Genomic DNA, 57,671 nt, shown 5'->3' on the forward strand with positions numbered 1-57,671 from the left:
CGCCAGTGGAAAATCTCCTACCCACAGCAAGTGCCGCAGCATCGAGCGAAGCCTGCACATTGTTGCGCACGCGCATGAGATTGGCGGAGTCGACTGCAACCATGCCGGCAAGCAACAGGGGCACCAGCACCAAAGCCATTATCATCGCAAAATTACCGCGCTCGTCTTTGGCAAAGCGCAGGCTCATGGGTTGAGTCAAATGGCGAAAACTACGCAGCGCAAGCCTGCTGGTTTGAGTGATCCAGTTTTTCAATGTAGCCCCCGCCGACGGTTGTGTCTGCGACACATGAAATGAAAGGTTGTATCCGCTCCTACCAGCATCTTTCTAACAGTCAGTCACGAAGCACGGTAAATGATCGGTGAAATCACCTATGGGATAATTGGACGCGCTTTGCCGGTCGGATATCCAGGCCAAAGACCGTGACAGATGTGATTGGCTGCGTTAGATGGAGCGCTGGCTGCCTTCTCGGCAGTCTTAAAGACACCCTATAGCGGTTCTCGCCTTACCGATGGATTATCAAGAGGAAACCATGAAGCAGCTCGAACGCCTCGACGATCTGACCGACCAGTACGATGTGCTCTTCTGTGATGTATGGGGCGTGGTGCATAACGGTGAAGCCGCGTATCCGGCTGCAATCGAGGCGCTAAAGCGCGCGCGCGCCAAGGGTGTTACGGTCATTCTGGTGACGAATTCTCCAAGGCCTCATCCTGATGTCGAAAAGCAGATGTTGGGTCTTGGCGTTCCCGCCGATGCCTATGATCGTGTGGTCACGTCCGGCGATGTAACCCGTGATCTGATCGCCGAAGGTCCGCGCAAGGTGTTTCACATCGGCTGTGAGCGCGAGTTGACCATCTATGACGGTCTCGATGTTGAATTGGTCGAAGAATTCGAAGCTTCGGGGGTCGTCTGTACCGGACTTTATGATGATGAAAGTGAAACACCGGACGATTATAAGGAATTGCTGGTCCGGCTGCGTTCGCGCAATCTTCCGTTCATCTGTGCCAATCCGGACATTATGGTTGAGCGCGGTACGCGGCTGATCTGGTGCGCAGGTGCCCTTGCACGCGAATATGGCCAGCTCGGCGGACGCACCCTTATAGCAGGAAAGCCGCATCGCCCGATTTACGAGGCAGCACTGAGGTTCGCTGAAGAGATCCGCGGTGAGACAGTCGAGAAAAGCCGGATTCTCGGTATCGGAGACGGTGTCTTGACCGATGTGAAGGGAGCTGCCGATTTCGGACTGGATGTGCTCTACATCTCCGGCGGAGTTCATGCTGCGGACTATACGACCGATGGTACTGTTGACATCGCCCGAATGGAAGCGTTTCTCCAGAAGCATGGCAATCGTCCGGTTGCTGCGCTTAATGCTCTTGTTTGAGGGCGAGCAATCTCGTTACGACCAACGAAGTTCGGATCACAATGACCCCATCCAGCTTTCAGCGCCTTTCTGGAACGGATTCTTTGCCGGAACGCCTGCAGAATTGTGTCGTGGCAATCGGTAATTTCGATGGTGTCCATCGCGGCCATCAGGCTGTGCTGGAGCGCGCGCTGGAGATTGCTGAAAAAAGCGGTCTGCCAGCAGTAGTCCTGACTTTTGAACCGCACCCGCGTAGCTTCTTCAAGCCAGATGCGCCGATCGATCGTTTGACCGCAGCAGCAAAGAAGGCTGAGATTCTGCGTCTGATGGGTTTTGATGCGGTCGTTGAGCAACCATTTACCGGTGAGTTCTCGTCTCGCTCTGCGGAGGACTTCGTTGAACACATTCTGGTTGAAAGATTGCACGCAAGCTGTGTGGTCACCGGTTATGATTTTCATTTCGGCAAGGGCCGGCGCGGAACACCGGAATTTCTTCAGAAAGCTGGAGAAAAAGCCGGTTTCACGGTTACACTTGTTGACGCCTTTTCAGACGAAGGCGATAACCTCGTCTCATCGACCCGCATAAGAAATCTGCTTTGCGAAGGGGACGTCGTTCAAGCAGCGGGACTTCTTGGTTATCGCTATATGGCTTGCGGTAAAGTTATTCACGGCAAGAAGCTCGGACGTACGCTTGGATTTCCGACCGCGAACATGCAAATCGACGCGCAGGCGGGCTTAAAGCACGGAATCTATGCTGTCAGGTTCCGGCGCGAGAACGGTGACCTTAATGACGGGGTTGCAAGTTTCGGTCGTCGGCCAACCGTCGACAGTGACGGTACGCCCCTTCTTGAAACATTTCTTTTTGACTTTTCGGGCGACCTTTATGGTGAGATCGCTTGTGTATCCTTCTTTGGCTTTCTGCGCGGGGAAATCAAGTTTGATGGCCTTGATCCGCTTATCGATCAGATGAAGCGCGATGACGCAGAGGCACGAGCCCTGCTTGCAAGTGCGAAGCCACTGTCAGAACTGGATCGCTTGCTTTCTTTTGAGTGAGGTGAAGTCTTGGTTTCGTTTTCCACTTAAGATTTAAATCAAATTTTACTTATTCTCGACAAAAAGTGATAAATGCCTCAAAACTTGTTGGGGCGCTTTTTGTTGGAGTTTAATGTGGCACATATTGTTCCTTTGGCGCTCGTTGCAGGTGCCGCATTCCTAACGAGTAGTTCGCTCGCTTTCTCCGCCGATGTACAGCAAACCGATATTTATGCGGCGGAAACCGTTCAGCCCGCTCGCAAGCATTTCTGGTCCGGCGATTGGTATCTCAAGGTCGGCGCGGCAGGTCTCGTCGCTCCAAAGTTCGAAGGCTCGAACAAATATCGCTTTTCTGCCCAGCCGCTGATCTCGCTTGGCCGACAGGGGCAGGCGACGCGCTTCTCATCGCGAAATGACAACGTGTCCTTCGCATTGATCGACAATGACCGCTTCCGTGTGGGTCTCGCTGGCAAACTTCTTTTTGAGCGGGATGACGACATTCATGGCCTGAAAGACACAAAGTTTGGCGGTGAAGCGGGCGCTTTTGTCGACGTCTACCCCACCGACTGGATGCGTGTGCGTGGCGAAGTGCGTCACGGTATCCGTGCGCATAATGGCGTCGTAGCCGATATTGCTGCCGATGCATTCTATGATGTTACGCCGACTGTTCGTGTGTCGGGTGGTCCGCGTGCGACTTTCGCCTCAAAGGATTACTTCAAAACCTATTTCGGCGTCGATGCCGAGGAAGCGGTTACGTCGGGACTTTCAGAATATAGTCCGGGCGGTGGCTTCAAGTCAGCTGGTGTTGGTGGCGCAATTACCTGGAAGGCAACCGACAAGATCGATACGAGCCTGTTTGGTGAGTACAGTCGTCTGCAAGGTTCGGCAAAGGATTCAAGCATCGTGAAGGAACGCGGCTCCCCGGACCAGTTCATGGTCGGCGTTTCTGCGACTTACCGTTTCGATTTCTCGCTGGACTGACCTCAACGGTATCAATGTGAACACTTTCAGGGGGCAGGGATGCAGTTTTATTGCGTCTTTGCCCCTCTGGCCTCTTTATTCCTGCGAAGCTCATTGCTAAAAGCGTGCCCATGATGACGGATTTTCGGCTTATCATGACGGCCATACGAATTATTGGCCCGGCCTCCCGCTTTGCCTGAATGGCTGCTTTGCCAGGCAATATCTGGCGCGGAGGTCCGGGACCGACCGGCTGTGCTCTACAGCCCCCTGTTTTCTTTGATCCACTTGCCCGCCATCTCCGGCCGGGGCTTCACAGGCGAATACCCTCATGACTGAGACGACCAAAATCGATTATTCCAAAACCCTTTATCTGCCGCAGACAGAATTTCCGATGCGCGCGGGCCTGCCGCAGCGCGAACCGCTGTTCGTCGAGCGCTGGGAGGGGATGAACCTTTACAAGAAGCTGCGCGAACAGGCCAAGGATCGCCCGCTCTATGTGCTGCACGACGGTCCGCCCTACGCCAACGGCAATATCCATATCGGCCACGCACTGAACAAGATTCTCAAGGATGTTATCACGCGCTCTTTCCAGATGCGCGGATACAACTCGAATTACGTTCCGGGTTGGGATTGTCACGGTCTGCCGATCGAGTGGAAGATCGAGGAAAAGTATCGCGCCGAAGGCAAGAACAAGGACGAAGTTCCGATCAATGAATTCCGCAGGGAATGCCGCGAATTCGCGACCAACTGGATCAAGGTCCAGACGGAAGAGTTCAAGCGTCTCGCAATTCTTGGCGACTTTGAAAATCCTTACACGACAATGAACTTTCATGCGGAATCGCGTATCGCTGGCGAACTTCTTAAGTTTGCGGCCTCCGGTCAGCTATATCGCGGCTCCAAGCCGGTGATGTGGTCGGTCGTGGAACGTACTGCGCTTGCGGAAGCCGAAGTCGAATATCACGATGTCGAGTCGGATATGATCTGGGTCAAGTTTCCGGTTGCTGGCCAGAACGATCTTTCCGACAGCGCCGTTGTGATCTGGACGACAACGCCTTGGACCATCCCCGGAAACCGTGCGGTGTCGTATTCTTCGCGTATCGAGTACGGGCTTTATGAAGTTACGGAAGCTGAGAACGATTTCGGTCCGCGTCCTGGTGAAAAGCTTATCTTCGCCGACAAGCTCGCCGAAGAAAGCTTTGCCAAGGCGAAGCTTCAATTCAAGCGTTTGCGTGGTATCTCGGCTGATGAACTGGGTAAAATCGTTCTCGATCATCCGTTGAAGGGCTTTGGCGGTGGTTATGAATTCATCGTGCCAATGCTTGATGGCGACCATGTTACCGATGATGCAGGTACGGGCTTTGTGCATACTGCTCCAAGTCACGGCCGCGAAGACTTTGAGGCATGGATGAACAATGCCCGCGAACTGGAAGCACGCGGTATAGATCCGAGCATCCCGTTCCCGGTTGGTGATGACGGCTTTTATACCAAGGATGCGCCGGGCTTCGGTCCTGACCGTGAGGGTGGTCCCGCGCGGGTTATCGACGATAACGGCAAAAAGGGCGATGCCAACAAGTCTGTCATGGATCAGTTGATCGCGCGCGACAAGCTTTTCGCACGTGGTCGCCTGAAGCATTCTTATCCGCATTCGTGGCGTTCCAAGAAGCAGGTCATCTTCCGCAATACGCCGCAGTGGTTCGTCTATATGGACAAGAACCTCGGTGACGGTACGACCTTGCGTTCACGCGCTTTGAAGGCAATCGACGACACGCGTTTCGTACCGGCAGCCGGACAGACACGCCTGCGCTCGATGATCGAAGGCCGCCCGGACTGGGTGCTTTCGCGTCAGCGTGCATGGGGCGTGCCGATCTGCGTTTTTGTGGATGAAGAAGGCAACATCCTTCAGGACGATGCGGTCAACAAGCGTGTTCTCGATGCTTTTGAAGCCGAAGGCGCTGATGCATGGTTCGCCGAAGGCGCGCGCGAGCGCTTTCTCGGAAGCCGTGCCAATGAAGGCTGGACGCAGGTGCGCGACATCCTTGACGTTTGGTTCGATTCCGGTTCGACGCACACGTTCACGCTGGAAGACCGTCCGGATATGAAGTGGCCAGCTGATGTCTATCTGGAGGGCTCTGACCAGCATCGCGGTTGGTTCCATTCGTCGCTGCTGGAAAGCTGCGGTACGCGTGGCCGGGCGCCATATAATGCCGTCGTGACCCATGGTTTCACCATGGATGCGCACGGCAAGAAGATGTCGAAGTCGCTCGGTAATACAGTCACGCCACAGGACGTCATCAAGGAATCCGGTGCGGATATTCTGCGTCTCTGGGTCATGACGACCGATTATTGGGAAGATCAGCGCCTCGGCAAGAGCATCATCCAGACTAACATTGATGCCTATCGCAAGTTGCGGAACACGATCCGCTGGATGCTGGGCACGCTCGCCCACGATGAAGGCGAAAATCTTCCTCACGCTGATCTGCCGGAACTTGAACGCCTGATGCTGCACCGGTTGACTGAATTGGATGAAGTTGTTCGCTCTGGATATGATGCTTTCGACTTCAAGCGAATCGCTCGCACGCTTATCGACTTCATGAATGTTGAGCTTTCGGCCTTCTATTTCGATATCCGCAAGGACGCGCTTTACTGCGATGCGCCGTCGAGCGTTCGCCGTAAGGCTGCGCTACTGACCGTGCGTGAAATCTTTGATCACTTGACGACCTGGCTGGCGCCAATGCTGCCTTTCACCATGGAAGAAGCTTGGCTCGACCGCTATCCGCAATCGGTTTCGGTTCATGCCGAGCAGTTCCGGCCGACACCTGCCGAATGGCGGGATGATGTGCTGGCGGAAAAGTGGCGCAAGGTTCGTGCGGTGCGTCGTGTCGTTACTGGCGCTCTGGAACTGGAGCGTGCGGATAAGCGCATTGGATCGTCGCTCGAAGCTGCTCCGCTCGTCTACATTTCCGACAAGAGCTTGACCGATTCGCTCGAAGGTCTTGATTTTGCGGAAATCTGCATCACCAGTGGTATTTCATTGAGCGATGCGGCTGTACCGGAAGACGCGTTCACGCTTTCTGATGTGAAAGGCGTTGCTGTTGTGCCTGCACGCGCCGAAGGTGAAAAGTGCGCCCGTTCGTGGCGTTATACGACGGATGTTGGTTCCGATCCCGAGTTTCCCGAAGTCTCGGCGCGCGACGCTGCTGCTCTCCGGGAACTCAAGGCACTCGGCAAGCTTGAAGCTTGATGGAGTTCTGAAAATTTTACCCTCGGCGTTTCATATGTTGGGGGTATTTTCAGAAGGAAACGGCTTGCAATCCTTTCTTCGGACATGGTGAAATACCGATTAACATCGGATTGCCGCATGGGTTGCACTCATGTACAAGGCATTCCTCGGATAATTTCAAGATCTGCCTTGGAGTTGCCGGTTTCTTCAGTCAAGGCTTGCTTGAGCAAATTTTGGTGAAGATAAAATCGGCAAGCGTAAAAGAAGTGGCGCTAATGAAGATTGAAGGACGAGTTCTGGTGCTTATGACAGCGATAGCGGGCGTTTCGCTATCCGGCTGCGTTTCTTCGCCAACCTATGGAACCGACAAGACCGCAGGAGCACAGCTCTTTGACGATGTGTCGAATATGGCGAGCTTCGGACAGGGTAAGAACAATAAAGAACGGATTGACTACAAGCCTCGCCCCGACCTGGTTCGTCCGGCTCCGGGGGATAAAGGTCAGTTGCCCGCTCCGCAACAAAGCGTTGTTAGCGCCAACGATCCGAATTGGCCAGAATCGCCGGAACAACGTCGCAAGCGTTTGCGTGACGAGATCACGGCAAACCGCGATGATCCGAATTTCGTGTCGCCGGTCGTTCAGGATGGTCCGGTAGCGTCCAACATTCAGGCAGCATTGCCGCGTGGTAACAGCCGCCGCGAAGATTATGAGTCCCGTACGCCGACATTCGACCCGGCAAAGGTTGCTGCCTACAAGGCTGCACGCCAGCAGCAGGTTCAGGGTTCCTCGACGACACGCCGTTATTTGAGCGAACCGCCGCTTACTTATCGTGAGCCTGCGTCTACTGCAGCTGTCGGCGAATTGGGTACGGACGAGGCGCAGAAGGAACGTGAGCGCAAGAAGGCATCCGGCAAATCCAAGGGCTGGCGCGACTATCTGCCTTGGAACTAATTGCTCGCTGAATTTATTTTCTTGATAATAAGCCGCAGTAAATTCTATTTACTGCGGCTTATTATTTCAGTAGTTTTAGTGAATGTTTAATCTGTTTTCTTGCAGGAAAGATTATTAAATATTTTTAATGTCGGCAATTCTGACGTATATTTGATTTCAATCAAAGATTTCTTTCATGCAAATCGTATCATGCCAACTTGGGATGTAAGGTATGATTTGATGAACGATACGAACACTATCTGGGATACGCCGTCGGGATATGGTCTGATCAGTCGATCTCTTCATTGGCTGATGGCCCTCCTGTTTCTTTGGCAGTTTGCGTCAGCAATTCTACGCGTCGTGGCTAAAGATACGATGATCTACAATATCTTCTGGTCGGCTCATTACCAACTTGGTTTCGCGCTTCTGGTGCTTGTACTATTACGTGGGGTCTGGGGATTGTTGAACTCAGGTCGTCGTCCGCATAAGTCGGGCCATGTCGGCAAACTGGCTAAACTCGGGCACCTCGTTATCTACGGCCTGATGTTCGCAGTTCCTGCATTGGCTCTGCTGCGCACATATGGCGGCGGGCGAGGCTTCTCTTTTCTTGGCATCCGGATTTTCGAGCAGACCGGTGTGAAAAACGCCGCGCTGACCGCTCCGGGCAGTGCATTGCATGGTTTGCTGGGTTGGGGCCTACTTGTGATAATTGCGGGACACGTTCTGATGGCTCTTATTCATCATTTCATGCTGCGGGATAATACGCTGCGCTACATGGCCGGACACAAGGCTCTGAGCAGAAGCTAGCGCTTGTCGCGGAAGAAATCCCGCAGGATTTTCTGTGAATCCCCCTCGGAGAAACCCGCATAAATCTCCGGTACATGGTGGCAGGTGGGCTGCGTATAAAACCGTGGCCCATGTTCCACACCGCCACCTTTCGGGTCGGAGGCACCGTAATAGAGGCGACGTATACGGGCAAAAGAAATGGCGGTTGCGCACATCGCGCATGGTTCCAGCGTCACATAAAGATCGCAGTCGACCAGACGTTCGGATTGTAGGGTTTTTCCAGCCTCACGAATTGCAAGCACTTCGGCATGGGCTGTTACGTCATTGAACTCACGTGTACGATTGCCTGCTCGTGCAATGATCGTGCCGTGATGCACAATGACTGCGCCAATCGGAACCTCTCCACGTGAACCTGCAGCGCGCGCTTCTGCAAGTGCTATCTCCATGGGGGTGGCCATATTTGGGTCCGGGACTTTGGCACTCTTATTCATGGCTGTTCCATTTCGTGCATTCTTTCGGAAATTTCGCTCGCAAGCCATGAAGCGATTTGTTACTGCATAATTCCCGAAATCGAAACCGATTTGCGAACGGATTTATACAGCGTTCCTGTTTCCGGCTGTCCCTTGCCTGTCATTAAAGGTGTAAGGTGACACGGCAGCGCTGCTGAAAGGCCAATACCAGATGACTAAAGATGATGACAACAAGGATGGCAAGCGTCCGCATGGCCGTGGAGGGCGCTCCGATCGTCCCGGTCGGCCAGATCGTGACACTCGTCCGCGCCGCGATGACGGCGGACGTGACAAGCCACGTAAATTCGCACCGCGCGACGCCGAGGGGCAAGAGGACACGGGCGAACGTATTGCCAAGCGTCTGGCACGCGCAGGCATAGCTTCACGCCGTGAAGCGGAAACGATGATCGCTGCTGGCCGTATTGCCGTGAATGGCAAGGTGCTTGAGAGCCCCGCGGTCAATGTCAAGCGCACGGATATTATTACGGTCGACGGCAAGCCATTGAAGCAGACCGAGCGTACCCGTCTCTGGCTTTATCACAAGCCTGCGGGTCTTGTGACGACCAATCGCGATCCTGAAGGTCGCCCAACGGTTTTCGAGGCGCTGCCTGCCGAGATGCCACGCGTACTTTCAGTTGGTCGTCTCGACATCAATACCGAAGGTCTGTTGCTGCTCACCAATGATGGTGGGCTTTCACGCGTTCTGGAGCTGCCTTCCACCGGCTGGCTGCGCCGCTATCGCGTTCGCGCCCACGGCAAGGTCACACAGGTGCAGCTTGATGAGCTGAAGAACGGCATTGCCGTCGATGGCGTCTTCTACGGCAGTATTGAAGCAACGCTTGAGCGGGAGCAGGGTGCCAATGTCTGGATCTCTATCGGATTGCGCGAAGGCAAAAACCGTGAAGTAAAGAATATTCTGGGCGCTCTTGGTCTGACTGTTGGACGTCTTATCCGCGTTTCATTCGGTCCTTTCCAGCTCGGCGATCTTGAAGAAGGTGCCGTACGCGAAATCAAGGGACGTATCCTGCGAGATCAGCTTGGTGACAAGTTGATTGAGGATTCAGGCGCAGATTTCGATGCGCCTGTTCTGAACGAGTTTTCCAATGCTGCTGTTCAGGGACGGACTCGTCGCGACGTGGAAGATGAGGGCGAGGAAGGCGAACGCCGGCGTGGCCCGCGCGAACGTGAATGGATTTCCAGCAGTCCTCAGCGTCGTCGCGGTCGCGACGACAAGGGAGCCGAAAAGGTTGAACCGCGTCGTCGCGGAAACGCTAATGTCTGGATGGCTCCAGGTGCGCGCCCCAAGGGCGAAAATGCGGCTGCCAAGCCCGCCCGTGTCGAACGTCAAGTTCCGCATCGTTCAGCGAAATTCAGTGGCGATCTGCAGATGCGCCCGCGTCGAGCTGGTGATGAGGAGCAGGGACGCGACGAAGGTGGTGAACGCCGCTATAACAAGCGACCGGAAGGCCGCTTTGATAAGGACGCTCGTCCACAGCGTCCGCGTCCGGAAGGAAACCGCTCGGAAGAGGGACGTCCAGAGCGCCGTGAGCAGCGTGAGGATGGACGCAAGGAGCGTCGTCCCGGCAAACGCGAGCGTGCAGAATTGCGCGACGCGGAAGGCCGGACTGTAGAGCACGGTAAGGGTGGCTTCGAGGGCCGCAAGACGGGAAAGCCGGGCGGACCGCGTGGTGAAGGTCGTTTTGGTGCATCCGATCGCGATACGCGCTCAGGCCCGCGCAGCAGCGGACCGGGTAATAAACCTCGTCGTTTTGATGATGGTCCGAAGGATGGACCGCGTCGTGGACCGGGAAACAAGCCGGGTGGTAAACCAGGTGGAAAGCCGGGTGGCGGCAAGTCAGGCGGTGGCAGAACTGGAGGCGGTGGTGCGGATCGTCGGCGGTAGATTCCGCGGGCGCGCGCTCGTAACACCTTCGACCAACGCCATTCGTCCCACCACCGATCGCACACGCGAGAGCCTGTTCAACATCCTCGCGCATAATTTCCCCGACAAGGTAGAGGGCGCACGCGTCCTCGACCTGTTTGCAGGGACAGGCGCGCTTGGTCTTGAGGCCCTATCGCGCGGTGCGCGCTACGCGACCTTCGTGGAAGAATCTGCGGAGGGGCGGGGATTGTTGCGTCAGAATATCGAGGCTTTCAGTCTGCAGGGGCACACCAAGATTTTGCGGCGCGACGCCTGTCAGTTGGGTATCGTCGGTACGATGGAGCCGTTCGACTTGGTTTTTGCCGATCCGCCTTATGGGCGGCGTATGGGGGAAAAGGCATTTTTGTCTGCACTTCAAGGTGGTTGGCTTAATCCTGACGCACTTTTGGTGCTTGAAGAAGATGCGGAGGCGGCGCTCGAACTTGATGAACGATTCGTCGTGCTGGAAGAGCGCAACTACGGGGGCACGATTATTCGGCTGATCCAGTTGAAAGCCGCCGAATGAATTAGCGGACGATTCCGTTCGCATAAAATATAACATGTCGCCCGGAAAAACGGGCGGGAATGAAACCGATTGGAGATGTCGCTTGGTGAATAACCCCTCACTCCGGCGCTTGCTGTTGTCCACCGCCTTGGGTTTCGTGCTGGCTTTACCGGTGGCAAGCGGTGCAGTCCGGGCAGAAAGCCAACCTGCCGCTGCCGCCGAAACGCAACCAGCGCCCGTGTCGCCCCCAGTCGCTGAACAAACAGCGCTTCCAGAAATCATCCAGTCGGATGGGGTCAGTCATTTCACATTGCCAAATGGTCTGGAAGTGGTTGTCATCCCCGATCATCGCGCTCCAGTCGTGACCCAGATGATCTGGTACCATGTAGGGTCGGCCGATGAAGCGCCCGGCGTTTCAGGTATCGCGCATTTCCTCGAACATCTGATGTTCAAGGGTACGAAGAACCACCCAGCTGGCGAGTTTTCGGCGAAAGTCGCCTCCATCGGCGGGCAAGAAAACGCCTTCACCTCCTATGATTATACGGCCTATTTCCAGCGGGTATCTCCCGAAGCGCTGGAAATGGTAATGCAGTTCGAGTCGGACCGGATGGAAAATCTGGTGCTCAATGAAGAAGCCGTGAAAACCGAACGGGATGTCATTCTGGAAGAACGCCGGATGCGAGTTGATTCCAATCCGGCTTCCATGCTGATGGAGAATACCGACGCTGTTCTTTTCTATAACCATCCTTATCGCAAGCCTGTAATTGGCTGGCAGCAGGAAATGGAAAAGCTAAGCCTCAAGAACGCCATCGACTTTTATCAGCAATATTACACACCGAATAACGCAACGCTCATCATCGCTGGAGACGTTTCACCGGAACGCGTACGCGAGCTGACGTTGCAGACATGGGCAAAGGTGCCGAAACGCGCGGAAGTTCTGCCGCGTGAGCGTCCGCAGGAGCCCGCGAAGCACGCCGCCCGCGTCGTGACGTTGCACGATGAGCGTGTAAGCACCCCCTCATTCCGTGTGTCGTGGCTTGTTCCTTCCTATGCGAACGAAAAACGGTTTCCGAATGTAAAACCAGGGGATGCCCCCGCCCTCGATCTACTGAGCGAAATTCTCGGCGGTTCGTTGCGTTCACGCCTTTATCAGGAATTGATTGTCAAGCAGGGTATCGCTGCCAATACGGGCGCGAGCTATGGTGGCGATGCGCTTGATGACGGCACGTTTTCTGTATATGGCGCGCCGCGCAATGGCGCGACGCTTGGCGATGTCGAAAAAGCCGTTGAAGCCGAAGTGGCACGGATCATCAAAGACGGCGTAAGCCAGACCGAGCTCGATCAAGCTCGCAATCGTTTCCTGAAAGCGGTTATCTTTGCACGCGACAGCCAGACAGGTATGTCCCGGATTTATGGCTCGTCACTGTCTGTTGGGCAAACGGTTGACGATATCCAGAAATGGCCGGAGGTCATCAAGGGTGTCACAGTCGATCAGATCAAGGATGTGGCGACGCGTTATCTCGTTAAAGACCAATCGGTAACGAGTTACCTGCTTCCTCCGGACGCCGAGCCGGAGAGCGCTCGCGAGAACCCGGATGCGTCAGCGGGAAGCGCCGGGGCCAATGGTGCGGGAGGAGCGATCCAGTGAAGAACATTCTTACGTTGAACTTCAGACGTGTTTTCGACTTTCGCTATGCCGGGTCGGCTGTGGGTGTTCTTGCCGCATCCGTGACATTGCTGATCGTGTGCGCCTTGCCGGCGCGCGCAATCGAAATTCAGGAAGTTGTTTCGCCAAAAGGTATTCATGCCTGGCTGGTAGAAGACGATTCAGTCCCGCTTATTTCCATGCGGTTCTCATTCAAGGGTGGCACATCGCAGGACCCTTCCGGGAAGGAAGGGTTGGCTAACCTGATGACAGGGCTGTTCGACGAGGGCGCGGGTGATCTGAAATCGGATGCGTTTCAGGAGAAGATAGACAATCTGGGCGCGGAAATGAGCTTTTCTGCAACACAGGATTCCGTTTCGGGTGGTATTCGCATGCTCGCGGAAAATCGCGACGCAGTCACAAACTTGCTTGCTCTTTCTGTCAACAAGCCTCGCTTCGACCAGGATGCAATTGATCGTATTCGACAGCAGGTGGTTGCGAGTATCGAATCCTCACAACGCAACCCTTCGACGATTGCATCGCGTAAGTTCTCCGAAGTTCTCTACGGGAACCATCCTTATGCGCGTCCCGACGATGGCACGGTGAAATCACTGCAGTCGATCACGCGTGACGATCTGGTGAACTTTCACCGCAAGAACTTTGCGCGTGACCGTCTGACTATCGGCGTTGTGGGTTCGATCAATGCGAAGGATTTGGGGGCGTTGCTGGATAAGGTGTTCGGCGATCTCCCCGCGATGGCCGAACTGGTTCCTGTACCCGATGCCAAACTGGCACTTGGCACGACGACCAGTCTCAATTTCGATATGCCGCAGACCTCGATCAGCTTTGTCTATCCGGCTATTCCGCGCAAGGATCCCGAATTCTTTGCAGCCTATCTGATGAACCATATTCTGGGTGGTGGCTTTACATCGCGTCTTTATGCCGAAGTGCGTGAAAAGCGTGGCCTTGCCTATTCGGTATCGTCATCCATGGTCATGCGCGATCACGTTTCGGCATTGATGATTTCGACTGCGACCCGTCCTGACAAAGCGCAGGAATCCCTGAAGATTATCCGCGAGCAGGTTGCTGCTATGGCCGCGGACGGGCCCACGGAAGAAGAACTCGCTGCTGCCAAAAACTTCCTCAAGGGATCTTACGCCGTCAACAATCTGGATTCATCCGCCGCTATTGCTGAAACTCTCGTTAGCTTGCAGGAAGCAGAACTTCCGCGTGATTATATCGACAAGCGTTCGGGGTTGATTGATGCTGTAACGTTGGATCAGGTCAAGGCTATTGCCAAGAAACTGCTTGAAGCGGAACCGGCAATATTGATTTTCGGCCCGGCCCAAAGCTAAAAGGTGCCAAATTGGAAAAGGCAGTGCCGTCATCGCCCCGAATTGCCGTCGCTTTCGGCGGAGGTGGGGCACGCGGCATTGCCCACATCCATATTGTCGAGGTGCTCGATGAACTTGGTATCAAACCGGTTGCAATTGCAGGCTCGTCGATAGGTTCGATCGTTGGCGCCGGAATGGCGAGCGGCATGACGGGCAAGGAAATTCATGAATATATGGCGGCGATTTTCAATCGCCGCTCCGAAGTCGCAAAGCGTATGTGGCAAACCCGCCCTGCGCGCTGGGTAGAATTGCTGAAAGGTGGCTTGCGCGTCAGCCAGTTCAATATCGAAAAGGTGCTGGACGTCTTTTTGCCTGCAAGCCTGCCGATGAATGTAGAAGAGCTGAAAATCCCGATGACTATCACAGCGGCGGACTTTCACGCCGCTCGGGAAATCCATATTCGCGATGGCGATCTGCATTCGGCCATCGCGGCATCCTGTGCCATACCACCAGTTTTCGCACCAGTACGCCGGGATGGCCGCATTCTGGTCGATGGCGGTTTGTTCAACCCCGTGCCCTTTGATCTGCTGTTTGATGAGGCTGATATTGTCATCGGTATCGACGTTGTCGGCACGCCGGTCGGACCAGATGACTATATGCCTACCACGTTCGAGGCAGTGATCGGAGCGAACCAGCTGACCATGTGCTCCATCATCGAAAACAAATTTCGAATTCGCCCCCCGCACATTTTCATTCGCCCTAATGTCGAGCGGATCGGTCTTCTGGATTTCCTGAAGTTCGAACAGATATTGTCACAGAGCGCCAGTGTTCGCGACGAACTGAAACGTGCTCTCGAACTGACAGTCGAGGGAAAAGTGGTGCCGATAAATTCAACGCTTGCAACCTGAATCTACCGGCTTCCTATACGTTTGCTATTCCGCCGGAACGGGTGATCCGACTGTGTCACTTGACGACGAGGCGGATACGATATCATCCGCGCCTTTGTCGATGCGCTGACCTTCGCGGGCAGGTTTGACCAGAGGCTCTGGTGTGACCGGTTTGTTAAAGAGCAGATGGCGACCAGCCATGATTCCTTCCGAAGCCTGCACGTGGAGACGATCTTCGTCGCGCTGGCGAACGTCTTCACGAATTTCGTAGGCTTGGGTTTCGGCTATGCCGAGCCCTTCGAGTGTACGCTGACCAAACAGCAAACCGGATTCGAACGTTTCGCGCAGTTCATACTCGACACCTTGAGCGCGCAGTTGCAGCGTATGTTCCCGATCATATGAACGAACGAACAGCCGCACATCCGGGTATTCGGATTGTATAAGGTTGATGATGTGGTTGGTCGTTTCCTTCTTGTGGGTACAGATGGCAACGATCTTCGCTTTTCTTATACCTGCCGCTTCCAGCACGTCTTTACGAGTACCGTCGCCAAAATAAATACGGAAGCCAAATTTTCCGGCAGCACGCACGCGATTGGGCGAACTGTCAATCACGGTTACGTCGATACCGCCAGCGAGCAGGATTTGCGATGCAATCTGACCGTATCGCGAGAAGCCGATCATCAATACGTCAGAACCGGCACCTTCGAAGTTTTCCTCAATTTCATCGACAGTCTTGTCCTTGATAAGCAGCTTTGAGCCAATCAAAACGGAAAGCGGTGTTAGCGCCATGGATACGGTGACGGCGGCTACAAGCTCTGAACCGAGTGCGCTTGAGATTATGGACGCGGCAGAAGCTGCCGAGAAAAGAACAAAGGCAAATTCGCCGCCTTGCGGCAGAAGAAACGCAATTCGCACAGCATCGTTATGGTTGGACCGGAAGACACGGCACAGCAGATAGATGATCGCGATCTTGGTTGCCATGAAAATGGGAACAGCAAGAAGGATAACCTTCCAATACTGTACGATCACAGTGAGGTTCAGCGAAAGACCAACCGCCACGAAAAACAATCCGAGAAAGATTCCGCGAAATGGTTCGATATCCGCTTCAAGTTCGTGTCGGTAGGATGATTCCGCCAGCAAAACACCAGCGATAAATGCACCCATGGCCATCGAAAGGCCAGCCGCCTGAAGCAGGCTGGCTGATCCGAGCACCACAAAAAGCGCTGCTGCGATCATCACTTCGCGAGCGCCGGTATTGGCGATAATGCGGAACATCGGATTGATGAGATAACGTCCGGCGACCACCAGTGCCGCGATGGCCGCAATTGCTGTGGCAAGATGGAAACCCGCGCTCGCCTGCGACGGTTCGGTCGGCGAAAGTGCCGGAATAATTGCAAGGATCGGCACGATGGCGAGGTCCTGGAACAGCAGGATCGAAAAAGCACGTTGACCGTGTTTCTGGTTCGTTTCGGCCCGGTCCTCCAAAACCTGCATGGCAAATGCCGTAGACGAAAGTGCGAGACCGAAACCGATGATGATCCCTGCTTCGGGGCTGAGGCCCGCAAAGTAGATGCCAAGAGCAGTCAGGGCTGCTCCACAAAGCAGAACCTGCGCGGTACCAAGACCGAAGATTGATTGGCGCAACGCCCAAAGTCTTGAGGGTTTCAGCTCAAGTCCGATGATGAAGAGAAGGAAGACAACACCAAGCTCGGAGAAGTGCAGGAAATCTTCGCCGTCTGCAATGAGGCGAGCTACGGGTCCGATCGTGATGCCTGCCGCAAGATAGCCGAGGACTGTACCAAGCCCTAATCGCTTGAACAGCGGCGCAGCGATAATCGCACCGCCCAAAATCATCAGACACTGCAGGTAGAGACTTCCGCCAGTTGCAACCATGCCAAGCTCTTGGAATTTGGAGAAATGTAGGAGGGCTTGCCTTGAAGCCCTAGGATTTCGGCAATATAGAAACAAGATATGGCTGTAATCAGCCCGATGTCGAACAATTTGACGATATTTTTTAGCAAGTCCCGGTTTCGGTCCCGCTGCAAATTGTATTGCGAGGTTGAACCGTGATGAACTTGGGAAACTCGGATTATATAATGATTTCAGATAATTCGGCGGAGAAACTTGTCGATCGCGCAGCCGTTCTCGTGGCTGCAGCCAAACGGGCGGGAGCTGATCAGGCTGACGCAGTCGTGATGCGAGCACGGTCAGTTAGCGTATCAGTGAGGTTGGGCAAGGTTGAGGGAACCGAATCGTCGGAAAGTGACGATTTCGCTCTGCGCGTTTTTGTGGGCCGTCGCATTGCGAGCGTTTCGGCCAATGCGAGCGCCGATCCCGACCGTCTCGCCGAGCGTGCTGTTGCTATGGCACGCGTTGCGCCGGAGGATCCCTATGAGCAACTCGCAGACCCATCGCTGCTTGTTGTTTCGCCTCGTGATCTTGATCTCTACGATTCAACGGAAATCGATTCCGACCGTTTGACGCAGGACGCACTTGCGACGGAAGCAGCTGCACTCGCAGTCAGCGGCGTGACGAATTCAGGCGGAGCTGGTGCCTCGCGCAGCCTGGGTGGTCTGGTGCTGGTCACATCGACAGGCTTTTCGGGGCATTATGCTGCTACACGCTTTGGACGATCGGTCTCGGCCATTGCGGGCGAGGGCACGAAAATGGAGCGCGATTATGATTTCAGTTCGCGCCTGCATTTTTCTGATCTTGATACGCCTGATGATATCGGTCGTCGCGCTGGTGAACGCGCTGTGCGGCGGTTGGGTGCACGTCAGGCGAAGACGGGGCCTGTCACCGTTATCTACGATCCTCGCCTTGCGCGCGGTATTGCGGGACATCTTGCAAGCGCGATTAATGGCGCTTCTGTTGCACGCAAGACGAGCTTTCTTCGTGACAGTCTCGGTAAACAGGTTCTCAAGAACGGCATAAATGTTACTGACAATCCGCTGCGTGTGCGCGGTTCGTCTTCGCGCCCGTTCGACGGCGAAGGGATTGAGGGGCAATCTTTGACGATGGTGGAGGATGGCGTTCTCAAACACTGGCTGCTTTCTGGATCGAGCGCCCGGGAACTGGGCCTGCAAGGCAATGGTCGTGGTGTTCGTTCGGGCTCTGGCGTTTCGCCTGCTTCAACCAATTTTGCCATCGAGCCCGGTTCGCAGTCGCCGGAGGAATTGATCCGTGCAATAGGCACAGGTTTTTATGTGACAGAGGTATTCGGGCAGGGCGTTGACATGATCACGGGCCAATATAGCCGCGGCGCGTCGGGGTTTTGGATCGAAAATGGCGAACTTGCCTACCCGATCAGTGAAGTGACGATTGCTTCGAACCTCAAGGACATGTTCCTCAATATGACACCCGCCTCCGATATTGACCGAAACTTCGGGATGACGGCACCGACACTCGTAATTGAAGGCATGACTCTTGCCGGAAACTGACAGGCACAACGAAATTGTCAGTGAACTGACGCTTCTGCGTGATGCTGCGCGTGAAGCCGGACGTATCGCGATGCGCTACTTCGGTCGTTCTCCGGAAGTCTGGCTGAAGGATGGTTCATCGCCGGTCAGTGAAGCTGATCTGGCTGTTGACCGCTATCTAAAGGATGTTCTTTTGAAAGCGCGGCCAGATTATGGCTGGATATCGGAAGAGACCGTCGATGAACGGGCGGCTGAAAAACGCAGCCGCGCCTTCGTTGTCGATCCGATTGACGGCACCCGTGCATACATCGCTGGACAGGATCAATGGTGTATTAGCATAGCCGTTGTGGAAAATGGCCGCCCGTTGGCTGGCGTTCTGGAATGTCCGGCGCGCAACGAACTCATCGAAGCAGGGAAAGGCGTTGGGGCTTCACAAAACGGTGCTGTGATACGTGTCAGATTACCATCGCCCGGTGAACAGGTGACAATAGCATCAGCCCGCAATATGGTGACGGCACTCCCGGAAAGCTGGCGGGATCGTGTAAAGATTCATCCCTATGTTCCCTCGCTGGCCTACCGTATCGCTATGGTGGCGCGTGGAGATATAGCGGGCACCTTCATTCGGCCAAATTCACATGATTGGGATTTGGCAGCAGCTGATCTGATCCTGAGTGAGTCGGGCGGGGCAATCCTGACAAGCGATGCCCTACCGATCCAGTATGGTGGTCCGACGTTGAGCCATGGCGCTCTCGTTGCCGCCAGCGGAGACCTTCTGCAAAAAATGTTGAGTGTTGTCGCGGACTGACCCTTGGGTTAATCATGCCGCGAACCAATTTTGTTCAGGGATAATTGTCATGAGCGTCGAAGGCGACAAAAAGCAGCTTCTTCATCTGGTGTTCGGCGGTGAGCTGAAAAAGCTCGGTACCGTTGAGTTCCGCGATCTTGAAAACGTCGATATCGTTGGCATCTACCCGGATTACGAGTCGGCCAAGACCGCATGGAAGTCGAAGGCACAGCAAACAGTAGACAATGCTCATATGCGCTATTTCATCGTGCACCTGCATCGGTTGCTCGATCCAGAAGGCGTGACGCTGAAGGCGGATTGAGCAGTTTGACTGCTCCCGGCCAATATCGGATGCAAAGCGGAGATAGCCCGGGTCAGACCACCGGGCATAAGAAGCAAGGATTCGCGAAGCGCCTCTGGCGACGTATTCGCGGGCCACTGGCGCAGTCTGCCGTGGTTAAAGCCATGCTGGTCTGGCTGATCACCTCCTACTTCAAGCTTGTCTATTTCACAAATTCTCGCTTGAAAGAATCAGCAGACCCACAGGCGCTGGTGGGTAAAGACGATCCTTTCATCGTGACTTTCTGGCATGGGCAACATCTCATGGGACCGTTCATCTGCCCCAAGGGAATTGAACTTGTCGCCATGTTTTCGCGCAGTGCAGATGCGGAACTGAACGCTCGTGTTGCGGAAAAACTTGGATTGTTGACAGTGCGTGGCTCTGGTGGACGAGGTTCGCGCTCCAAGCCTGAAAAGGGAGGCGCGCGCGCGCTTCTGACGTTGAAGAATGCTCTCAAAAACGGGCAGTCGGCATCAATTATAGCGGACATCGCTCACGGCAAAGCGCGTGAGGCCGGAGAAGGCATCATTTTATTGGCGAAATTGTCCGGTCGTCCGATAATACCGGTTGCTTATGCTTTCTCACGGAACCATGTTCTGGAAAAGTCCTGGGATAAAACGACGATTCCGCTGCCCTTTGGGCGTTCGATTATCGTGCGCGGCGACAATGTATGGGTCGACGCGGATGCCGATGAAACGCAATTGGAAGAAAAACGCATGGAGCTAACGCGCCAACTCAACGACGCGACCGTCAAGGCCTATGCTGCGTTGGAGAAAGCGAAATGAGCGAACGCTGGGCGCGCAATATGTTGTCTGCCTACCGTGCACTCGGTTCCGCGGCCTATCCATTTATGGGGCCTTACATCGCCTATCGTGCGTCTCGCGGCAAGGAAGAGCGCATGCGCCGCGGCGAGCGCTACGGCAAATCCGCCATAGCACGTCCGCAAGGGCCGGTTATCTGGGCCCACGCGGCAAGCGTTGGTGAAACCGTCGCGATCACGCCATTGATTGAGCGGATCGCTGCGACTGGTATCCATATCGTGCTGACGACAGGTACTGTGACGTCGGCAAAAGTTGTCGCAGATCAGTTAGGTAGTAAGGTCATTCACCAATACGCGCCGCTGGATTTGCAACCGGCGGTTAACAGGTTTCTCAACCACTGGAAACCTGATCTTGCCATCGGTTGTGAATCTGAAGTCTGGCCTGCTACTGTGCTTTCACTTGGCAGTCGCCACACGCCGCAGGTTCTGGTCAATGGGCGCATGTCTGACCGCTCTTTTGCTGCCTGGCAGAAAAGACCGGCTCTGGCCGAAGCGCTCTTTGAAAATTTTGCCTATGTGGTCGCACAGTCGGAACTAGATGCAGATCGCTTTCGTACGCTGGGAGCGCGGCCTGTCAGTGTTTCAGGTAATCTCAAGGTCGATACGAATCCGCCGCCGGCTGATCCACAGGCTCTGGCCGCATTGCAACGCCAGATCGGTGGACGGAGAACGTGGGCCGCAATTTCGACCCATGACGGCGAAGAAGCGATCACAGCAGAAGTTCATCAGATGCTGAAAGTACGCTATCCGCATCTTGTCACGATCATCGTGCCGCGTCATCCAGATCGTGCTGCGGCCATTCAGGCTATGCTGGCTGAAAAGGGGCTCAAGGTTGCGCGTCGCAGCGCCAATGAGCCGATTGAAGCCGACACAGATATCCTGCTCGGAGATACCATTGGGGAGATGGGACTTTATCTTCAGCTCACCGAAATAGCATTTATTGGCAATTCGCTGACCAAGGAAGGTGGACACAACCCTCTGGAACCGGCGATGATGGGAACTGCTGTGTTAACAGGACGAAATGTCCAGAATTTCCGTGAATCCTTCCAACGCCTCATCAAGAATGGGGGCGCACGCATTGTGAAGGATCGCAATATGCTCGCAGGAGCGATCAATTTCCTGTTCAACAACCCTCAGCATCTCCGTGCCATGATCAATGCCGGGGTGAGCACGGTCAGGGATATGCGCGGCGCACTGGATCGTACGCTTGTCGCACTCGAGCCGTTTATCCAGCCATTGATCCTGCAGGCACAGTTACCCGGCAATCGCAATGAGGCTGCCTATCAGACAGGCGGTCACTGAGCATGGTGAGTGAAGCGCCGCCTTTCTGGTGGGATAAACCTGATTGGCGCGCTTTGTCTTTGGCGCCTGCTGCCTGGCTCTACGGAGCCGTGGCGGGCCGTCGGCTTTTGAAAGCGGAACCACCAAAAATTTCTCTGCCGGTTCTTTGCGTGGGCAATTTTACCGTAGGTGGGGCCGGAAAAACACCGACTGCAATTGCTTTTTCTGCTGGTGCAAAAGCACGAGGTCTAAACCCCGGAATTGTCTCACGCGGATATGGCGGCGCTTACAAGGGACTACACGTTGTTGATCCCGCGCATGACAGTGCGCGTTACGTCGGAGATGAGCCACTCCTGCTGGCACGTCATGCTTCGGTGGCTCTCTGTCCTGATAGGCTAAAGGCGGCTCGATATTTACAGGCGCTCGGTTGCGATTTTATCATCATGGATGACGGTTTCCAGAGCGCACGACTTTTTGCCGATTTTTCGTTGCTGGTTGTGGATGCTGCCCGTGGTATTGGCAATGGTAAGGTCATACCGGCAGGCCCCCTGCGGGCTCCACTGACAGATCAAATGCGTAAGACCGACGCTTTGCTGCGTATCGGCAAAGGTGATGGTGCTGATTTCGTTATCCGTCAGGCAGCACGAGCAGGTAGACCGATATATGAAGCTCAGCTTAAGCCGTCGTCTACCGTACCGGTAGCGGGCAATCGTTGGCTTGCATTTGCGGGCATAGGTAATCCTGAAAAATTCTATGCAAGTGTTGCTGAAGCAGGCGGTGAGATTGTGGAAACACGTTCGTTCCCCGATCATCACAGCTTTGCACCAGACGATATTCGCAATCTGACAGACACAGCCCGTCGTCAGGGATTGGGATTGATCACTACTGCGAAGGATCAGGTGCGTCTGGCAACGATGATTGGAGTTCCTGCCGGTTTTCTGACGAAACTCGCTGTCCTTAACGTTGATCTCAAATTTGATCGCAACGATGCGCTTGACCACATTCTGGATACGGTCATCGAGCGCTTCAAAAGCCGTGTTACAAGCTGATTTTAAGCCTTCTTTCGGCTACGCATTTCAGGATTGACTTCCAACTCACGTTCAAAAGAAATCAGGCCTGTTGCGTAGGGTTCCTGCCGCGAAACACTCCAATATTTGAGTTCATCGAGCGGGATATGGGCGCCTGTCACCGCGCACGCGACATAGGCTCCATGCCTGACGATTTCATAATCACCGTCGAGATAGCGCAGAACAGCTTCAGAAGAACGGGGGGATTCAAATTTATTCATGTGTGTAAAACCTTTGTAGCCGACTCTAGCAAGCGTCGTGCGTTGCGTCCAGCAGTACAACATCATACGTCGTTGTAATTCTATCAGCGCCTGCCAAATAGCCGTTCGATATCTATCAGTTTCAGTTCGATGTAGGTTGGGCGACCGTGATTGCAGGTGCCTGAGCCGGGGGTGGCTTCCATTTCACGCAGGAGCGCATTCATTTCTTCAGGCTTCAACCGTCGCCCCGAGCGAACGGAACCATGACAGGCCATTGTTGCGGCCACATGGTTCAACATGGCCTTCAATCCTTCAGATGTGTCGTGTTCCGCAATCTCATCCGAAAGATCGCGGATCAGCTGCTGCACGTTCATTTCTCCGAGCATTGCGGGCGTTTCACGCACTGCGATGGCACCGGGTCCGAATTGCTCGATGCCAAGGCCAAAGCGGGCAAGTGTTTCCGCGTGGGTTGCCAGTCGCTCGGCGTCTTCTTCTGGCAGATCCACAATTTCAGGAATAAGCAGCATCTGTCCCGGTATGGGGCGGGAATGCAGGGCGTTTTTCAACGCCTCGTAAACAAGACGTTCGTGAGCCGCATGCTGATCTACAATGACGAGACTGTCTTCGGTTTGGGAGACAATATAGTTCGCGTGGATTTGCGCGCGGGCTGCCCCGAGTGGCTTTTGCTGGAGTTCCACTGGTGCTTCGTCACGCGTCGCTCGGACATCTGCCGCCAGCACGTTAACGGTGGCGAGCGTCGCCTGGTCACTTTCCTGAAAGGAGCGTGCCGCTCCCAAGTCCAGCGGCCGATGCGCCGGATGTGCGGTCTGCGGTGACCATTCGGTTCTCGGCGAGAAAACTGCGGGGTGCCAGCTCCCCGATGCATAACCAGCCGAAGAAGGCCGCGATGTGAATGATGGTGAGGGCGGCTGGAATCCTTCTGCACGGAACGCTTGCAGCATGGCATCGGCACCGCTGGTCGCAGGCCGAATACCTGACTGCGCCAGTGCTTGTTTGATCGCCCCGACGATCAGTCCGCGCACGAGACCCGGATCACGGAAACGGACGTCAGCCTTGGCAGGATGCACATTAACGTCGACTAGTGCCGGGTCCAGCGTCAGAAACAGTACGGCAACCGGATGACGATCGCGTGCCATGACATCCGCATAGGCTCCACGCAATGCGCCGAAAAGCTGTTTGTCCCGCACCGGGCGCCCATTCACATAGGCGAACTGATGCAGGGCGTTGCCACGATTATGGGAGGGGATGCCGACAAACCCGGCCAGACGCACGCCGTCGCGTTCCGCGTCAATGGCAAGCGCATTTTCGCCGAATTCTTTTCCGAGCACCTGATTGATGCGCTCAAGCGTTGCTTCTGCGCCGCTGCCGGTTGCGGCCAGTTCCAGCGGTGTCCTGTCGGTGCCTGCAAGCGAAAAGCGGACATGGGGAAAGGCAATTGCGATGCGCTTGACGACGTCGGTTATGGCAGCAGCTTCCGCACGATCCGTTTTCATGAATTTGAGACGGGCAGGCGTCGCGTAAAAAAGATCGCGGACCTCGGCAATCGTCCCGCGATTGAGCGCGGAAGGACGGGGACCGTCGAGATGTCCGCCGGAAACCGATACTTCAAAGCCGGAGTCAGCGTCCTGCGGACGAGATTTGAGGGTCAGTTTTGCGACCGAGCCAATGGATGGCAGAGCCTCCCCACGAAACCCAAGTGCGCGAATGTCGTGCACATCGTCCGAAAGCTTGGAGGTACAATGGCGGGAGACTGCCAATGGAAGCTCATCGATCGGAATTCCCGAACCATTATCAGTCACGCTCAACAATGTCTTGCCACCGCCACCGGTCACGACCTCAATGCGGGTCGCGCCAGCGTCGATAGCATTTTCGACAAGTTCCTTGATAACGCTGGCGGGGCGTTCGATGACTTCCCCCGCCGCGATCTGGTTGATGATGGTTTCGCTTAAGTGTCGAATTGGCATGGTTGGACTATAGAAGGATTCGCTTCTGTAAAGAACACGCTTCTACAGCCTGTCCAGACTGCCTTTTGTGCATCTGACGGGCCGCCGAAGTGCACAGTATTGTTGACAGGTAACCACCTTACTGCGGGGCATAATCCTTATATGCTGGCAAATTCAAATCCTTAAGGCTGTCTGCATTGACAACTGCACGTGCCACGGCTTCTGCCATAACAGTCGCTGCAATTGCTCCAATCGCAGTTACATCGGCTTCCACGTCTTTTGCCTTGCCTGTGGAAAGTGCGAAGATCGTGTCACCGTCCCACATGGTATGGATTGGGTTGATTGTGCGCGCAAAACCGTCATGCGCCATGCCCGCAATCTTTTTCAGCTGAGCCTTGTCGAACGGGACGTTGGTCGCTATTGCGCCAATCGTGGTGTTGGCACCGCCGGACTTGACCACGCCATGGCCCTGCATGATGGCGGACATCGTATCACGGAAGCCCTTGCCGTCCTCGGTCCGCGCCCCAGCCAGAATCTGGCGTGAATTTGGCGCATAGACGTCACCAACAGCATTGACGGCAACAATCGCGCCGACAACGATTTCGGTGCCAGGCACCTTATAACTGGCTGTGCCGAGCCCACCCTTCATGGCGTAGTCCATGCCGAACATTTTGCCGACGGTAGCGCCTGCACCAGCACCGATGTTGCCTTCTCCAGAAGCTTCAGCCTTGGCGGCCTGGCATGCCAGATAACCGGCTTCCTCATCGGGGCGCACAGAAAAATCTCCGACACCGAGATCCATCAGGATTGCTGCTGGTACAATCGGAACGACGCCTTTGCCGATCTTGAAGCCGAGATTGTTCTCTTCAAGATAACGCATAACGCCAGTCGCAGCCGCCAGACCATAGGCACTACCGCCTGAAAGCAGAATAGCTTGAACCTGCTGCACATAATTGATCGGATCGAGCAGATCGGTTTCACGCGTACCGGGCGCCGAACCGCGTACATCAACACCTGCGGAAGCGCCTTCTTCGCAGAGAAGAACGGTGCAGCCGGTCGGGCGTTTTGTTAGTGTGTGGTGTCCCAGCTTGATTCCGGGTACATCCGTGATGCTTCCACCCATAAGCTCCAGCATGCCTGCTCCTCCCTCAGTAGCTGCCGATGCCGCATTGACGACAAAGGGCATTGCCCCAAGTCCCGCAAGCGACTTGGCGAATGTTCTGCGATCCATGAACAGTTTTCTCCTCCATTTTCGCTCTATTGAGAGAGCGTATTCTTTTCGCGCGCCCGGCGCTGGCGCAGTACGTCTGCCACGTAGTCACGTGACAAAGCATGGTAGAGCGGCTCGTGAGAGATCAGCCGTGCAGTGCCGTAGCCCAGCATCGATGCGCACATGAGTGGAATGACGTTGTTATGATTGCCGGTCATTTCCAGAATGATGACGAATGCAGTCATCGGCGCTTGCACGACGCCGGCAAAGTAGCCTGCCATACCGAGAACAGCAGCAAGACTCGCACTGGTTCCAAGAACCAGGCCGATTGTGCTGCCCAGTCCCGCACCGACCGACAAAGAAGGTGCAAATATTCCGCCCGGTATCCCCGAAATCATGGAAAGGAGACCGGCAAGGAACTTCCCTATGAAATAAAGAGGTGGAAGAGCCAACCCTTCCACGGCGCTCCGTGCCTGATCGTAGCCTGCTCCAAAGGTCGATCCGCCGGACGCAATGCCAATGATAGCGACCAGAAGACCGCAAATTCCCGCGAAAAATACGGCATTGCGAAGAGGGGCCTTTTGTATGCGGCGTCGCACACGACGTCCTAGTTCGAGTGCGAGTGCACTGAAGGCAGCCCCGAATGCTCCACCAATTACACCGCACGCAATCACCAGAACCCAGTCTTTGCCGCTGGAAGCGGTAACGGTAGTCAGCCCGAAATAATTATAGTTTCCAACGAGGCCAAGTGAAGCAAGACCGGCGAGAATAACAGCAGATAATACGAGACCGTTGGTTCGTGCGGCGTAGGCGCGCCCCATCTCCTCAATAGCGAAGACAACACCTGCAAGGGGGGTATTGAACGCAGCCGCTATACCTGCGGCAGAGCCTGCAAGGATGAGACCACGCGCTTGTTCCATGCCGCCGAAACGCGCAGATTGCATCATGATGGACGCGCCGATCTGCACGGTTGGACCCTCACGACCGATAGATGCACCACTGAAAAGCCCGGCCAGAGTAAGAATGATCTTACCGATCGCGGTTTTGAGTGAAAGCAGCAGAGTTCGATCTTCATGATCGTGCAAATGGCGTGCGGCAATTGCTTGCGGAATGCCACTGCCTCCAGAATTTGGAAACCAGGATAAGGCTATCCAGGAGCAGGCCATAAACCCCACCGGCGTGATCAGCAGGGGAAGCCATGCACGCCAGCCGCTTCCACTTGTGAGGCTCTTGAACCAATCTTGTGCAATGTCCGCAGCTTCGGCAAAGCCTACACTGATAAGACCGATGGCCAATGCGCCGCACCAGAAGACCAGTCGCGGTTTCCAGACATGTGGTGAGATCCACATGGCTTTTGACCGGCGGATGAGTGGAACGCGTCTATAGGATTTTCTCACTTTGCCCCTGCAAGCCTGCTGCTGCCCGATTTCGATGTGTGCAGAGATTTATCACGTAAATCCTTATCGGTAACTGAAACTTGTCAGCAAAAGGCTTTCCATTTGGTCATAACCGTGTTACCAGCCGGTGCCAATTCAACCTAGCAAACCAGATGTGTCGCTGCTCCCGGACCTATTCCGGAGAGGCGGCTTTTCTCATTCGATAAAATCGGCAAAGGAATTGGCAATGGCTAAAATCGTGGAATCGCCCACTGGCGCTCTCGCTCTCACATTTGATGATGTGCTGTTGCAGCCGGGCCATTCCGAAGTAATGCCGGGGCAGGTTGATCTGCGCACGCGCATCGCCAAGGATATCGAGCTTAACCTTCCTCTTCTTTCTGCTGCCATGGATACGGTGACGGAATCCCGTCTGGCTATTGCGATGGCGCAGGCCGGTGGTATTGGCGTCATTCACCGTAATCTGACGCCGGAGCGTCAGGCGGAAGAAGTCCGTCAGGTAAAGAAATTTGAATCCGGCATGGTAGTAAATCCGGTTACCATCGGGCCGGATGCGACACTTGCCGACGCTCAGGCATTGATGAAGGCACATGGAATTTCGGGTATTCCGGTCGTTGAGAATGCTACCAAGGGTCCGGGGCGTCTTGTCGGTATCCTGACCAATCGCGACGTCCGTTTTGCGTCCGATCCGAAGCAGAAAATCCACGAGCTGATGACCCGTGAGAACCTCATTACGGTTCGCGAGAATGTCAATCAGGACGAAGCAAAACGTCTGTTGCACGCTCATCGTATTGAAAAGCTTCTCGTTGTCGACGATCAGGGTCGTTGCGTTGGTCTTGTTACCGTCAAGGATATTGAAAAGTCGCAGCTCAATCCGAACGCCGCCAAGGACGCTCAGGGACGTCTGCGCGCTGCTGCAGCAACGAGCGTCGGCGAGGATGGTTACGAACGCGCCGAACGTTTGATTGAAGCCGGTGTCGATCTTCTGGTGGTGGACACGGCGCATGGCCATTCGCAGCGCGTTCTTGATGCAGTGGCCCGTATCAAGAAAGCCTATCCGAATATAGCAATTCTTGCAGGTAATGTGGCAACGACCGCTGGTACACAGGCACTGATTGATGCCGGTGCGGATGCGGTCAAGGTTGGTATCGGGCCGGGCTCGATCTGCACGACGCGTATTGTTGCCGGTGTCGGCGTTCCACAGCTTTCGGCCATTATGTCAGCCGTTGAAGCAGCGCAGAAGCAGAATATCCCGGTAATCGCTGATGGCGGCATCAAGTTTTCGGGCGATTTCGCCAAAGCGTTGGCCGCTGGAGCAGTCGCGGCAATGGCTGGTTCGCTGTTGGCCGGTACGGAAGAAAGCCCCGGCGAAGTCTATTTGCATCAGGGCCGCTCGTTCAAAGCCTATCGCGGTATGGGTTCGGTCGGTGCCATGGCGCGCGGCTCGGCTGATCGTTATTTCCAAGCGGAAGTGCGCGATGAGCTGAAGCTCGTACCGGAAGGCATCGAAGGACAGGTGGCTTACAAGGGGCCGATTTCCGCGGTCCTGCACCAACTTGCAGGCGGTTTGCGCGCTTCCATGGGCTATGTAGGCGCGAAGACGCTGGAGGAATTCCGCGAGAAAGCGACTTTTGTGCGCATTTCCAACGCCGGGTTGCGGGAAAGCCATTCGCATGGCGTTGCAATCACCCGCGAAAGCCCGAACTATCCCGGCGGCATGTAAACCTGTCTCATGGTATTCATGATAGGGCGGCTTTAGGCCGCCCTTTTATTTTGTGAATGCTGCCAGTTCCTTTGAACGAATGAAAAGCCCATTGGCGCTTTCCACGATACAATCACCAAGCGCCTGAAAATCTTTTCGGCGCATACTCTGTCGCCGCCAGAATAAGGCGATTTCCCGCTTTGGTTGCTCGCCGTCAAAGGGCACGATGCGCATATGATTGCTGCGTGCTTCCGCGCGCACCGCGATTTCGGGAATGAGAGTAAGGCCCATTCCATGACTCACCATTTGTAAAAGGGTGGTCATGCTGGTGGCACCATACTTTACGAGCTGGCGCTGAGAAGGCAGCGAACAAACAGCCAATGCCTGATCCCTCATGCAATGCCCCTCTTCCAACAGGAGTAAACGGTCGAGAGCGACGTTGTCCTGTGTCATAGGCGAAGCGAGAACCGTTTGATCATTAGTTGAGGTCGCAATCAGGAAGCGGTCATCGAACAGCTTTCTTTGGGCAAGCCGCTCATCATCAATGGGAAGGGCAGCGACAATTGCATCGATTTCACCCGCGTGCAGTTCATCAAGAAGTTTCGCGGTTACGCTTTCTCGCAATTGGAGGCGGAATGACGGATGCCGTTCGCGCAAAAGAGGGATGAGAACCGGGACCAAATACGGAGCAACAGTCGGAATGATGCCCAGCCGCAGCCGTGTTTGTAACAATCCCCGGCTTTGCGCGGCTATTTCCTCAAGTGTGTGGAGTTCGCGCAAGATGGTCTGGATACCCGGATAAAGCTGCTTGCCGAGCTCCGTCATGATCACCTGTCGCTGCGAGCGCTCGAAAAGGGGCGCGCCTGCAAGAGCTTCCATTTCCGCGATCTGGGCCGAAAGGGCCGGCTGGGACACGTGTGCCAGTTGCGCGGCTTTGCGGAAATGCAGCGTGGCGGCAAGCGCTTCGAAATAGCGCATTTGACGTACTGTAAACATGATAAGAAAAACTTATCGAAAATAATCGGAAAAGCAATTGGAGATTATGATTGGAATAGGTCTAATCTGAGCCAGTTACCTAGCCACGGCGCGACACGGACGAACTGTGTCGTGCTTATAGCAAGGCTAGTTGTATTCCAATATTGGCTTTTCAGGAGGGAATTCCCATGACAGATCGCCCAATTATGACGACGAGTGCAGGCGCTCCGATACCGGACAACCAGAATTCCCTGAGCGCAGGTGAGCGCGGCCCGCTTTTAATGCAGGACTATCAGCTCATTGAAAAACTAAGCCATCAAAACCGCGAACGTATCCCGGAACGTGCCGTTCATGCCAAGGGCTGGGGCGCTTATGGTACGCTGACCATCACCGGCGATATTTCGAAATACACCAAGGCCAAGGCACTGCAGCCGGGTGCCCAGACGCCGATGCTGGCGCGTTTTTCGACCGTTGCCGGCGAGCAGGGTGCTGCTGATGCCGAGCGCGACGTGCGCGGCTTTGCTCTCAAGTTCTATACGGAGGAAGGTAACTGGGATCTGGTCGGCAACAACACCCCTGTGTTCTTTGTACGCGACCCGGTCAAGTTCCCGGATTTCATCCACACCCAGAAGCGTCATCCCAAGACGAACCTGCGTTCGGCGACCGCTATGTGGGACTTCTGGTCGCTTTCGCCCGAAAGCCTGCATCAGGTGACGATCCTAATGTCCGATCGCGGCTTGCCAACCGATGTGCGTCATATCAACGGTTATGGTTCTCACACCTATTCGTTCTGGAACGATGCCGGTGAACGCTATTGGGTCAAGTTCCATTTCAAGACCATGCAGGGCCACAAGCACTGGACCAATGCTGAAGCCGAAGGTGTGATTGGTCGCACGCGAGAATCCACGCAGGAAGACTTGTTCACTTCCATCGATAAGGGCAATTTCCCGAAGTGGAAGGTTCAGGTGCAGATCATGCCGGAACTCGACGCCGACAAGACACCGTACAATCCGTTTGATCTTACCAAAGTCTGGCCGCATGCGGACTATCCGCCGATCGATATCGGTATCATGGAGCTGAACCGTAATCCGGAAAACTACTTCACCGAGATTGAAAATGCGGCTTTCTCGCCGTCGAACATCGTGCCGGGTATCAGCTATTCACCCGACAAGATGTTGCAGGCGCGTATTTTCTCCTATGCGGATGCGCATCGTCATCGCCTTGGTACGCATTACGAAAGCATTCCGGTCAATCAGCCGAAGTGCCCGGTTCATCACTATCACCGTGATGGTCAGATGAATGTCTATGGCGGTATCAAGACCGGCAATCCGGACGCCTATTACGAGCCGAATTCGTTTAACGGCCCGCTCGAACAACCGTCGGCCAAGGAACCGCCGTTGCGCATTTCCGGCGATGCCGCCCGTTATGACCATCGTGTGGGAAACGACGATTACTCGCAGCCGCGGGCCTTGTTCAATCTGTTCGATGACGGACAGAAACAGCGTCTGTTCTCCAATATTGCGGCGGCAATGGGTGGAGTTCCGGGCTTCATCGTCGAGCGTCAGCTCGGCCACTTCAAGCTGATCCATCCCGACTATGAGGCTGGTGTGCGTAAAGCCTTGAAGGATGCACATGGTTATGAAGCCAACACGATTGCTACAAATGAAGAGGCAACGTCAGCCGAATAAACCGTGTTTATAAGACAGAAAGAAAGCCGGAGCTCGTTGCTCCGGCTTTTTTGTTTTGATTTGCCGATTGCCTTTTCCCTGCAAGGAAGGCTATGCCCGAGCAGGCATTCGAGAAGGAGACACAATGCGGCTTGGCGGACGCCTGCAGGCGGCTATCGAGGTATTGGATCAGATTGAAGCGGGTACACGCCCGGCTTCTGACGTGCTGAAGGATTGGGGCGCTTCCCATCGTTTCGCAGGTGCGGGTGACCGCGCTGTGATCGGCAACATCGTCTATGATGCGCTGCGCCGCAAATTATCCATCGCATGGCGAATGGATGCCGATGACGCACGCGCTCTGGCTTTTGGCGCACTATTGGCCGACGGCGGCATGGATATTGCGACCATCGACGCCGCTCTCGATGGAGACAAGTTTGCGCCGAAAGTGCTGGAGCAGCCGCGTCGTATTGCTTGGGAAAGCAGGGATGTCACTGAAGCGCCTGCCCATGTTCAGGCGGATGTGCCCCAATGGTGTGCATCGTCGCTTGAGGAACTTTTCGGCGCGCGCTGGGTGGATGAAGGCAGGGCGCTGGCAACGCGACCGCCAGTCGATCTTCGTGTGAACAGTTTGAAGGCGACGCCGGAAAAAACGCTCACAGCACTTGAAAAGGCTGGTGCTGCACCCGCGCCGTTCCTTGCGCAGGCGCTACGCATCCCGCCGATTGAAGCACTTGGACGCCATCCGAATGTGCAGGGCGAGCAGGCCTTTCTCGACGGCTGGTTCGAGGTCCAGGATTTGGGGTCACAGCTTGCTGCCCTCTTTGCCGGTGCCAAACCCGGCCAGCAGGTACTGGACTATTGCGCTGGAGCTGGTGGAAAGACATTGGCTTTGGCCGCTGCGATGCAGAATAGCGGTCAAATTCATGCCTATGATGCTGAACGTGCGCGGCTTTCGCCCATGCATGAGCGGCTACAGCGTGCTGGGGTGCGTAACACGCAGGTCCATGGAAATCTCGATGCACTGGACCCACTGACAGGGCAGATGGATCTCGTGCTGACCGATGCGCCTTGCACTGGTTCCGGCACATGGCGCCGCCGCCCGGATGCGAAATGGCGGTTGAACGACCAGCAGCTTGAGCGGCGTGTTCAAGACCAGAAGGAAGTGCTGGAATCTGCCAAGCATTATGTGAAGCCGGGCGGACGTCTGGCCTATATTACCTGTTCATTGTTCGCAGAAGAAAACACGAGACAGATTGCACAGTTTCTCACAGGGAATGCTGATTTTACGGAAGTTGCGCCAGAGGCTTTGTGGGATACAATTGTAGCGGACGCTGGTGATGTGAAGCCAGTATTCTCGTCGCACGGCGCGGTATTCTCGCCATTGTCCACTGGCACTGACGGGTTTTATGTGAGCCTTCTGCAGAGATCAAACTAAAGCATTTCCAGCAAAAGTGCGAAGCGGTTTTGCGTTGGATAATGCGTGATAATAGATGGAAAGAACGGGGGGACGATGTCAGCGCATCGTGTAGCAGAACCGGATTTCAAAGAGCGCGTCGAGGAAAGTTTTGGTCGGCAGGCAGCCATGAAACTGATAGGCGCTGAACTGACACGGTGTGAGCCCGGTATCGTTGAAGTTGAGATGCCGTTTCGTGAGGAGCTGACGCAACAGCATGGCATTCTCCATGCGGGTATGATTTCTGCCGCTCTCGATTCTGCTTGTGGCTATGCGGCACTGACGCTGATGCCTTCCGACGCGGCTGTACTGACCATTGAGTTCAAAGTGAATCTGCTTGCTCCGGGCAAAGGGGAACGGTTCCTCTTTCGTGGCGAGGTCACCAAACCCGGGCGAACGATCATGGTTAGTGATGGACAGGCATTCGCCGTAACCGACACGGAAGTGCGCCTGATCGCAACCATGACCGGAACAATGATGGTCGTGCAGGACAGAAAAGGCCTGCAGGGATGATTAAAACTGTCGCCGGAAAGCGTCTCCTCTACGTCATGGCAGTGGATGCCGAATATGGACGTCATTTGGCGAAACTCTTTACGCCGGTCATGATCGGGGTAGGGCCAGTCGAGGCGACTGCCAATCTCGCATATGCTCTTGCAGGTCTGGCGCAGGCGGGAGAAAAGCCCGACCTCGTGGTCTCGCTTGGCTCAGCAGGCTCGGCCAGATTACCGCAAGCTGAAGTGTTTCAGGTATCTTCCGTATCCTATCGCGATATGGATGCTTCACCTCTCGGGTTTGAAAAAGGTGCAACGCCTTTTCTCGATCTTCCCAAAGTGATCGAGCTCCCGGTTTCTGTACCGGAAATCCCTGTTGCATCGCTCTCTACAGGTGCCAATATCGTTTCTGGCAAAGCCTATACGACGATTGATGCGGATATGGTCGATATGGAAACCTATGCCTGTCTGCGCGCATGCCAGCTCGCAGGAATTCCGCTTCTTGGGCTTCGCGGTATCTCCGATGGTGCAAGCGAGTTGCAGCATGTGGGGGACTGGACACAGTATCTGCACATTATCGATGAAAAACTGGCCCATGCTGTCGAGCGATTGGAGGCTGCAATTGCGGATGGTCTCCTGTCGGATCCTGACAATGGTATGTCAGTATAGGTCGATTTTTGGCAACGCACTTGTTGAGCACGATGCCTATAACCCATATAGGCATTGCATCCCGGTCACTTTTTAAATAGATGCTGCACATGAGCACCACGGCACATCCCGACACAATCCTAATCATCGACTTTGGCAGCCAGGTTACGCAGCTGATTGCGCGTCGCGTGCGCGAAGCCAGTGTCTATTGTGAAATCGTCCCTTTCCAGTCTGCGGAAGAGGCTTTCAAGCGGCTGAAGCCGAAAGGTGTTATCCTTTCAGGCAGCCCCCATTCGACGACTGATATTGGGTCGCCGCGAGCGCCGCAGGCCGTTTTCGAAGAAGGCATTCCGGTCCTCGGCATCTGCTATGGTGAACAGACGATGTGCGCCCAGTTGGGTGGTAAAGTCGAAAGTGGCCATGATCGCGAATTCGGTCGTGCTTTCTTGGATGTGCAGGAAGATAGCCCTCTCTTCGAAGGCATCTGGGCCAAGGGCACCCGTCATCAGGTCTGGATGAGCCATGGTGACCGTGTTACGTCGTTGCCTGATGGTTTTACCATTATAGGCACTTCGCCAAACGCACCTTTTGCGGCTATCGCTGACGAGAAGCGCAAATATTACGGCGTGCAGTTCCACCCGGAAGTCGTGCATACGCCGGACGGTGCAAAACTTCTTCAGAACTTCGTTCATCGTATCGTCGGTGTGAAGCCGGGCTGGACCATGGGCGCCTATCGCGAACAGGCAGTTGAGGCGATCCGCAAGCAGGTTGGTAGCGGCAAGGTTATCTGTGCGCTTTCCGGCGGTGTGGATTCTTCTGTTGCAGCACTCCTGGCGTATGAAGCCATCGGCGATCAGCTGACGTGTATTCTGGTTGATCACGGGCTGATGCGTAAAAACGAAGCTAACCAAGTCGTTGAAATGTTCCGCGAGCATTACAACCTGCCGCTCATTCTCGTTGATGCTGCTGATCGTTTCATCGGCGAGCTGGAAGGCGAAACCGATCCTGAAAAGAAGCGCAAGACGATTGGCCGTCTCTTCATCGAAGTGTTCGAGGAAGAAGCAAAGAAGCTCGGCGGTGCGGATTTCCTCGTGCAGGGCACGCTCTATCCGGACGTTATCGAAAGCGTTTCGTTTACCGGCGGTCCTTCTGTCACGATCAAGTCGCACCACAATGTAGGTGGTCTGCCGGAGCGCATGAAGATGCAGCTCGTCGAACCACTGCGTGAACTGTTCAAGGACGAGGTACGCTTGCTCGGCAAGGAACTCGGCCTGCCGGATAGCTTCATCGGCCGCCATCCGTTCCCGGGACCGGGTCTCGCTATCCGCTGCCCGGGCGGTATTACGCGCGAGAAACTCGAGATTCTGCGCGAAGCCGACGCGATCTATCTGGACGAAATCCGCAAGGCTGGTCTCTATGATGCCATCTGGCAGGCTTTTGCCGTTCTGTTGCCAGTCCAGACCGTCGGTGTGATGGGCGATGGTCGTACCTACGAATTCGTCTGTGCGCTGCGTGCTGTGACATCGGTGGACGGCATGACTGCTGATTTCTATCACTACGATATGAATTTCCTCGGCAATGCGGCAACTCGCATCATCAACGAGGTACGCGGCATCAATCGTGTTGTTTATGACGTGACGTCAAAGCCGCCCGGCACGATCGAGTGGGAATGATTTGGGTTCGCCTATCACACCAAATGTGATTTAAATCGCCGAAAACCCTTTGGATTTATGCCCGTCAGTTCTTGCTGGCGGGCATATCATTTTTATAGCTCAGCGTTGGCCGCTCCTGATCAGAACAACAACGACGCGATTAAAACTATGAGCGTTTCAAGTTCTGGACCGCGTAGGGATCGAGAGCAATCTTGGCGAACTGAGCGATGCTGACAGTCTGAGGCTGTGACGTGATGTTTACCAGCCAGAATTCTTGCTCCGTTGCAAAGGCCAGAACGTGGTCAGGCCGCGACGAAATAAGCTGCCGCCATTTTTTTCCTGCAAGCCGGGACAATATTTTTATCGTGGTGAAGAGTGGACGTTTCCCACCTGTGGGTGTCGGTTCGCCTTCATCTGCAGTAAGTCCGAAAGGTCCGGTGAGGGCTGAAAGCGTCAGGCTGTCAAGGCCAGCATTCAGCACAGATATGGCATATGCCATCGCGAAGCTCGCAGCGAATTTTCCATTGTGGCGAGGATCGCGATTGGCCATAGCAATGCGCTTGCCATTCGGGTTTTCCATCGTTCTGCTGCCATAAGGATTCTGGCGCATGGGGATGGTAGACGGCCCGATGCGATAGGGCTTATCGCCGTAGATCGCCCGCACCGAGCGGGTAATGAAAGGCAGAGCTTCCAGTGTTTGCATAACACTCAGGTCGTCCGCTGCATGGACAATCGGATTCGTGCAATGAGTGACGAAATCAAGATGCTCGCCCGGAACACGCTTGCGATTAAGCTCGGTGAAATAGCTCAGCATTCCGCCGCCAAGCTGCGCATTCAGGAATGCTGCTCTTGCTGCCGCATAAACATCTTCAAGCGGCGGGCAGGGCGGCCATTCGCTGCCGGGCGGTGTCGACTGCCGATCTATAGCCGGTGAAACAATGACCGCATCCGGGGTAAAGCCAGCCGCTTTCATGTCAGAAGCGATTGCTGTCGTCTCTTCGATGAGCGATTTCTCGCAAGGCAATGCAATTTCGAGCGAAACACGGCCTTTATGTCGGGCTGCAAGAGCTGCAAAGTCGGCAAAGGCTGAACCTTTGTGCCCTGCCAGTGGATCGTAATGAAATAACAAATCCTGCGGGCCAATTTCCTGCAACAGATCAATTGCGGCAAGGCTTGCTTTGGCTTCTTCCGGTGTGATGATGATGCCGATATTTGGCAATGTGCCGCTTGTGTCACCAAGCGTGATGCTCACCGGCTCTGCATACCGGGTGTTATTTGGTGTCGCCGCGCGCGTGTCGGAAATGTTGAGGACGATGCGCTGATGCTGGGGTTTGGCGGCTTCGATCTGGTAAGGCCATGGCAAAGCCAACGGACGTACATAGGTCTTGTAAGATGCATCGGACCAGTTGCGCTGATCTTCCATCTCAAAGGTATCGCCTTCCATGCGGCATTCGACCGTAACGCCGGGCATGGCCTCATGGGTGATCGCACGCATATCCTTGAAAGGCTGCCACGGTTCGATCAGATCGGGCAGGCGGGTCTTGTTGAGTGTGCCGTCTACATGCTCGACCCTCACAGGGGAGCCTGCCACGCCGACGATTGGATGCAGGATGCAAAAGCCGCAACGGTTGGTTTCAAAGCCTGTCGCTGTATTCGCTACGGCTTCGAAAGTGAGCGTACCACCAACACTCTCTGCCTGAATGCGGACATCAATGGTGAGTTTGGTCGCATCCGGGCCTTCGCAACGTGCCTGATAGGTGACGATGAAACCGCTGTCGCTTTGCTCGACGTTCAGATCATGGATTTGCGGATTATAGGTCCCCCAGTCGCGATCCCGCACCAGATAGGAGACGGCACGCAGAACTTCGACACCGTCGTAAGTGATGGTGCGAAGATTGCCGTCGTTCAAATCCAGGCTAAGCAAGCCCGCTTTCAGATGCGTCGGCTTAGCTTCGGTTTCACGCGTTCCATAGAGCAGGAAAAAATCGACGCTGCTCATTTGAGCAGCGCCGTAATGTCGACGCGGTTGCCGCTTGCGGCACTGTCATAGGCGGCTTCGACAAGCGCGAAAGTCTTGAGATTATCCGCACCCGATGTTGAGGTTTCTTCGCGAGTTTCCAGCTTGTCCACCCAATGCTGCTGAATGGCAAAGACGCTTTCCTGAATATTGTGCCATGGACGTGTGGCCCATGAGAGCAGTTTTGGTGAAACGTCGGAAACCGTGGTGCCGTTCGGCGTAATCACTTCAAGGCGATAACCCTGATAAAGACGGATAGAGCCTTCGGTGCCATCAATTTCAACGAGTGTTTCCGGGAAAGGATCGGTTTGGAGCTTGGTGGCGTAGCTCACATCGACAATGGAAGTAGCGCCATTTTCATGGTCCATGAGAATGGTGGCTACATCCTCGCCCTTGATTTTCGGGTTGACGCGCTTGGTGCGTGCGACGAGGCTTGTGACGTCGCCCAAGATAAAGCGCGCAATATCAAGCGTATGAATGCCTAAATCTTCGATGATGAAGCGTTCGCCTTCCGCAAGATAAGGCTGGCCGGAGAAAACATCAAAGCCCGAGCGGAAGGAAAAGCGTCCCCAGAACGGCGCGCCTATGACGCCGCTATCGAGCGCTTTACGCACGGCCTGAATAGGTGTCTGCCAGCGAAAGTTTTCATGCACCATGAGCGGAATGCCTGCTTCACCGCAGATCTTCACCATGGCCTTTGCATCATCAAGCGTTTTGGCAAAGGGCTTCTGGCAGATTGCTGGCACCTTGTGGGCGGCGGCAAGCTCCACCAGAGCACGATGGCTTGAAACTGTGGTGGCGATATCGACAAAGTCGATGCCGTCATCTGCAAACAGCGCCTCAGCATCTGTGTAGCGTCGTTCGATGCCGAACTGGTCGCCGACAATCTTCAACCGCTCAGGATCGCGGTCGCAGATCGCCACAATTTTGGCACCCGAAACGTCGTTCCATGCGTGCATCTGATTGATCGCGAAGAAACCACAACCGATGAGAGCGCCATTCAAGTCTGCCATTTTTATCCTGCTTTTGCCATTTGCATGAGTGTAACGCGCTGCTGGAGGCGGCGCTGTGCCTGATCAACTACCACGGCGATGATGATGACAAGGCCCTTGATGACCATCTGCCAGAAGGACGATACGCCCATCATGACCAGACCGTCGGAGAGAATACCGATGACGAATGCACCGATGATTGTGCCGCCAATGGTGCCGCGCCCGCCCGACATCGAAGTACCGCCGAGAACGGCTGCCGCAATGGCGTTCAGCTCGAATGAGTTGCCTGTTGCCGGATGCGACGACATTAGTTCGGATGAGATAATAAGCCCGGCGATCGCAGCACAGAAGCCGGAAAACATGTAAACGAACATCTTTACGCGGTCGACGCGGATACCCGACATGCGTGCCGCACGTTCATTGCCGCCGACTGCGAAAATCTGGCGACCAAGCGGTGTGTATCGCGCAATATAGGCTGCGGCCAGTGCGACGACGATCAGAATCCAGATCGAGACCGGAAGACCGAGAATGCTGCCCGATCCCAGGAAGGCGAAGCCGGTTGTGCCCAGGTCTTCACGGCCCACGAGGTTCGGGAAGGTCTGGCCGTCCGAGGACAGAAGAGCCAGACCGCGTGCCACATAAAGCGTGCCGAGTGTCGCGATGAAGGGCGCAACATTCAGTTTGGTTATCAATAGCCCGTTTATGAAGCCGACTGCGACACCAACGGCCAATGTGATCAGCGAGATTTCGATAATGTTGAAATAGATCGTGTAGCCGATGCCAAGATCAATCCCGTAGATCAGAAGACCGCCGGCAACCATGCCGCAAAGCCCGACAATGGAGCCGACCGAAAGGTCGATGCCGCCTGTGATAATGACGAAGGTCATGCCCATTGCAAGAAATGCATTAAGCGCAACGTGCTTCGACATCAGGATCAGGTTGGCGGCTGAAAGGAAGTTTGGTGCTGCGAACGAGAAGAAGATGAACACCGCGAAAAGCGCGATGAAGGTTCTCAGTTTCATCAGCGTCAGCAGGGCCGAGCCGCTGTTAAAGGTTGAGTCAGTGGCGGCCGTCGTCGTGTTGGCTGTCATGACGCGAGTTCCCTTGTTTGTTTGTTGTGGTCGTTGTCATGTGTGTGTCCGTGGCCCTTGGCCGATGCGGCAACAATGTCGGCTTCCGTCGCTTTATCGCGGTCGAATATGGCAATCAGCTTCCCATTGCTGAGCACCGCGATGCGATCGGAGAGCGCCATGACTTCTTCCAGATCAGAGGTTGAAAAAAGAATGGATAGCCCTTCGGCAGCAAGCCTACGCATGGTGCGGAAGACATCGGCCTTCGCACCCACATCGATGCCGCGCGATGGCTCATCCATCAGAAGAACTTTTGGATTGGTCATCAGCGCCTTGCCGATGACGACCTTTTGCTGATTGCCGCCTGACATCGAAGTGACTTCGAATTCGGGGTTTGGTGCCTTGATCGAAAGGTCTTTGATCGCCTGTTGAATGGCCTGTTTTTCACGCTTTGGCGTGATGTGGAAGACGCGAGCCAGACGGTCGAGACTTGCCAGTGTCAGATTGCTGGCAATCGACAAGATCTGCACCAGACCTTCGCGCTGACGATCTTCCGGTATGAGGGCAAGGCCGCGCCGGATGCGACGGGTCGTATCGCGTTCCTTCACTTGCCTGCCATCGATATAGATATGGCCGGTGGAGTGCCCATGCTGGCCCATCACACATTCGAAAAACTCAGAGCGCCCCGCGCCCATAAGGCCGTAAATGCCCAGAACCTCGCCCGCGCGCACGGTCAGGAAGACATCATCAACTGCAAGCCCGCCGGTTGCCCGGGGCAGGGTGATGTTTTCAGCACGAAACCGTTCGGCGCCAATCTTGTGGGTAACAGGCTTGGCAAAATCCTTGGCATCGGAGCCGATCATCGAACGCACGATCCATTGCGTATCGATATTTTTGATCTCTTCCTGGCCGGTGATTTTTCCGTCGCGCAGAACCGTGATGTAATCGCCAATCCGCATCAGTTCTTCAAGACGATGCGAAATATAGACGATTGCAACGCCCTGGCTTTTCAGCTCGGCAATCACCTTGAACAGAATATCGACTTCGGCTGCAGAAAGGGCCGATGTCGGTTCATCCATGATGACGATGCGTGCATCGAGCGAAATAGCCTTGGCGATTTCGACAAGCTGCTGCTGACCGATTGGCAGATCGGCGACGAGCGTAGTTGCACTGATGCCTGCGTCAAGGCGGTCGAGATATTCATTGGCCTTGACGACCTGCGCCTTGTGATCAATGCCACGCAAACCGCGTGTAATTTCGCGCGTGGCAAAGATATTCTCGGCCACCGTCATGTTTGAAAACAGGTTCAGTTCCTGAAAGATCATCGCAATGCCGCGCTTTTGCGCGTCGGCAGGGCTGTCGAATGACACTTCCTCGCCATCGAGAATAATCTTCCCCATGGTCGGACGCTCAACGCCCGCGATGATCTTCATCAGCGTTGACTTGCCAGCACCGTTTTCGCCGACAAGCACATTGACCGAACCACGGCGCAATTCAAGATTGGCGCGCTTGACCGCGACAATGCCTGAATAGACCTTGGAAACATCCTCAAGCTTGAGGACGATACCGTTTTTCTCGTTCAATTCCGTCTCCATGGCTTATTTCTCCAGAGAGATGGAAACAGGCGTCACAAGAGGAAGCTGGCCCTTCGATGGCAACGGGAAAGCACCTTCGGCCTTCAACTTCATGCCAACCAGATCCTCGCGCGGGAGCTTTGAAAGAACATCATCATTGACGCGGGTGTTGAAAGCCTTGCCAAATTGCGCCCAGTCGATCTGGTTGCGGAACTCGTTGAAGTTCACAAAGGACAGGCTGTCACGGATTGCGCTGCCGCGAACGGTCGGCCCGATCTGCACGCGTGCATCGGCCTTGCCATCGCCATTGCTGTCGACATCAACATAGGCTGCGCGCGACTTTGTTTCAGCGGCGACCACTGTGCCTTCAAGCTTGGCTGCAAAGGTCCAGGGGGCATTGCCCTGCTTTTCGCGATGACCGTATTTCGCTCCGGCTGCATCCGCATCTGTATTTGCAGCCTGCATCACTTCATCGAGCGTTGCAGTTTTCTCGGCAAAAAACGGCTTAACTTTTGAATCCCAGATGTCGGCAACCGAACGATCGGGATTGAAATTATCGCCGCGTGCTTCTGCGGCTTCTTCTGCTGTCGGCGTCTTGATGATTTTGCAACCCGAAAGCGCGACACCGCAGGCCAGCAGGATAATGGAAGCTGACTTCAGCACTGACATGAATTTATCCTCGGTATTAGGAGCATTTCGGGAGCGCTAATATTTGTCGGCGCTCCCGATGTCGCAAGCCTTGGGAGTTAGTCCTTCAAAGCGAAAGTTTCGAGCTTGTCTGCGTTGTCAGGATTGATGAGGACGCAGTCCATCAGCTGCTTTTCTTCAGCAGGGCCCTTACCGGTCTTGATGAATTCGTCAGCCTGAACGACAGCCATCTGTGCCTGAGCATAGGCTGGCTGAAGAACCGTTGCCTTGATGCCACCGGCCTTGATGGAGTCGCGGACATCGTTGGAGCCGTCGAAGCCGACAACGATGACGTCCTTGCGGCCTGCAGCTTCAAGCGCTGCCCACGCACCCATGGCCATGGTGTCGTTGCCGGAAATCACACCTTTGATGTCAGGATTTGCCTGCAAAATGCTCTGCATTTTGGAGAAGGCTTCGGTCTGGCTCCAGTTGGCCGACTGCTGCGCAACCATCTTCATGTCTGGATATTCATCGATGACGTCGTGATAGCCCTTGGAGCGGGTGCCAGCGTTGAGGTCGGATTCACGACCGAGCAGCTCGACATAATTGCCAGCTTCGCCCATTAGCTTCACGAATTCTTCCGCACCGAGCTGTGCGCCCTGATAGTTGTTGGAAACAATCTGCGACACTGCAACGCCTGAGGCATTGATTTCACGGTCGATCAGGAATGAAGGGACTTTGGCATCCTTGGCCTTCTGAACGGCGGCAATCGATGCTTCCGAGCCAGCATTGTCGAGGATGATTGCCTTTGCGCCACGACCGATGGCCGTATCGACAAGCTGCGACTGCTTGGTTGGATCGTCGTCATGCTGAAGGATCAGTGTTTCGTAGCCGAGTTCCTTGGCTTTGGCTTCAGCGCCCACGGCTTCAGCTTTGTAGAATGGATTGTCGTGCGATGGTGTGATGATTGCGATCAGATCAGCGGCCCATGCTGGCATGACAACACCGCCTGCCAATGTTGCCGAGATGGCTGCAATCGCAAAACCGCCCGCAATTGTCCTGCGTGTAAACTTCATATTTTCCTCCCAAATCAAGCCCCGTTTCCCAAGAGGCGGTAAAAAAGGGGAAGGCGCATTACGCCCTCCCGGATAACGTCACGTAATGCGACGAATGCTTTCTGCGATTTCTTCCGGTTCGAAAACGTTTTTCCAGTCGTCGCGCATCAGCGCAGGAATGCCGAATTCGATTGCCTTGTTGCAGGCATCGGAGAATACGCCCTGGACTTCGCCAAAGATGACGGCGCCGAGAACATTCATGTGGCCGAGCAGGAAGTCGCGCGCTGCTTCTTCAGGAACGCCGCGACGAACGGTTTCATCCATGGCCTGCTTCATGACAACGAGAAGCGAAGCTGCAACGGTTTCCGAAAGACCCGGTTCGAGGATTGCGAGTTGCTCAACGGTTACGCGATGCGAGCGCATCACTGGTGCCCAGATGACCTTGGCGATTTCTTCGCCCAGTGCATAAGCTTCTTCCGGTCCCTGCATCAGAGCCGAAACGATGTGCTGCTTTGCAAACAGACCGCCGAAGTGGTCCTTCTTTGCTTGCATATCCGTTTCGTCGTTGAAGATCGGCGGATGGCAAGGATGGGTCACGAAATAGGTGAGGTCTGCACGTTCTGGCAGATGGCCGGCAAATGGCGCGGCTGCGTCGAGTGCAACAACCATCGTGCCCGGCTTCAGCTTGTCAACGATGGATGAAGCAACTTTACCGATGATGGTATCCGGCACAGCCAGAATGACGACTTCTGCGCCTTCAAGACCCGCATCAACATCGATGGTGTCGATGCCGAGGTCGTTCTTCAGGCGTGCCTTGCCTGCGTCGCTGACTTCGATGTGACGGACGTCAAAGCGCGAACCTTTGAGGTTCTTGGCCAGACGGTAGCCCATCTTGCCGCCCGCTCCGAACAAAGCGATAGCTGTCATGATTGTAGTTCCTTCCCAGACTTTTGGTAGCTTAACTGGTATAACCAGTCAATGAGTATTCCAGATTCAAGCGGTCAGGCCGTCGCGAATCTGACTGAAATAACCGTCAGAACCGACCTGACCGCCCTTGAGGGCAATCTGGAGGCCGTTGGTGGCGGCGTGAGCGCCGTGTGCCGTGCAAAGCGGCGACCCCGGAGTTTGTGGAAGCGGCAAAAGCGTGGTGAGTGCATCGACATGCAATTCACGCAATGCGTGGCTGGAAGTGTCGCCGCCTGCAATGACTGCGCGGGTAAGACTTTCGCGCTCAACAAGGCTGCGGAGGATGAAGCCGAGGCTGCGGGCCAGCTGGTGGCGGCTGCCTGCAATCTTATCGATTTCTGTACCGCGATCAGCCGACGGACCAAGGGCGGTGTTGAGGATAACGCTGTTGCCCTGCTGGAGCGCTTTCTGGCCGTCAGCAATGGCAGCTTCGATTGCCTGATTGCCATTCTCACCCAGAAGATCGAGTGGGTTGAGATCAATGCCGGTAAAGCCCGATGCGGTCGCGTGGCGGATCTGACGTTCCGTCGTCGGTGAGACGCTTCCTGAAACGACCGCAATGCGGTCAGCCTTGCCGGGAAGCGGAAAATCTTTTTTCGTGCCGATCAGTTCGGCCTTGGCCCATGCGGCCAGAAGCGCATATTCAACGCCCGACGAGCCTGCAACGAACCAACCCGCATCAGGACGCAGACGCCAAAGCTGTTCACCTGCCTGCAACTGGCTTTCATGGCTGTCGACGTCGAACAGCAACATGCCGTCAGCATTTTTGGCAATGGTGTTTACGCGATCATTTGCATCTGCGGCTGAAAGCGCTACGAGATCAGCAAGCACTGTTTTCAGTACGGTCTGCTTTGCCAGATGCACGCGCAGGTCTGCTTCATGCATGGGCGTGACCGGATGGTGGCTCATGACCGGATGGCGGTCGATGCGGTAGGTTTCGCCCTGATAGGCCGCAAAGAGATTGCCGAAAGCGGTGTAACGCTTGAGCTGCGGCGCACCGACAATCAACGGCACATAGGCCTGATTAAAGATCGCTTTGCCGATTTCAACAGCCTTACCGATATTGCCGACATGTGGTGCGGAATCGAATGTCGAGCAGACTTTGTAATGCGCAATCGCAGTATTCAGGCTTTTAAGCCAGTTGAACGCTGGCGTGAGATTTTCCTGCATCCATTCCGGCGTTTCGCTGCGGCTGGTGCCTGCAAGACCGATAGCCTTGCAGTGTGAAAAGCGCGAAAGAAGTTCTTCATCCGGCACATTCATGAACAGTACAGTGTCGACGCCGTTGGAAGCCATGGCTTCCATAACATCGGTCGAGCCTGTGAGGTCGTCACCGTAATAAGACAACAGCAGTTCGTTGGAAGCCTGTGACATTACTCGCCACCTTTCCCGAATTTTGCGAGCGAGGCTGCAAGTTCGGGGTGATCTGCGGCGTAAGTTTCAAGCGGGATACCCGCAACTGCTGCTTCCCATGCTTGCTGCACAGCGCGAACACCGGCAGCTGGGCCACCTGGATGGCTGACAATGCCGCCGCCGCACAGATAAAGCAGGTCTGTCGTGCGGCCCGTGCGCTCATAGGTTTCAGGCGCCTGTCCACCCCATTGCCCGGAACCGGCGACAGGAAGCGGGCAATCTGACGGGTCGAACAGCGGCGTGCTGACAGCCTTGAACGAATTGACGAAGCTTTCGTCCGGCTCCCAATATTTGACGCGGATGCCGTTGATCTGGAACTGATCGACGCCGAGCAGCCGCCAGAACTGCTGATAAACGCGGAAATCCATACCGGCGCCCGGATTGCGGGTCAGGATGTCCCAACCGTTGCGATGGGCATGAAGCACGAGGCCCGAGCGCTTGCGCAAGAAGCTCATGCCCCCAAAGCCAACCGAGTTGATGTTGACCACAGCGCAATTGCCGCCAGCCTCTAGCACCATGTCGTGGTTGCGCATCATGACGTCAGGATCGGCATGGGAGATGCCGAAAGCATACATCACCTTTTTGCCGGTCTTCTGTTCGTGATTGAGAATGAGCGGCATGATCGCGGCGATGCGCTCTTTAAGCGGCGAGTAGGCCGGGCTCATCAGCTTTTCATCGTCCTTGATGAAATCGACGCCCGACTCAATGAGTTCGCCTACGAGTTCTGCTGTCTCATGTGGACGCAGACCGAGTGCTGGCTTGACGATGGTGCCGATGATCGGGCGCTTTTCAACGCCTGTCAGACGACGGCTTCCGGCAATGCCGAATTGCGGACCCGGATGCGCGCTTTTGAAGGCTTCCGGCAGCTTCATATCGACAACGCGGATGCCGGTCATGCCCTTGATCGAATAGACGCCGCCAACGGCAATTGTCATCAGCGCTGCTAAATCGGTGCCGATAGCATCAAGCGGAAAAGCAATATCGACGTCAGCGCGCTTGATCGGCCCGTGACCTGGCTCAAGCTCCGGCCATGTAGGCACCATTGCGTCTTCAAGCGGGCGAATTTCGAGAACACGTGCTGCAACCCGCGCCTTCAGTTCTTCCGTCTCACCCGGAACGGCGACGAAAGTGCCGGTCGACTGATCGCTCGCGATCTTGGCGGCCATCTGTTCGATGCTGCCGGTTGTCTCAATGCGATAGGTCAAACAGATGTTCATCGGAATTGTCGTCACTCACGGTTTTCGTTGCGCCTACAATAAGCGCATGGTGTTTGAGTGCGAACTGGTATAATGAGTATTCCAATATCTGCAAGCGGAAAATTGTTAACCGGTCGCGAGAGTGTGGGTAACGGCTTTCCTCAGAGCATTTGAAGATGCATAAGGGAGAAAAGCTCATGAGCAGTGAGACGCAATGACCCAAGCAATTGAACCCATCATTCGCCGCAAACTATCCGACGAAGTTTTCGACCGGCTCGAAAACATGATTACTTCCGGTGAATTGACGCCGGGCGACGAGATGCCGTCCGAGCGCGTTCTGATGGAGCGTTTTGGCGTCGGACGTCCCGCGATCCGCGAGGCGATGCAGTCACTTGCCAAGATGGGACTGGTCAGCATCTCGCATGGTGAGCGTGCCAAGGTTTTGAAGTTGACGGCAAAGTCGATTTTTCAGCAGGTGGATCCGACTGCGAAGATCATGATTGCGCAATCGATGGACACGCTGGAAGATTTGAAGAGCGCGCGAATTTTCTTCGAGCGCGGTATTGTTCGCGAGATTGCACAGAAGACAACGGAAGATGATATCGCCGAGCTGCGGGAGATCATCGAACGGCAGCGGAAATCGCTCGGTGATGCAGACGCATTCATCGCTGCCGATATGGAGTTTCATGTCCGGATAGCTAGAATTGCTGGCAATCCAATATTGGTCGCAGTAAGCGAAGCTATGCTGGCTTGGCTGAAAGAGTATCACACTCATATGCTTATCTGGACAGGCAAAGAGAAATATACCCTTGTTGAACACGAGGAAATATTGGATTGCTTGTCGGCTAAGGATGCGGACCGCGCCGAGGCTGCCATGCTCCGACATCTTGAGCGGTCGCGCACGCTATACAAGAAAGAATAGAGCTTCTCGCCTGAAAGCTATTGTCGTTTCATCAGGCAGTAGACCAAAAGCGAGGAGGCGATGGCCACGATTGCAGAAACCAGAATTGCAACCGAGAAGCCGGCAGAATAACCTCGCATGGCAAGTTCGGTTGCGGCGATCCTCGCTGAAGGTGCGACCATACCAAGTGCGTTGGGCAAGTCGCCCGCGACTATCGCGTCAGCAAAATTTTCACGGCATGTCGGATCGTTGCAGCCCGCCTGCATTAAGTGAGTCCGGACAGCACTTGCAAGCACTCCGCTCAGGACCGCGAAGCCGAGCAGAATGCCGGTAAATCGGGCGGTTGTGCTGATGCCCGATGCCATCCCGGCACGGTCGCGTGCAACGGTACTCATGATCGCTTTCTGGGTTTCACCATTCAGCAAGCCGCCACCGCTCCCAATCAGAAACATACCGGACATAACGATAGACCAGGCGCCGGAATGTGCGCCGAAGCTTGTCACAAGACTACCGATACCCACGATCATGAGTCCAAAGGACAGAATTTCCCGTGACGACATTCTCTTTCCGAGAAAACGCCCGACATTGGGGAAGATCAGCATCGCGCTTGCAAATGGAAGCATAGCAAAACCAGCTTGCAATGGCGGCTGACCGAAGCCGTTTTGAAGGAATAGCGGCAGCATGGACGCCATCACTTGAGCGCAGGCTGCATAGGCAAACATCGCCCAAACCCCGCCTATAAAGCGAGGATTGCGAAATAGGCTGAGATCGAGCATCGGACGCTGCTGGACAGTCTCCGCAACCAAGAAAATAGCCAGACCGGCCAAGCCGCCGACAAATCCTGCAATCGCGGTTGAAGAGGTCCAGCCATGTGCCTGTCCATTGATAAGTCCCCATGTGAGGCCGAACATTGTACTCGCAAATGCAACGATGCCGATTGGATCAACGCGCCGCGCATTTTCATCTTTTGAATCGGTGATGGAACGCAGCGTAGCCAGTGCCAACACAATGCCGATAGGTATGTTTATGTAGAATGCCCAGCGCCAGCCGAGACTATGGGCGATAAGGCCTCCGATAATCGGTGACAGCACCATGGTCAGGCCCATGATGCCGCCCCAGATTGACCATGCACGGTTACGTTCCTCATCGCGATGGAACGTATGGCCAATGATCGCGAGCGCAGGCGCGAGCTGGAAGGCGGCACTGGCGCCTTGCAACGCGCGAGCAAGGTAAAGTGAAGTGGCTGAATCTGCTACACCACAAAGCCAGGATGAGAATGCGAACGCACCAATTCCAATCAGAAAGACAGTGCGACGCCCGAACCGGTCGGCTAGAGCGCCAGCTGGCAAGAGCAGCGACGCGAAGCAAAGGACATAAGTGCTGATGACCCACTCTACGTCAGCAAAACTTGCCGAAAATTCCCGTGCAATGGTCGGTAGGACCATCGCGACAACATTTGTGTCCAGCACGGTCATTGCGCAACCGGTCGAGGCTGTCAGCAAAATGAAAGTTGAATTGGTAACGCGCGGCGCGGATGCGAGAACAGTTGTCATTTGATTGTCAATGCTGCTGCACCAGCCTTCGCAATCTGCTGGTCATGATCGGTTGTGTCGGCTGATACGCCAATGGCGCCAACAATCGTACCATTCACCGTGATTGGAACTCCTCCGCGCATGAGTACGAAACCGCGCGCCGTGATAGCGGCAGGGCGAGCCCCGTTGATAGCATCCTCGAGAGCGCCGCTTTCCCGACGGAAAAGCGCGGCTGTGCGAGCTTTGCCGGGCGCGAGCTCGACGCCAGCGGGTACTGACGCGTTATCCATGCGTATCGTGAGGATCGGCAGACCTTCTGCATCGACGACTGAGATCACGCAGGGCCAGCCGTTCGCTGTCGCTTCTTTTTCGGCAGCAGCTACGACGGAGCGGGCAGCTTCAAGGGTAAGATAAGGCTTTGTCGGCAATTCGATTGCCAATGCCGGGAAGGCTGCGGCGAGGGTCATCGTTGCGGTCAACGAGGCGAGGATTCTGACAGAATGGGCGGACATTGGACTTCCTTCATTACATTTGAGGTGCCAATAAACAGGATGTTTGAATTTCTTTCATTCGTGGTGTTTTGAGATAATATTAGTTTTTACCTAATTATTGGAGCCACTCATGGACCTCAGGCATCTTCGTTATTTTTTGACACTCGCTGAGGAGCTTCATTTTTCCAGAGCGGCAGAACGGTTGAACATTGCGGCTCCGACGCTCACGGTTCAGATACAGGAAATCGAGCGGCGGCTCGGTACGAAACTTTTCTTCAGAACCAAACGCTCAGTCGCAATCACTCCCGCGGGTGAGGTGTTTCTGAAGGAAGCGAGATTGGTGCTGGATCAATTCAATAAGGCGGAAAGTGTCGGCCGCAGAGCTGGACGAGGGGAGATCGGGCGGATCGAAATTGGCTATGTCGGCTCGGCGGCTTATGCCGGAGCCTTGCAGATGCAAATCAGTCGTTTCTCGCATGATTGGCCCCAAGTGGAGCTTCATTCGCGCGAATTTCCGATGGAGGATCTACCGAAGCTCATTGAAGGCGGGCATCTCGACATTGGCTTCGTCCGTATGCCGATGACGCTCCCACCGTCACTCGGCGCCTATGTTTTGCTACGAGACTATTTTTGTCTGGCGCTGCCCTCTGACCATCGGCTTGCGGTTGCTGAGGTGGAGAACCAGTACGCTTTTCTTGCAGAAAGCCGGTTTATTCTGCCGGAACAGGAGGCGGGCACATATGAAGTCGCGAAACGAGGAAGCTTCACTCCGAGGATTATTGCAAAGCCGGGCGGTCTTCTTGCTGTCCTGACACAGGTATCGCTGGGTGCCGGTATATCGGTCATACCGGGCGTGGTGAGAAACGTCGTGCACATGCCCAATACGGTTTTCCGTCCAATAATCGGAAAGCCGATCATGTCGGAAGTGGCCGCCATTTTCAGAAGTAAGGAATACGCGGTCAGTGTCAAAAATTTCATCGACCAAATATGCGCTTCGCCACCGATCCAGCTTGACTATAAGCGAAATGAACAAACAGTGTGAAATATATTTCATACACTGAATTATATTGACAGTCGCGTTTCTTTGCGATTAGCTATCAATACTGGTCTTCGAGGAGGAGGGCCGGTCTTCATAAAGATCAACGGCGTTTTTTGGGACGCTTTCCGCGCGTTTGGGAGGGGCTTTGGCCTCGAGGAGGACACTTGCGCAAATTTCTGAGCACGACCGCAATGGCGGTTCTTGCGGCAACGCTTCTGGCCGGTTCCGCAACGGCAGCCGAGACCGAGAATCCGTTCCGCTGTAAACCGGGCGAAAAATATGTGATGAACGTCATGGTTTCTGGCGTTGAATACTGGTTTCCCGTCTATGAAATGTTCAAGCAGGCTGGCCAGCAGTTCGGCTGCGAGACGGAATATACTGGCACACCGGAATATGACGTGAACAAGCAGATCGCCACGTTCGATCAGGCGTTGGCGCAGAATCCAGCTGGTATTCTTGTTCATCCGATGAACTCCGACCCGTTCATCGAGCCCATCAACCGGGCGATCGATCAGGGTACGGCGGTCGTCACATTTGCAGCAGATTCTCCGTTGTCGAAGCGTGTGTCCTTCATCACCTCGGACAACACACGAGAAGGCACCTATGCGGCCGATGCCATCGCCCAGAAAATGGGCGGCAAGGGCGAATATGCTGTTCTTGAAAATCCGGGGCAGGATAATCACGACAAGCGCATTGCGGCTTTCATCGCCCGCATGGAAGAGAAGTGGCCTGACATGAAGCTGGTTGGTCGTGCTGCTTCCAATCAGGACCCGACGAAGGCGTATCAGGGACTGTCGAGCCTCATTCAGGCCAACCCGAACCTCGGTGCGGTTTTCATGCCGGAGGCCAACTCCGCAATTGGGGCTGCTCAGGCGAACAAGGAAGCCGGTGGCAAGGTTCTCGTCATGTGTGCCGACGTCAACGCCAACATCCTCGACATGATCAAGGCTGGTGAAGTCTTCGGTTCGATCAATCCGAACCAGGGCATGCAGGGCTATATGGGCTTCATGCTGCTGTGGCTTGCCAAGCATCCGGAACTGATCGACCCGATGAATGACGCCAAGCGTTCCGGCTTCAACCCGATGAGCATTCCCGTTGTCGATAATGGCCTCTCGATTGTGACCGCAGAAAACGCGGACGACTTCTATTGGGACAAATATCTGAAGCGTCGCGGTACTAAGGGCATTGAGGAATAGGCTCCGTTCAAGAAGCCATCCGCGCCCTGTGGTGCGGATGGTTGGAATGGAGAGGGAGGAAAAAGATGGCTGAACCGGTGCTTACCATCCACGGTGTAACCAAGCATTTCGGAGCGGTGAAGGCGCTGACGCAAGTGGATTTCAGGCTTGAACGTGGTGAGGTCCATGCGCTCTGCGGCGAGAACGGTGCTGGTAAATCGACACTGATGAGCATTATCGCTGGCGTTTTGCAGCCGACTGAAGGTGAGATACGCATTGACGGCAAAACCGTTCACATTGCCTCCCCCGCCGTGGCGCAATCGCTTGGTATCGGTCTGGTGCATCAGGAAATAGCGCTTTGTCCGGACGCTACAGTGGCCGAAAACATGTTTATGGCGACGACCAATCGCCGTCGTTCGCCGTTCATGAATTACCGCGCGCTGGAACGTGATGCGCAGATCGTGATGAACCGCCTGGCGGCTATCGATGTTCGGCAGAAGGTCGCCAACTTGCCGATTTCTAGCCAGCAGCTCGTGGAGATCGCCAAAGCGCTGACACTCGACTGCCGTGTGTTGATTCTGGATGAACCGACGGCTGCGCTCACCGAAACCGAGGCACAGCAGCTCTTTTCGATTGTCCGTGATCTAAAGGCGAATGGCATTTCCATCATCTATATCAGTCATCGTATGGCCGAGATTTTCAGCCTCTGCGACCGGGTGACGGTTTTCCGCGATGGTCGTTATGTATGCACCGATCGCATTGCAGATGTGAAACCCGACGATGTGGTGCGTCGGATGGTAGGACGAGAGATCACGCAGCTCTACCCAGATAAGCTTGGATCACACGAGGCGGCAGGCGAAATTATTCTCGAAGTCGACGGCATTGGCGATGGCGTGCGCTTTAATGACGTAAGCTTTGCCGTTCGCAAAGGTGAAATTCTTGGTGTCGGTGGCCTTATCGGATCGGGGCGAACGGAGATTGCCGAAGGTATCTGCGGCCTTCGTCCACGCACCGCGGGAACAGTTCGCCTCCATGGCAAGACACAGAAGATCAGTTCATATTCCGACGCAGCCAAGGCCGGCATTGTTTATCTTTCAGAAGACCGCAAAGGTTCTGGCGTATTCCTGGAGATGTCCATCGCGCAGAATATTTCCGTGCTGGACCTGAAATCATTGACCAATGCCGCCGGACTTCTGAACGGTCGAGCCGAGGCTGCACTTGCAGAGGATTTTGCGAAACGGCTTTCCGTGCGCATGGGTGGCATCGAAGCGCCTGTGAAATCACTTTCAGGCGGCAATCAGCAGAAAGTGGCAATCGCCAAGCAACTGGCGGTAAAGCCCAAAGTCATTCTGATGGATGAACCGACACGGGGCATTGATGTCGGCGCAAAGGCGGAAATTCATCGCCTGCTGCGGGAGCTTGCGCGTTCCGGTATTGGCATCATCGTCATCTCGTCGGAAATGCCGGAACTGCTTGGTCTTGCTGACCGCGTGCTCGTCGTTCGGGAAGGGCACATCGCGGGAGAGCTTTCTGCGGACACCATGTCGGAAGAGGCAGTGATCCTTCTTGCTTCAGGCGTTGGCGCGGAACGGGCATCGCATCATGCCGCATGAAAAGAAAATGGGAGAGGGTGAAATGGCAATCGACACAATGGCAGCGGCTGCGCCAAAAAATTCGTCGATAAGGCGCATCGGAACCATGCGTGAAGCCGGTTTGATTGCGATCATTCTGGCATTGGCCGTGGTGATGAGTTTTGCGTCGCCGCATTTTCTGACGCTCGGCAATTTTCGTGCGATGTTGATGAGTTTCTCAGTGGAAGGCATCGTCGTGGTGGGGATGACGATCCTGTTGATTGTCGGGGGCATCGACCTTTCGGTGGGCTCGGTGGTCTGTTTCTCCATGGTCCTTTCCGGCGCACTCTTTCTGGCTGGGCTCGATCCATGGACGGCTTCGCTTGTAGGCATTGCGGCGAGCGCAGCCATCGGCGGTATTAAGGGTTTCTTTGTAACCGTCGTTGGCCTCAACCATTTCATCACGTCGCTGGCAGCCATGGTAATTGTGCGTGGCCTCTGCCTTATCATCACCAAAGGAACGCCGCTGTCGCTTTTCACGCTGCCGCCAAGCTTTAAAGCGGTGGGGCAGGGCACATTCTATGGCATCCCCTATGTCATTTTGATTTTCGTCGTCGTCGTCATTCTGTTCGACTTCCTGCTCCGTCGCGCCACGGCCTTTCGCAAGGTGTTCTATACCGGCAGCAATGAGAAAGCGGCGCTCTATTCAGGCATCAAGACGAACCAGGTCAAATTCTGGGTTACGGTGTTGTGCTCGACGCTCGCCGGTGTTGCAGGCGTCATTTATATGTCCCGCTTCGGTGCTGCTACGCCTACTTTTGGTGTTGGCATGGAGCTGAATATTATCGCTGCCGCAGTCATCGGCGGTGCATCGCTCAGCGGCGGTTCAGGTACTATCCTTGGCGCTATTCTCGGCATGGCTCTGCTTTCGCTGGTCACATCCTCGCTGATCCTTCTCAATGTTTCGGTGTACTGGCAGGACATGATCAAGGGCTGCATTCTTCTTGCCGCTGTTTCGATCGACCATTTCCTGCACAAGCGGAAGGCGTCCTGATATGCCCATTGCTAAACTGAAACCAAGAACAACAGCGCCACGTGAGGAAATCGTCGTTGCCCGCCAGATGCATCAGGCTCTCGTCCTGCATTTTCTGGAAGGGTTGACGCAGGCGCAGATTGCGGACCAGCTCGGGATTTCTCACGCAACTGTCAACCGGCTCATCAAACGCGGCCGCCAGCTTGGCCTTGTAGAAATCAAGATCAAGTCGCCGGTTGAGCCTCTTATCGATCTGGAAGAACGATTACTGGCGCTTGGTGGCATTAGCCGCGCCATTGTTGTGCCGACCGCATCCGACAACCCGCAAACGGCTTTGCTGGCGGTGGGGGAAGCCGCTGCCCGCCTGCTTCTTGAAGAAATCGCCGATGGTGACACGATCTGCATCACTGGCGGAAAGGGCGTGAGTTCCGTGGTCGCTGGAATTCAGACCCCACGCCGTTTCGATGTCGAGGTTATTCCAGCAACGGGCTGTGTGCAGGGAAAGCACTATACTGACGTCAATCACGTCTCGACCTTGATGGCCGAAAAACTCGGAGGGCATTCCTATCAGATACATGCGCCCTTGTTCGCAGATGATGCTGCGCAGCGCGCTATGCTGATGAACATGCGCTCTGTCGCTGACGTGTTCCAACGGGCGAGGGAGGCCAAGGTGGCCATCGTCGGTATCGGCTCTATCGTCAGTACGGATTCGACCTATTACGATCTGCACCCGTCGTCGAGTGAAGACCGGACGGCTATCGAGCATTCCGGTGCCAGTGCGGAACTTCTCGCCCATCTGCTCGATGTGGAGGGACGGATTTGCAACTATAGCCTCAATCGTGCGCTGGTCTCGCTTACGCTGAATGAGTTTGCGCACATCCCGACGAAGATCGGTGTCGCCAGCGGATTGAACAAGGCCGAATCTATCCTGAGTGTTCTTCGCGGCAATCATCTCGATACGCTCGTCACCGACGAAGCGACTGGCGCCCGCATTCTCGAACTTGCATCCCAAGAAGGATATTTCGCATGAGCGGCGAACAGTTGATCCGCGAAATCGGGCGCTCCGGCGTCAGGGCGTCCGCAGTCGGTCTCGGTACATGGGCTATAGGCGGCTGGATGTGGGGCGGAACGGATGAAGCCCAATCCATCACAGCTATCCAGGCATCGCTGGATGCTGGCGTGACGCTGATCGATACGGCGCCGGCCTACGGCCTCGGACGATCTGAGGAAATTGTCGGCAAGGCAATTGCCGGATGCCGCGACAAGGCGGTGATCGCGACCAAATGCGGCCTCGTCTGGCATACCCGGAAAGGTAAGCACTTCTTCGATCAGGATGGAAAGCCAGTCCATCGCTATCTGGGGCGGGATGCGATCATCCACGAGGTGGAAGAAAGTTTGCGCCGCCTTGGTACCGATTATATCGATCTTTACATCACTCATTGGCAGGACCCGACGACACCAATCGAAGAGACCGTCGCGGCGCTTGATGACCTGAAACAGGCAGGCAAAATCCGGGCTGTTGGTGCCAGCAACGTCAATCGGTCGGAACTGGAGCACTATGTCCAGACTGGCGCGCTCGATGCGATCCAGGAGCGGTTCAGCATGATCGATCGGGAGATCGAGCAAGACTTGCTGCCGCTTACCACTGCAAACAATGTATCGACGTTGAGCTATTCCTCACTCGCGCTTGGTCTTCTGTCTGGCATGATCGGACCGGAACGTGTGTTTTCCGGGGACGATCAACGTAAGGACAATCCACGCTTTTCCGTTGCCAACCGGCAGAAGGCAAAGGATTTTGCGACGGCTATAAAGCCGGTCGCCGATCGCCATGGCGCGACGATAGCCCAGATCGTGATTGCTTGGACGCTGGCGCAGCCGGGAGTGACCTTCGCACTTTGCGGGGCGAGAAATCCAGCGCAGGCGCTCGACAATGCGCAGGCAGGAAGGCTCCGGCTTTCGTCCGATGACCTTGCGGCTATCGACACGGCCATTTCGGCACAACTGGTTAACATGGACGGATAACGGACGGCCATCATGAACCGAAAAGAGATATTAGACGGGCTCCGCCAGAGCCCGAAGGTGGACGTTTGTGTCGTCGGCGGTGGCATTAACGGGCTCAGCGTTTTCCGTGAGCTTGCGCTGCAGGGCGTGAACGTGCTGCTGGTTGAGCAGTCCGATTATTGTTCGGGCGCCAGCGCTGCGCTTTCACGTATGGTTCACGGTGGTTTGCGTTATCTGGAGAATGGCGAGTTCAGCCTCGTGAAGGAATCCCTTGTCGAGCGTGACAGATTGCTGCGCAATGCTCCCCACTATGTCGCGCCGCTACCGACAACCGTTCCGATCTTCGACATTTTCTCGGGGTTAGGAAATGGGATTGTACGTTTTCTGGGGCTTACGCGCCGTCCGAGCCGGCGTGGTGCAATCGCCATCAAAGCAGGATTAGGTATCTACGATTTTCTGACGCGCAAACGAGCGCTTATGCCAAAACACCGTTTTCGCAGTCGCAAAACGACACTTGCAAAATGGCCTTCGCTCAATCCCGCGATCCGCAGTTCCGCTACCTACTTCGATGCTTGGGTCAGCCATCCAGAGCGGATTGGGGTCGAGCTTCTGCGCGACGGCCTTTCAGCTGGACCGAATGCCAAGGCGCTGAACTATGCGGCAATTTGTGAAAGTGGCGGTGGTGATTTTCAGTTATTCGACGGTATTTCCAGCGAAACACTCTCTATCCAGCCGCGGCTGGTCATCAACGCGACGGGTGGCTGGATCGATATCGCGAATGGCACACTGTTTCCGAAAGAGGCACAACCTGCCCCGCTGATGGGGGTCACCAAAGGCTCGCATCTCATTGTCGATAATCCCGCTCT

The 57,671-nt window shown here is 55.1% G+C and carries 50 protein-coding genes (2 of these 50 running past the window's edge); 31 read left to right on the plus strand and 19 right to left on the minus strand.

Going from position 1 to position 57,671, the window contains the following annotated elements; all coding sequences use genetic code 11:
- Positions 1-253, minus strand: the beginning of a protein-coding gene (locus FG152_RS11095; RefSeq protein WP_226622662.1) for a TadE/TadG family type IV pilus assembly protein. The gene continues 1,631 nt to the left of window position 1, outside the view; the window shows 253 of its 1,884 coding nt (coding positions 1-253); it begins with the start codon at positions 251-253; its stop codon lies beyond the left edge, outside the window.
- Between the two features lie 277 nt (positions 254-530).
- Here FG152_RS11095 and FG152_RS11100 point away from each other — a divergent pair, with 277 nt between their 5' ends.
- From FG152_RS11100 to FG152_RS11125, 6 genes are all read left to right on the plus strand, one after another.
- Positions 531-1,379: a TIGR01459 family HAD-type hydrolase gene (locus FG152_RS11100; RefSeq protein ID WP_010660993.1), complete on the plus strand. Its 849-nt coding sequence runs from the start codon at positions 531-533 to the stop codon at positions 1,377-1,379.
- Positions 1,380-1,420: 41 nt separating this feature from the next.
- The gene (locus FG152_RS11105) at positions 1,421-2,410 is read left to right on the plus strand and encodes a bifunctional riboflavin kinase/FAD synthetase (RefSeq protein WP_029376216.1); all 990 of its coding nucleotides are present in this window, start codon (positions 1,421-1,423) and stop codon (positions 2,408-2,410) included.
- A gap of 72 nt (positions 2,411-2,482) precedes the next feature.
- Positions 2,483-3,370 carry a MipA/OmpV family protein gene (locus tag FG152_RS11110; RefSeq protein ID WP_374828132.1) on the plus strand — a complete coding sequence of 296 codons (888 nt, stop codon included), beginning with the start codon at positions 2,483-2,485 and terminating at the stop codon, positions 3,368-3,370.
- A 307-nt stretch (positions 3,371-3,677) separates the two neighbouring features.
- Positions 3,678-6,590 (plus strand): isoleucine--tRNA ligase, encoded by a 2,913-nt coding sequence (gene ileS / locus FG152_RS11115; RefSeq protein ID WP_010660996.1) that lies wholly within the window; start codon positions 3,678-3,680, stop codon positions 6,588-6,590.
- A gap of 254 nt (positions 6,591-6,844) precedes the next feature.
- The gene (locus tag FG152_RS11120) at positions 6,845-7,519 is read left to right on the plus strand and encodes a hypothetical protein (RefSeq protein WP_010660997.1); all 675 of its coding nucleotides are present in this window, start codon (positions 6,845-6,847) and stop codon (positions 7,517-7,519) included.
- A 219-nt stretch (positions 7,520-7,738) separates the two neighbouring features.
- A complete protein-coding gene (locus FG152_RS11125) occupies positions 7,739-8,305 on the plus strand; it encodes a cytochrome b (protein WP_029376218.1) in 567 nt (188 codons plus the stop codon).
- Here the strand turns inward: FG152_RS11125 and FG152_RS11130 are convergent.
- Positions 8,302-8,775 (minus strand): nucleoside deaminase, encoded by a 474-nt coding sequence (locus FG152_RS11130; protein WP_010660999.1) that lies wholly within the window; start codon positions 8,773-8,775, stop codon positions 8,302-8,304. The genes FG152_RS11125 and FG152_RS11130 overlap by 4 nt on opposite strands.
- 190 nt (positions 8,776-8,965) lie before the next feature.
- On the opposite strand from FG152_RS11130, the gene FG152_RS11135 reads away from it, so the two are divergent.
- From FG152_RS11135 to FG152_RS11155, 5 genes are all read left to right on the plus strand, one after another.
- Positions 8,966-10,696, plus strand: a complete 1,731-nt coding sequence (locus FG152_RS11135; RefSeq protein WP_010661000.1) for a pseudouridine synthase — start codon at positions 8,966-8,968, stop codon at positions 10,694-10,696.
- A complete protein-coding gene (gene rsmD / locus FG152_RS11140; protein ID WP_010661001.1) occupies positions 10,677-11,240 on the plus strand; it encodes a 16S rRNA (guanine(966)-N(2))-methyltransferase RsmD in 564 nt (187 codons plus the stop codon). The genes FG152_RS11135 and rsmD overlap by 20 nt, the downstream gene beginning before the upstream one ends.
- Before the next feature lie 85 nt (positions 11,241-11,325).
- Positions 11,326-12,867, plus strand: coding sequence for a M16 family metallopeptidase (locus tag FG152_RS11145; RefSeq protein ID WP_010661002.1), 1,542 nt, complete (start codon positions 11,326-11,328; stop codon positions 12,865-12,867).
- 5 nt (positions 12,868-12,872) lie between these two features.
- Positions 12,873-14,219 (plus strand): M16 family metallopeptidase, encoded by a 1,347-nt coding sequence (locus FG152_RS11150; protein ID WP_235691860.1) that lies wholly within the window; start codon positions 12,873-12,875, stop codon positions 14,217-14,219.
- A gap of 11 nt (positions 14,220-14,230) precedes the next feature.
- A complete protein-coding gene (locus tag FG152_RS11155; RefSeq protein ID WP_029376221.1) occupies positions 14,231-15,106 on the plus strand; it encodes a patatin-like phospholipase family protein in 876 nt (291 codons plus the stop codon).
- A gap of 24 nt (positions 15,107-15,130) precedes the next feature.
- On the opposite strand, the gene FG152_RS11160 is transcribed toward FG152_RS11155, so the two are convergent.
- A complete protein-coding gene (locus FG152_RS11160; RefSeq protein ID WP_029376222.1) occupies positions 15,131-16,978 on the minus strand; it encodes a monovalent cation:proton antiporter-2 (CPA2) family protein in 1,848 nt (615 codons plus the stop codon).
- Positions 16,979-17,181: 203 nt separating this feature from the next.
- Here FG152_RS11160 and FG152_RS11165 point away from each other — a divergent pair, with 203 nt between their 5' ends.
- From FG152_RS11165 to lpxK, 6 genes are read left to right on the plus strand one after another with little or no spacing between them, the layout of a single operon-like run.
- On the plus strand, positions 17,182-18,525 hold the full coding sequence (locus FG152_RS11165; RefSeq protein WP_010661006.1) for a TldD/PmbA family protein: 1,344 nt from the start codon (positions 17,182-17,184) through the stop codon (positions 18,523-18,525).
- Positions 18,512-19,309: a 3'(2'),5'-bisphosphate nucleotidase CysQ gene (locus FG152_RS11170; RefSeq protein WP_010661007.1), complete on the plus strand. Its 798-nt coding sequence runs from the start codon at positions 18,512-18,514 to the stop codon at positions 19,307-19,309. Before FG152_RS11165 ends, FG152_RS11170 begins: the two co-directional genes overlap by 14 nt.
- 49 nt (positions 19,310-19,358) lie before the next feature.
- On the plus strand, positions 19,359-19,610 hold the full coding sequence (locus FG152_RS11175; protein ID WP_010661008.1) for a DUF4170 domain-containing protein: 252 nt from the start codon (positions 19,359-19,361) through the stop codon (positions 19,608-19,610).
- A 29-nt stretch (positions 19,611-19,639) separates the two neighbouring features.
- Entirely contained in the window at positions 19,640-20,413 is a 774-nt protein-coding gene (locus FG152_RS11180) for a lysophospholipid acyltransferase family protein (protein WP_010661009.1), read from the plus strand.
- A complete protein-coding gene (waaA, locus tag FG152_RS11185) occupies positions 20,410-21,750 on the plus strand; it encodes a lipid IV(A) 3-deoxy-D-manno-octulosonic acid transferase (protein ID WP_010661010.1) in 1,341 nt (446 codons plus the stop codon). The genes FG152_RS11180 and waaA overlap by 4 nt, the downstream gene beginning before the upstream one ends.
- Before the next feature lie 2 nt (positions 21,751-21,752).
- A complete protein-coding gene (gene lpxK, locus FG152_RS11190) occupies positions 21,753-22,778 on the plus strand; it encodes a tetraacyldisaccharide 4'-kinase (RefSeq protein WP_010661011.1) in 1,026 nt (341 codons plus the stop codon).
- 2 nt (positions 22,779-22,780) lie between these two features.
- Here the strand turns inward: lpxK and FG152_RS11195 are convergent, their stop codons facing one another.
- The 4 genes from FG152_RS11195 to FG152_RS11210 all read right to left on the minus strand — a co-directional run bounded on the left by FG152_RS11195 (position 22,781) and on the right by FG152_RS11210 (position 27,567).
- Positions 22,781-23,017 (minus strand): DUF2093 domain-containing protein, encoded by a 237-nt coding sequence (locus FG152_RS11195; protein WP_010661012.1) that lies wholly within the window; start codon positions 23,015-23,017, stop codon positions 22,781-22,783.
- A gap of 83 nt (positions 23,018-23,100) precedes the next feature.
- The gene (gene mutL, locus FG152_RS11200; protein WP_010661013.1) at positions 23,101-24,981 is read right to left on the minus strand and encodes a DNA mismatch repair endonuclease MutL; all 1,881 of its coding nucleotides are present in this window, start codon (positions 24,979-24,981) and stop codon (positions 23,101-23,103) included.
- 118 nt (positions 24,982-25,099) lie between these two features.
- Positions 25,100-26,191 (minus strand): P1 family peptidase, encoded by a 1,092-nt coding sequence (locus FG152_RS11205; RefSeq protein ID WP_010661014.1) that lies wholly within the window; start codon positions 26,189-26,191, stop codon positions 25,100-25,102.
- Between the two features lie 26 nt (positions 26,192-26,217).
- Positions 26,218-27,567, minus strand: a complete 1,350-nt coding sequence (locus tag FG152_RS11210; protein ID WP_029376223.1) for a chloride channel protein — start codon at positions 27,565-27,567, stop codon at positions 26,218-26,220.
- 226 nt (positions 27,568-27,793) lie between these two features.
- Here FG152_RS11210 and guaB point away from each other — a divergent pair, with 226 nt between their 5' ends.
- Positions 27,794-29,287: an IMP dehydrogenase gene (gene guaB, locus FG152_RS11215; RefSeq protein ID WP_010661016.1), complete on the plus strand. Its 1,494-nt coding sequence runs from the start codon at positions 27,794-27,796 to the stop codon at positions 29,285-29,287.
- Between the two features lie 45 nt (positions 29,288-29,332).
- Here the strand turns inward: guaB and FG152_RS11220 are convergent, their stop codons facing one another.
- Entirely contained in the window at positions 29,333-30,262 is a 930-nt protein-coding gene (locus FG152_RS11220; protein ID WP_029376224.1) for a hydrogen peroxide-inducible genes activator, read from the minus strand.
- 167 nt (positions 30,263-30,429) lie between these two features.
- Between FG152_RS11220 and katA the strand changes: the two genes are divergently transcribed.
- The 5 genes from katA to guaA all read left to right on the plus strand — a co-directional run bounded on the left by katA (position 30,430) and on the right by guaA (position 36,173).
- Positions 30,430-31,929 carry a catalase KatA gene (gene katA, locus FG152_RS11225; RefSeq protein ID WP_498986508.1) on the plus strand — a complete coding sequence of 500 codons (1,500 nt, stop codon included), beginning with the start codon at positions 30,430-30,432 and terminating at the stop codon, positions 31,927-31,929.
- Positions 31,930-32,053: 124 nt separating this feature from the next.
- The gene (locus FG152_RS11230) at positions 32,054-33,343 is read left to right on the plus strand and encodes an RsmB/NOP family class I SAM-dependent RNA methyltransferase (protein ID WP_010661019.1); all 1,290 of its coding nucleotides are present in this window, start codon (positions 32,054-32,056) and stop codon (positions 33,341-33,343) included.
- Positions 33,344-33,418: 75 nt separating this feature from the next.
- Positions 33,419-33,874, plus strand: coding sequence for a PaaI family thioesterase (locus tag FG152_RS11235; protein ID WP_010661020.1), 456 nt, complete (start codon positions 33,419-33,421; stop codon positions 33,872-33,874).
- Positions 33,871-34,521 (plus strand): 5'-methylthioadenosine/S-adenosylhomocysteine nucleosidase, encoded by a 651-nt coding sequence (locus FG152_RS11240; RefSeq protein ID WP_010661021.1) that lies wholly within the window; start codon positions 33,871-33,873, stop codon positions 34,519-34,521. Before FG152_RS11235 ends, FG152_RS11240 begins: the two co-directional genes overlap by 4 nt.
- A gap of 89 nt (positions 34,522-34,610) precedes the next feature.
- Complete coding sequence (gene guaA / locus FG152_RS11245) at positions 34,611-36,173, plus strand: glutamine-hydrolyzing GMP synthase (protein WP_010661022.1); 1,563 nt, start codon at positions 34,611-34,613, stop codon at positions 36,171-36,173.
- Between the two features lie 145 nt (positions 36,174-36,318).
- On the opposite strand, the gene apnL is transcribed toward guaA, so the two are convergent.
- The 9 genes from apnL to oiaX form a co-directional block, all read right to left on the minus strand.
- Complete coding sequence (apnL, locus tag FG152_RS11250) at positions 36,319-38,151, minus strand: D-apionate lactonase (protein ID WP_010661023.1); 1,833 nt, start codon at positions 38,149-38,151, stop codon at positions 36,319-36,321.
- Positions 38,148-39,182 carry a Gfo/Idh/MocA family protein gene (locus FG152_RS11255; RefSeq protein ID WP_010661024.1) on the minus strand — a complete coding sequence of 345 codons (1,035 nt, stop codon included), beginning with the start codon at positions 39,180-39,182 and terminating at the stop codon, positions 38,148-38,150. The genes apnL and FG152_RS11255 overlap by 4 nt, the downstream gene beginning before the upstream one ends.
- A gap of 2 nt (positions 39,183-39,184) precedes the next feature.
- Positions 39,185-40,252, minus strand: coding sequence for an ABC transporter permease (locus FG152_RS11260; protein WP_010661025.1), 1,068 nt, complete (start codon positions 40,250-40,252; stop codon positions 39,185-39,187).
- Entirely contained in the window at positions 40,249-41,826 is a 1,578-nt protein-coding gene (locus tag FG152_RS11265; protein WP_498986514.1) for a sugar ABC transporter ATP-binding protein, read from the minus strand. The genes FG152_RS11260 and FG152_RS11265 overlap by 4 nt, the downstream gene beginning before the upstream one ends.
- A 3-nt stretch (positions 41,827-41,829) precedes the next feature.
- A complete protein-coding gene (locus FG152_RS11270) occupies positions 41,830-42,474 on the minus strand; it encodes a DUF2291 family protein (protein WP_010661027.1) in 645 nt (214 codons plus the stop codon).
- 77 nt (positions 42,475-42,551) lie between these two features.
- The gene (locus tag FG152_RS11275) at positions 42,552-43,508 is read right to left on the minus strand and encodes a D-ribose ABC transporter substrate-binding protein (protein ID WP_010661028.1); all 957 of its coding nucleotides are present in this window, start codon (positions 43,506-43,508) and stop codon (positions 42,552-42,554) included.
- A gap of 78 nt (positions 43,509-43,586) precedes the next feature.
- Positions 43,587-44,414 carry a phosphogluconate dehydrogenase C-terminal domain-containing protein gene (locus FG152_RS11280; protein WP_010661029.1) on the minus strand — a complete coding sequence of 276 codons (828 nt, stop codon included), beginning with the start codon at positions 44,412-44,414 and terminating at the stop codon, positions 43,587-43,589.
- A 66-nt stretch (positions 44,415-44,480) separates the two neighbouring features.
- Positions 44,481-45,827: a four-carbon acid sugar kinase family protein gene (locus tag FG152_RS11285; RefSeq protein WP_010661030.1), complete on the minus strand. Its 1,347-nt coding sequence runs from the start codon at positions 45,825-45,827 to the stop codon at positions 44,481-44,483.
- Positions 45,827-47,083: a 3-oxo-isoapionate-4-phosphate decarboxylase OiaX gene (oiaX, locus tag FG152_RS11290; RefSeq protein WP_010661031.1), complete on the minus strand. Its 1,257-nt coding sequence runs from the start codon at positions 47,081-47,083 to the stop codon at positions 45,827-45,829. Before oiaX ends, FG152_RS11285 begins: the two co-directional genes overlap by 1 nt.
- A gap of 193 nt (positions 47,084-47,276) precedes the next feature.
- Here oiaX and FG152_RS11295 point away from each other — a divergent pair, with 193 nt between their 5' ends.
- Entirely contained in the window at positions 47,277-47,984 is a 708-nt protein-coding gene (locus FG152_RS11295; protein ID WP_010661032.1) for a transcriptional regulator NanR, read from the plus strand.
- 17 nt (positions 47,985-48,001) lie between these two features.
- Here the strand turns inward: FG152_RS11295 and FG152_RS11300 are convergent, their stop codons facing one another.
- Together FG152_RS11300 and FG152_RS11305 are read right to left on the minus strand one after the other, a co-directional pair.
- Positions 48,002-49,516, minus strand: a complete 1,515-nt coding sequence (locus FG152_RS11300) for an MFS transporter (RefSeq protein WP_010661033.1) — start codon at positions 49,514-49,516, stop codon at positions 48,002-48,004.
- A complete protein-coding gene (locus FG152_RS11305) occupies positions 49,513-50,007 on the minus strand; it encodes a GlcG/HbpS family heme-binding protein (RefSeq protein ID WP_010661034.1) in 495 nt (164 codons plus the stop codon). The genes FG152_RS11300 and FG152_RS11305 overlap by 4 nt, the downstream gene beginning before the upstream one ends.
- A 109-nt stretch (positions 50,008-50,116) precedes the next feature.
- Here FG152_RS11305 and FG152_RS11310 point away from each other — a divergent pair, with 109 nt between their 5' ends.
- From FG152_RS11310 to FG152_RS11340, 7 genes are all read left to right on the plus strand, one after another.
- On the plus strand, positions 50,117-51,028 hold the full coding sequence (locus FG152_RS11310; protein ID WP_010661035.1) for a LysR substrate-binding domain-containing protein: 912 nt from the start codon (positions 50,117-50,119) through the stop codon (positions 51,026-51,028).
- A gap of 161 nt (positions 51,029-51,189) precedes the next feature.
- Positions 51,190-52,221, plus strand: coding sequence for a substrate-binding domain-containing protein (locus tag FG152_RS11315; RefSeq protein ID WP_010661036.1), 1,032 nt, complete (start codon positions 51,190-51,192; stop codon positions 52,219-52,221).
- Between the two features lie 65 nt (positions 52,222-52,286).
- Positions 52,287-53,813 (plus strand): sugar ABC transporter ATP-binding protein, encoded by a 1,527-nt coding sequence (locus FG152_RS11320; protein WP_010661037.1) that lies wholly within the window; start codon positions 52,287-52,289, stop codon positions 53,811-53,813.
- A 22-nt stretch (positions 53,814-53,835) separates the two neighbouring features.
- A complete protein-coding gene (locus FG152_RS11325) occupies positions 53,836-54,825 on the plus strand; it encodes an ABC transporter permease (RefSeq protein ID WP_498986520.1) in 990 nt (329 codons plus the stop codon).
- A gap of 1 nt (position 54,826) precedes the next feature.
- Positions 54,827-55,834, plus strand: a complete 1,008-nt coding sequence (locus FG152_RS11330; RefSeq protein WP_010661039.1) for a sugar-binding transcriptional regulator — start codon at positions 54,827-54,829, stop codon at positions 55,832-55,834.
- A complete protein-coding gene (locus FG152_RS11335; RefSeq protein ID WP_010661040.1) occupies positions 55,831-56,826 on the plus strand; it encodes an aldo/keto reductase in 996 nt (331 codons plus the stop codon). Before FG152_RS11330 ends, FG152_RS11335 begins: the two co-directional genes overlap by 4 nt.
- A 12-nt stretch (positions 56,827-56,838) precedes the next feature.
- On the plus strand, positions 56,839-57,671 hold the start of the coding sequence (locus FG152_RS11340) for a glycerol-3-phosphate dehydrogenase/oxidase (protein WP_010661041.1). Its footprint extends 916 nt past the window's final position; 833 of the gene's 1,749 nt are visible here — the first part of the coding sequence; the start codon lies at positions 56,839-56,841; its stop codon lies beyond the right edge, outside the window.

Source organism: Ochrobactrum sp. XJ1 (assembly GCF_024701725.1).
In the GTDB taxonomy this organism is placed as follows: Bacteria; Pseudomonadota; Alphaproteobacteria; order Rhizobiales; family Rhizobiaceae; genus Brucella; species Brucella anthropi.

Coding starts and splice junctions, on each gene's coding strand:
- FG152_RS11100 (WP_010660993.1), top strand. CDS start 531: ATGAAGCAGCTCGAACGCCTCGACGATCTGACCGACCAGTACGATGTG.
- FG152_RS11105 (WP_029376216.1), top strand. CDS start 1,421: ATGACCCCATCCAGCTTTCAGCGCCTTTCTGGAACGGATTCTTTGCCG.
- FG152_RS11110 (WP_374828132.1), top strand. CDS start 2,483: ATGCCTCAAAACTTGTTGGGGCGCTTTTTGTTGGAGTTTAATGTGGCA.
- ileS (WP_010660996.1), top strand. CDS start 3,678: ATGACTGAGACGACCAAAATCGATTATTCCAAAACCCTTTATCTGCCG.
- FG152_RS11120 (WP_010660997.1), top strand. CDS start 6,845: ATGAAGATTGAAGGACGAGTTCTGGTGCTTATGACAGCGATAGCGGGC.
- FG152_RS11125 (WP_029376218.1), top strand. CDS start 7,739: ATGAACGATACGAACACTATCTGGGATACGCCGTCGGGATATGGTCTG.
- FG152_RS11130 (WP_010660999.1), bottom strand. CDS start 8,775: ATGAATAAGAGTGCCAAAGTCCCGGACCCAAATATGGCCACCCCCATG.
- FG152_RS11135 (WP_010661000.1), top strand. CDS start 8,966: ATGACTAAAGATGATGACAACAAGGATGGCAAGCGTCCGCATGGCCGT.
- FG152_RS11160 (WP_029376222.1), bottom strand. CDS start 16,978: ATGGTTGCAACTGGCGGAAGTCTCTACCTGCAGTGTCTGATGATTTTG.
- FG152_RS11165 (WP_010661006.1), top strand. CDS start 17,182: ATGATTTCAGATAATTCGGCGGAGAAACTTGTCGATCGCGCAGCCGTT.
- FG152_RS11175 (WP_010661008.1), top strand. CDS start 19,359: ATGAGCGTCGAAGGCGACAAAAAGCAGCTTCTTCATCTGGTGTTCGGC.
- FG152_RS11180 (WP_010661009.1), top strand. CDS start 19,640: ATGCAAAGCGGAGATAGCCCGGGTCAGACCACCGGGCATAAGAAGCAA.
- waaA (WP_010661010.1), top strand. CDS start 20,410: ATGAGCGAACGCTGGGCGCGCAATATGTTGTCTGCCTACCGTGCACTC.
- lpxK (WP_010661011.1), top strand. CDS start 21,753: ATGGTGAGTGAAGCGCCGCCTTTCTGGTGGGATAAACCTGATTGGCGC.
- FG152_RS11195 (WP_010661012.1), bottom strand. CDS start 23,017: ATGAATAAATTTGAATCCCCCCGTTCTTCTGAAGCTGTTCTGCGCTAT.
- mutL (WP_010661013.1), bottom strand. CDS start 24,981: ATGCCAATTCGACACTTAAGCGAAACCATCATCAACCAGATCGCGGCG.
- FG152_RS11205 (WP_010661014.1), bottom strand. CDS start 26,191: ATGGATCGCAGAACATTCGCCAAGTCGCTTGCGGGACTTGGGGCAATG.
- guaB (WP_010661016.1), top strand. CDS start 27,794: ATGGCTAAAATCGTGGAATCGCCCACTGGCGCTCTCGCTCTCACATTT.
- FG152_RS11220 (WP_029376224.1), bottom strand. CDS start 30,262: ATGTTTACAGTACGTCAAATGCGCTATTTCGAAGCGCTTGCCGCCACG.
- katA (WP_498986508.1), top strand. CDS start 30,430: ATGACAGATCGCCCAATTATGACGACGAGTGCAGGCGCTCCGATACCG.
- FG152_RS11230 (WP_010661019.1), top strand. CDS start 32,054: ATGCGGCTTGGCGGACGCCTGCAGGCGGCTATCGAGGTATTGGATCAG.
- FG152_RS11235 (WP_010661020.1), top strand. CDS start 33,419: ATGTCAGCGCATCGTGTAGCAGAACCGGATTTCAAAGAGCGCGTCGAG.
- FG152_RS11240 (WP_010661021.1), top strand. CDS start 33,871: ATGATTAAAACTGTCGCCGGAAAGCGTCTCCTCTACGTCATGGCAGTG.
- guaA (WP_010661022.1), top strand. CDS start 34,611: ATGAGCACCACGGCACATCCCGACACAATCCTAATCATCGACTTTGGC.
- apnL (WP_010661023.1), bottom strand. CDS start 38,151: ATGAGCAGCGTCGATTTTTTCCTGCTCTATGGAACGCGTGAAACCGAA.
- FG152_RS11255 (WP_010661024.1), bottom strand. CDS start 39,182: ATGGCAGACTTGAATGGCGCTCTCATCGGTTGTGGTTTCTTCGCGATC.
- FG152_RS11260 (WP_010661025.1), bottom strand. CDS start 40,252: ATGACAGCCAACACGACGACGGCCGCCACTGACTCAACCTTTAACAGC.
- FG152_RS11265 (WP_498986514.1), bottom strand. CDS start 41,826: ATGGAGACGGAATTGAACGAGAAAAACGGTATCGTCCTCAAGCTTGAG.
- FG152_RS11270 (WP_010661027.1), bottom strand. CDS start 42,474: ATGTCAGTGCTGAAGTCAGCTTCCATTATCCTGCTGGCCTGCGGTGTC.
- FG152_RS11275 (WP_010661028.1), bottom strand. CDS start 43,508: ATGAAGTTTACACGCAGGACAATTGCGGGCGGTTTTGCGATTGCAGCC.
- FG152_RS11280 (WP_010661029.1), bottom strand. CDS start 44,414: ATGACAGCTATCGCTTTGTTCGGAGCGGGCGGCAAGATGGGCTACCGT.
- FG152_RS11285 (WP_010661030.1), bottom strand. CDS start 45,827: ATGTCACAGGCTTCCAACGAACTGCTGTTGTCTTATTACGGTGACGAC.
- oiaX (WP_010661031.1), bottom strand. CDS start 47,083: ATGAACATCTGTTTGACCTATCGCATTGAGACAACCGGCAGCATCGAA.
- FG152_RS11295 (WP_010661032.1), top strand. CDS start 47,277: ATGACCCAAGCAATTGAACCCATCATTCGCCGCAAACTATCCGACGAA.
- FG152_RS11300 (WP_010661033.1), bottom strand. CDS start 49,516: ATGACAACTGTTCTCGCATCCGCGCCGCGCGTTACCAATTCAACTTTC.
- FG152_RS11305 (WP_010661034.1), bottom strand. CDS start 50,007: ATGTCCGCCCATTCTGTCAGAATCCTCGCCTCGTTGACCGCAACGATG.
- FG152_RS11310 (WP_010661035.1), top strand. CDS start 50,117: ATGGACCTCAGGCATCTTCGTTATTTTTTGACACTCGCTGAGGAGCTT.
- FG152_RS11320 (WP_010661037.1), top strand. CDS start 52,287: ATGGCTGAACCGGTGCTTACCATCCACGGTGTAACCAAGCATTTCGGA.
- FG152_RS11325 (WP_498986520.1), top strand. CDS start 53,836: ATGGCAATCGACACAATGGCAGCGGCTGCGCCAAAAAATTCGTCGATA.
- FG152_RS11330 (WP_010661039.1), top strand. CDS start 54,827: ATGCCCATTGCTAAACTGAAACCAAGAACAACAGCGCCACGTGAGGAA.
- FG152_RS11335 (WP_010661040.1), top strand. CDS start 55,831: ATGAGCGGCGAACAGTTGATCCGCGAAATCGGGCGCTCCGGCGTCAGG.